The sequence below is a fragment of the Alkalihalophilus pseudofirmus OF4 genome (genome assembly GCF_000005825.2).
GTDB lineage: Bacteria > Bacillota > Bacilli > Bacillales > Bacillaceae_D > Alkalihalophilus > Alkalihalophilus pseudofirmus.
Window position 1 is genome coordinate 230,687 of record NC_013792.1, and the last position, 54,536, is coordinate 285,222.

A 54,536-nucleotide genomic window follows, 5' to 3' on the forward strand; every position below is an offset into this window, starting at 1 on the left:
AAAGTTCAGTATAGAGCTGAAGTACGCACTAAGCCTTGGGGCAGTGATCAATGGTCTCAATGGGTAGATGTAACTCATAGACCTGAAACAGAGTGGTCCACAGACCTTAGAGCTGTAGCTTCTGTAGATGGAAATGGGATGGTGACAGGAAATAATGTAGGGCAAGCTAATATCGCAGCTAGATGGAGAACGAATGAATATCATCTAGTAGATACCGCAAAAGCTATTGTAGTAGACGAGGAATTGGTTCCAAATCCAAATCCGAATCCGCAGCCTCCACCACCGGGAGACTGTGATTATATTATTTCCACACCTAATAGTGGGCAACTCTTAACTGCTGACACAATGACCCCCAATACATCTGGAATGATTAGGGCTGACAATAGGGGGAGTGAGCAGTTTGATGTCACTCTTGGGATTCCTACCAGTGAATCTCTTTATGCTAATGCATTTGGTCGTGAATATTTATTTCAACAAAGGTTCCAACAAATGAGTGGTCAAGTTACATATACGGTTCCAGTAACTAAAACATATGAGTTAACTTGGCAGGAACCCAAAGAAACTTGTGACGACGATGGTGAGTGTACGACAACCCATGAACCTAAAAGTGAGACAGAATATTTTCAGGAAAACTATACAGTTGTTCGCCCCTACAGTTACTGGCAAATAGGTAACCTAGAGGTATATGGTCTACAACATGCTACGATGTCAAATTACGCATTACCTAATGAATCAATCACATTACTACCTAACGGATACACGCCTCCTAATGTTAATGCTGATCATAGTAATCGAGTGGAGGATCATGTATTCCCAGCCAATTGCGCTCCAGTAGATATGGGCACGCAAGTTATTAATGGGGGTAATGAAAGACCTTCAGTCCCGACTGAAAATTTCCAAAGTAATGCTGATGCTGCCATTGGACAAAATCAAGTTCAAAATGACAGAGTTACCTTTAACGGCTCTACTATAATGAACAATCAAAGAGTAAATCAAAGCGGACCAACACCGTCAAGCATTCCTACACCAGGAATGATAAATCAAAATGTGTTGTACCGTAGCAACATGGTGATTAGCTCGTCGAAGGTAAACCGAGCAAATACACCAAGTAGTGGAAATATACGATATAACCAGGTTATCGGAATTAATGGAGGAGAAAGTGAAAAGTTCTTCATTATTAATGGCATAAATAGTGTTACAGTGCATACACCGGTTGTAGCTAATGGTGATGTATCTGATGATGAAGACTTTAACCAAAAGACTTCACCGAATACCAGTAGAAACGCGGTAATCCTAGATCGCCCATTTACTGTCGATCTAGGGACTCACGGACAACATCGTAATATTCCGGGCTATGGTAACAGAAATTATGAAAAATATGTACGTGAGAAACAAGTACGCATACCTTTTGATGTCTATAATGCTACTCAAACTCAGTTCATACCCGCAGGTACTTGGATTAATGTACCTGGCTCTACCTCTACTGTAGAATTTTTTACGCCTGTATGGGTGGAAGAAGGAGATTACGATATCGAGTATAGAGTGATTGCTGAGAATGCCCCATCTGGATATTCTAGTGAGACCTATGCAAATTTAAACATCTTAAACCACGCAGCTATAAGAGAGTTACCTGTTGAAGTAATCGGCCGTTTATATGACTTTAGAGTCACAGATGTGGCTGATTATAACTGGGAAGAGGTATTTAGAGTCAGACAGGGTTCTCCTCGTCACACCGAAAATTATTATTGGGTCGGAGATAAAGAAATTGATGGGGGACTTAGAGGAAACTCTGAACCGTTTACCTTACCGATGATGGTAGGGAGTCATCCTGATTCGGCAAAAGCAAATGTCGGAATCAAGACAGGGTATCATTTTAAGTTCGATTTGAAGACTAAAGGGAATATGCAAGGGGTCCAAGATGGGGTCCGTATAACGCCTTCTTTTTCTTTTGTTAATAAGGAAGGGACGGTAAGAGAAAATATTGACCTTTATTACCATACAAATGATAGTAAATTCGTAAAGATCGGTAGTGATGAGGATACTGTAGAAAGATTTGTCATTCTTAACGATCGACTGCGTAATATATCGGATGTTGATTTATCTAACACTGTATCTTATATGTATCATTTTTATGACCATCTAGGTACTTCCGAACCGTTCACATCATTTCTTAATGCATATAAACGTAATGAAATGCGAGAAAAAACGTGGATTGGCGAATATGACTGGATGATTCTTCCTCATCGTGCTCGAACATTTATAGGACCTACACAAGTACCTCCAGGAGCAAGTGTTACCGCACTAGAAGCAGTAGGTGCAGAACAACAATGGTATGGAGAATATAGTTTGCCTGCTGAAGTTTATGCCGTCCCAGCAGGAACAAATCTAGCAAGCTATGGTCGTATGAATACATTAAATGAGCAGTCTTCAATATTCCTTAAAGACGGTTATATTATCGTCAATTTTAATATTGAATCTGTGAGAAACGGAAATACCGATCAACCACATTTACAATACATTAACGCGCCGCTATCTAATCAATGGCAGCGGGAAGGTTTTAAGTACAGCAAGACCGATGGTTTAGGCAATACTATGAATCTAATAGATGGAGACGTGATCTTCTATCACGGTGATTTATCCTCTATTGATGACTTTGATATTAGTGGTACCCATTAAGCACGAGAAGCCGGACAAATTATTTGTTCGGCTTCTTCTATAAGTAGAGGGAGTGGTTTTTATGATGTTATCAGTAAGCGTTATGCTTATTGCTATGTTATTAATGATGGCAGGGATGTATAAGCGGTGGAAGAAAACGAATTATGTTCTAGTGATGGCCCTACTGATGTTATCCGGCGCTGCTTCTTTGTTATCTCTCTTCTTAGATAATCGAGTCTTTCTTATCACTGCAACATGGCAAACCATTACATTAATGGGTGCTGTATTATTCTTTTATAACAAAACCGTTAACAGTAAAGTGTATGTATTGCTAGGTGCCACTTTGGTGGCAACAGTAACAATATCGTTGCAGCATAACATTGCACTAGCTATTGGAAGTTTATTATTGTTTGGTAGCTTGTGTTGGGTTGGGTACACCTTACGCCATACATACATAAACATGGTTATCTACATAGCTTGGTTCTCCATGATGATTGGAGGTTATATTCTGGGTGTTACCTTATTATACGTTCCTGAAATTGCCGCGCTAAAGAGCATTCTTTACGTAGTATATATAGGTTTTACGCTGTTAAGCTTTCATTTAATGTTTGCTAGGATTATTAATCTCATGCTAGCTATTACTAAATCATCGGTAATCGATCCTCTAACTAAACTCTATAACCGGCGCTACTTTAATCAACAATTAGATAAGATGGCTGTAAAGGAACCTGTGAGTATGATATTTATGGACATTGATGATTTTAAGGCGTTAAACGATACAAAAGGTCATGAAGAAGGAGACAGAGTATTGAAGGAAGTAGCAGATATCACGAAAAATATTGTACAAGCCCATGGGATTGTAGGTAGATATGGCGGTGAAGAGATCGTTGCAGCTGTTAAAGAGGACCGACAAGAGGAATTGGCAGAGAGAATTAGACAAACCATTGAAGAAAAAACGGGCGTTACCGTTTCTATTGGGGTTTCCTCACTTCGTGAAGGAATGAGTGTACGTGATTTAGTAGTTTCTGCGGATGAAAATATGTATCAAGCAAAAACCACTGGTAAAAACAAGGTAGTATCTGCATAGCAGCGGTTTTTTGCACAAACCACCAGTCCGAGGTATGTTAATTATACGCAAGTAGAAAAGGGTGAAGTAAATGAAGAAAAAGATTTTATTGATCCTCTCCTTAACCTATGGTTGGAGCTTAATATTCTTTTTATTATTAGTATTTTATTTTGAAAGTGATCCAGGATTCCACTTCGCTTTTCTATCATTTCAGCCAAGAGGACCCCTTCCTCAAAAAATCAATATAATTATAGGTGGGAGGTGAATTGGCGGTTTGTGTTTTCACACTAGAGTTTTTGTCGGAACTTTGGTAATATACAATAATAAGAACTTATGTTTGGGGGGTGAGGTCAATGGTTCATTATAAAACCATGCAAATTCAAGTCAAAAAAGGGCATCGTTTGTATAGTTATTATAAAGAGATGTGCCAAAACGCCAAAAATCTGCATAACACAACCAACTTTTATATTCGACAAGTGTTTACGGGTCTTACACAAGACAAAGGTTTACAACCCCTCCAACAAGAAGTTCTACAAAATATCCAAACTCATCTACCAAAAATTAACGATAACCAACTAGCTGCTTATCTAAAGAAGGTAGAGAAGGAAAAATCAAAACCAGTTGAAAACCGAAAAGAAATCAAATGCAACTTATTCAAAGAGCCTTCAAAAGAAAAGCCGTATGTTGATTACAACTTTTTGGACGCTCTTTTCAAATCAATGATTCAACGCGATTATCGTTCACTTCCTACACAGTCTAGTCAAGGGATAATCAAGAGCGTTTTCCAAAATTGGAAATCGTTTTACGCCAGTCTAAGAGAGTTTAAAGTAAACCCTGGTAAATTTAAGGCAAGACCGAAAATCCCTGGTTACGGTCGTTCTTTTGAAAAAGAAGTCACGTTTTCAAATCAAGATTGCGTTATTAAAGAACGAAAGTATTTGAAGTTCCCTAAGACAAAAGAGCGTTTGAATATTGGTAAATTAGGTTGTGTTGAAGGGAAGCTTAAACAAGTTCGTATTCTTCCGAAATATGGACACTACGTTGTTGAGTTGATTTTTCAAGTTCCTTCGGAACATGAAATGAAAGTATCTAAAAATCGTTATATGTCTGTTGATTTAGGGATTGATAATCTTGCAACCATCGTCACCAACACAGGTCGAAGACCTGTATTAGTGAAGGGCAAAAATATTAAATCCATCAATCAGCGATACAATCAATTAAGAGCGTATTATATGGGTATTCTTCGTCAAGGGAAAAATCCGAAAGAGGGTCCATTCACTTCTAAACGTTTAGAGAAAATTAACCATAAACGTTTTTTAAAAATTAAGGATTTGTTCCACAAAGCTAGTTCTCAAATTGAACGAATTATCTTAGAAGAAGATATTGATACCCTTATTATTGGTCATAACAAAGATTGGAAACAACATTCAAATATGGGTAAAAAGAATAACCAATCGTTTGTATCCATTCCGCACAGTCTTTTGATACGTATGATTACCTATAAGGCTGAACGACACGGAATCAAAGTCATAGTGACCGAAGAGTCCTACACTTCAAAAGCTAGTTTCCTAGATGTTGACGCAATCCCCGTTTACGGCGTAGATGATTTGAAAAAATCATTCTCAGGTAAGCGTATTAAGCGTGGGGTATATCGTTCGAAGAACGGAACCCTTTTTAACGCTGATGTGAACGGTGCTGGAAACATTATGAGGAAGGTATTTAAAGATGCATTTCAAGAGCCGTTTTTAATAGGGAACTCAATGTCCAAACCAGTATCGATTGTGCTCAAATAAAAGTAATCCTGAAGACATGATACGACAGGATAGCGGGGTTGGGTGTTTTTAGCACACCAACGTGTCAACTCCACTGGTGGTTAATCGTCATTTTGAAAGTCGACACCTCAGAAACCCCCACTTCAAATTTGGTAGAAATTAAGTGGTGGGAGTATTCATACGGTATCAAATCGCCAAACCAATATTACAAGCAGCAGGCACTGGAATGGTTGTAGTCGGCTTTGGCTATTTATTAGATATTCTGTTCAATGATAAGAACCATGCACTATCAATAGGAGCCTTTATCGGAGCGGCCTTCATCGTTGTACTATTACTCTTGAAAAATGCTTGTATAAGTCTTTGGTTCCTTTTGTGTGAAACGAAAACCTTCTTCACCTTATTTGTAAAAAAAACTAACGATCAGGGGGTTTAACCATGAGTATAAAACCAGATTTACATAATCTTAACCAATTAGATGCTGCTGTGTTGCATGAAAAGTATCATTTATTAAACGCAATGTTAGTTCGTGGTACAAAAGAAGAAAAACAGAGAGCTAAAAGGGAGCTCGAGAAGTTGGATACGACTATCAATCAAACTGTAAATTTACATGCGGTTGCTGTGGCCCTTCACCATTTGAGGCTAAAACCAGATGAGTTAAGAGAATATAGCGACTTTAGATTCAATTAAATAGTAAGCTTAGTGGTGATCAGCGAGATGTTGTGCAACAAAGGCTACATCATTAGGGGACTTTTTTTAATGCCGGAGGTTAATACAGAAAGAGATATTAATGTTATAACATCTCCTTTACTTATAATTTCTTGAGATATTATGACTCTATTCATGTTTTAGATATGGCAGAAAGAGATGCTTTAGTAATTGTTTCTGTACCCTCATTTTCTTTTTCAACAAAAGATTTAATTCAAGGCGAAAGTAGCATAAGAGGTTTAACAGTAGGCAATACCCATACGGGGTTTTATATATTAGCTTGCTTTTACCAGATTATAAGTAAACTCTGCTGTATCGGAGATTGATATTTTCCAGCTCCACCATCCGGCAAGTACGTGGACAAACAATGGTCTATTCGAGAGTTATTTTTTTGAAAACAACAGGCACATGTATAAACGATCGTAGTTACTCATCAGAGCAAGGTAAGAGTGAAGTATGAGGAGAGAGAAGCGTTATGACCAGGGAGATAATAATTAGTTTGGTTATAGGTGCCACCATACCGATAATCACTAATTGGCTAAATGCTGCTTTGAAATTTCATTATAATGGTAAATCTGAAATGAAACCCATATTAAGAGAAGAGGTGCGCTCATATTTTATATATAAGCCACACTTAAGGTCTGCATATTCGGATATAAACCAAATAAATAATACGGATTTTGGGAGTGAGGTATTAAAGCATTCAATTGATGATTTAAGAAAGAGTGTAGAAAAACTAGAGAGTATCCCGTTAGAAAATGTACCAATAGAGATATTTGGAGATTTTTATGAGGTTTTAGGTGAGATGCAGTATGTATCAAAGACAGGGTCTGATATCTTGCTGACGAAAAAGCATTCGGTCCACCTTAGAAACGCTGTAAAAAATGAAGTGTATCCGGATATCGAAATGAAGTTAGATCGTCTAATTGATAACTACTCAGAATACATTGATACAGCAATACAAAAACTTAAATGAATAGTTCTACCACCCCATTTGAGGACACTATTTGATTACGGAAGCCTGTAGTCTGTTAGCGTCCTCTTTTTATTGGTAAGGAGGGAAGAAGCCAATGAATATAAGGTAGTTAAAAAAGAACAAAAGAAACTCAAAACGAGAAATGGCTTGAAAAAAGAGACAGGGTGGAATAGAAGAGGATAAGTTATTAGACCGATATCTAGTGATACTATGTTCTCAATTGTATGGAAGTCTACTGGTAAACGGCCGAGTTTAAAAAGGGCATTGAACGTCGATTAGCATATCAGCGTAAAGTTTTAAGCCTGTAGATGGTCTAACAATTTATTAGTACGTACGGACTCATGCTAATGAATATAATTTGACGAGTATTAAAGAGGAGTCATGTATCACAATGGATATAAATCATTTAGAGGATGCCATGTCAGTGTTAACTGCGAGTGAAAAGGAAATCCATTAATGGTTGGTGGTTACTTATTGTCGTACGAAGCGGTAGCTAAGATGTTAGTTATATCTAAAAGTACAGCCCAATACAGCCCAACCATGTGTCGAAAGGTCAGAAAAGAAAATAGCAGTACATATCTATCAAAGCCTCTTCTAGTTTGCGGGATGAGGTTTATTTTATTTATTGGAACAAATTAAATGTTTCTAGTAAAATAGTAATGGAACTATTTGTATAAGGTGGTGCAGTATGTCAAACGATAATAAATTGTTCATACAAAAAAGAGACAGAGTGTTATTGTTACACAGTGTACATTTTAAATCTGAGTTGTACCGAGAGTACCGAGATTTATTAGTAAAGAATAAAAGAATAACCAATGGGTTAGTCAATAGCTTGCCACATGAAAAACAAAGCTTTATGCGTACGGTTCTAAGGCAAGTGATCAGGGAAGCTCATAACGAGTGGCAAGCAGACGAAAGTAAAATTGTTGAGGATAAGGGAGAAGGTAATACGGATATTAAATGTTCGCTTTGTGCAACAGGAAACAGATATATATTTTATATTAAAAATAAAATTAGTGGTGAAAAACTTAATGTAGGTAGTGATTGCATTGAGGACTTCGTTAATGATGGACTAAAGTTACCAACGACCATAGCAGATCTAAAGAAAAATGCCACTAAAATACAAAGAATGTTTAAATTAAATTCCCTCATTCCGGATGTGAATGAAAAAATAGAGAAATGGGCTGCTTTTTTAGATAAACAACCTATTTATATCCCTAAAGAACGAACCAAAAATTATTATGATTTAATGAATACCACACAAGCACTTTATAAAGACTACTTAGAAAACGGCCATAAAAATGATAGTGTTGCCGAAATAGCGAAAAATTTAGAAACTAAGGAAGAGTACGAGCTTAATATAGAAAGATATGTTAAACAAAAAATAGATGTTCCTTTTATAGTTACCAAAAATATAATTAAAAACCTTCAGCGTAATGGTAACAAAACTGCATTAAGAATGATTGAATCTGATAATGGTTTTATAACTTCAAGAACTGCAGGACGAGTAACTGAGACTAATTTTATTAGCTTTATAATCAATCTCTTAAATACTCATTTTGATAAAGTAGATTCTTCTATTGTTTCGATGGACCATGATAGGGGTCAGTTAGTTTTTCAGATGAAACCATTAACAAGGGTTAATTTGTATATTGGGTATCAGCTATTTATGGAGGAAGTTGGTATGATTATTTTTGGGGAAGAGCCAATTGAAATGTTAACTAAAAGTTATTTACTTCAGCAGTCGAATATATATGAAAGTGAAAGTGCTGAGATAGCGTTAAAACAAATGGAGAAAAATTTAGGAAAAAAGTTTATGAAGATAGCCTTTATCTCATATAATGAAAATGAAATAATAGTTCATTCAAGGAAAAGTAATCAATATCACCTTTGCAAAATGGATAATTTTATAAATGATAATTTAAAATGGGCGTTTGGTGGAGATAAAAATGTTGATTTAAGTAGATCAATCAAAGTTATGACACACAGAGAATATCAATTATACAGAGAAGCGAAAAAAGTTGCTAAAGACATGAATAGAAGCATTAATAGATAGAATTTGTCGTAAGAATGTATAAAGAAGCTTTTGAAAAAATTATTTTAATTTATTTTATTAATTGTATTTTTGGTCATACTATAGATGTAAAAGGGGGCGATACCCCCCTCTTATTTTAGTTAATTAATGAAATGGCTTACTAAAACCAGGATGGGTAGAATTGTGAGCCATTTCGCTTTTATGAAAATCCCATATTGATTGATGATAATAGACATTATTTTCACCTCCCCTCTCTTTAATTATCGCCAAATGAGGATTGAATGATTCATATATATAGGTTTTACTCTTAAGACAAGTTTGATAACTTGTTTTTTATTTTTTCAAAACAAGCACAATACAAGGTGCGGTGAAGATGTTGATAATGTAGCATGGCTAGAGTGAGGAATCCAAACTGAGATAAAGTCTTTAAGTTGTGGAAAAAAATTCAAAAATCAGCAAAGTGAAAAGATATTGGTAGCTGAGAGAGGAAGTGGGAGTTCTAGTTCGCTTGGGATAAACATGCAACTCCTAAATGGGCGAATTCCCCTTCCTTTAAATAATTGACTATAATTGTAAAACAAACACAGCAAGTGCGTATTAATAAATACGCACTTGCTGTGTTTGTTTTTTACCGGAAAGCTATTAATTGAAATGCTAAATTAGAGCAATCTAAACAAAATCCTATCAAAAGAGTGATTGCTAAAGACCTTCATGTGATGCTATTAGTAACGAGAGCGTATGTAGAGGGGATATGGTGAAACTATTGCAGCGTTACAGGAGGAGTCCCAAAAAGAATGTATTGCAATTGGCTTGTCAAGTATTTCACACTTACTGCATTTTTATTACTAGAAGTCGATATAAAATATAGAACTTAATAAAGGTTGTGAAGTTTTGAAAGTAAATAATATCTTAAAAGCGCTATGGCAAATAGAAACGTTAGCTCCTTTTGAAATTCCTAATTCAGGTACTATAAGCAGAAAATATACAACTCAAAAGATAAAGAGCCTTCATAAATTAGAACAATTAAATACGGACCTTTTGGCTAAAGAATGGTCCGTATCTAGCCTTAAGTTAAGAAACAATAACATGAAGCCTAACTATGGATTATATGGATACTGTTTTAGAGAGCATCAACTACTGCAGTTTCAAAGAGATATTTCTCACGTTAGAGATGAAATACATAATAAATCCCTAAAGAACTACTTCGGTTTCTTTGTAGATTTTGATGAAAATCAAAAATATATTAAAGATTCGCTATTTGTACCCCATGTAACATTATTTGTAAAATTAGCAATTGAAAATAAATCTCCTTTTAAAAAAAAGAGTAATTTTTTTGATGATTATAAAGAGGCTTGTACTTACTTAGAAGGGCAAGCAGCAAATATTAATGGAGGAAAACTATCACCAGAGTGGCTAGAATTATTTTCAAAAGAATACAATACAGTTTTTGCAATCCCCCCAAATACTGAAAAAGACAAGCATTATATGGAACTAACAATAATAGATGGAAAACGTGAACAAAAAGATAAGTTTAATAGTTTTTACTCCGAAGATATATTAAAAGCAATAAAAGAAAAAGGTATGACAATTGAACAATTTTTCAGAAAGCCAAAGCGTAAGATAGATATTAATGAAAACAGAGAGTTTATTGAGGAATCATTACATCCACTTAATACACCACTAGGCAGATGGCCATCCAATGTTGAACATAAAGCATCATTGATGCAACAAGTTGCTATCAATGAATTTTTTAGAAGTGATATGCGCATTAGTTCCGTAAACGGTCCTCCAGGTACAGGGAAAACAACGTTACTAAAAGATATATTTGCTGAAATTATTGTTCGAAAGGCTATAGCCCTAGTAGCGTTTCGAAATAAACCGGATAAGGCATTGATAGACACTGGTACAAAGGTTACTATAAAAAACCGATTTAGCAGAGAACCTGTATCAAGAAATGTTTACAATTTAGATCCTTCAATAGCAGCACATGCTGCTGTTGTTGCTTCAAGTAATAATACTGCTGTGGAAAATATCTCTAAAGATTTACCCAAAGAAAAAGAAATACATCCCGATTTTTTAAAGGAGATGCAACCATTAAGGTATGCCAAAGCAATAAGTAAGAAGGTTACTGGTGAGGAATCATGGGGGATGTTTTCGATTCCGCTAGGAAAAGGAGATAATATTAAAAATGCATCTACTTTGCTTACACATGATACGTTCAGTTTTATGAACAGTCTTATTAAAACGGGTGGGCAAAGGGAAAATCGAATTAAAGAATGGGAAAAGGCATGTGATGAATTTATCAAGTTGTACAAGGAAGTAAAGAAGATTAGAAAATCTTTGGCCAAGTCAGCTGATAAATTTCATAAATATTCTATTGATGATCCCGAATTCGAACAATCTACTGATCTTTATTGGCAAAGTGCTAATTATGAATCTAGGCAACAGAAAGTTTTATTTCAAACAAATGAATTAAATACTTTAAGATCACAACTATTTATTAAGGCTTTAATTGTACTGCGACATTTCCTATCAGTTAATTATGCAAAAATTGAAGCTGCTCTGTCACTGCTTAATGAAAACAGAAATGCAATAGATATAAACAGCGAAAAAGGAATAAATGCTATGAAAGCTATGTGGAATACCGTACATTGTATTTGTCCTGTAGTTAGTACTACTTTTGCCAGTTTTGCTTCTATGTACCATGGGATGCCTAAAGATTTTATTCCAAACCTATTCATAGATGAAGCTGGTCAAGCAACTCCAGCCCAAGCTGTAGGTGCAATATGGCGTTCTAAAAAGGTTCTTGCTGTTGGAGATCCGTTACAAATAGAGCCGGTTCAATCAGTTGAAGCTTCACTTTTAAAAGATATTTGTTTAATTAATAAAGTTGATGATGAGATCTTAAATGCCAAAAGTTCGGTACAATCTTTGGCTGACAGATCTAATCCAATTGGGACATCCATTAATGAGGATCAATGGATTGGTATACCGTTATGGGTTCATAGACGATGTATAAACCCTATGTTTTCTATAGCAAATAAGCTAGCTTATAACGGGAATATGGTTCTAGCTAATGATAATAAAAGCAATACTGATGGCGTTGCAAAATGGTTGAATACGCAGGGGAATGTTAAGGTGAAACAGTATGTACCTGAACAAACTGATGTTCTCATAAGGACATTAATGAAATTATGGCTAAGTATCTAAGAAAAAAATTGTTAGATTCTATTAAGGGTAAATTAGGGGAGATAAACGAAATGAAACCACTGTTAGAAGCTGTACTAAATCAACAAAGTATAAATCAGAATTGGGATACACTAAAAAAACAATCTTATATCTTAATGAAAAAGTATGTTGATTTAAGGAATAGGCGCAGTAATAATATGTTGGTGGAAGAAATTGATAAATATATAAAAGGGGAATATTCCTTTCCAAGTGTATTTGTTATAACTCCTTTTTCTGTTGTGAAAAATGAGATTAAAAAAGATTTAGTTTCTGGTTTATTTAAAAATATGAAAATATGGTTAGAAGCACCTCCAATATATGACATAGAGTATTCATTCGGAGTTAAAAGTTTATTGAAACAAGAAATAGAGGAATTTGAGACTTTTTATAAAGATTGGGTACAGAATAATGTTGGCACTGTTCATACCTTTCAAGGTAAAGAAGCTGATATTGTATATTTTGTCACCGGCACGGATGCCACTACACTTAGTGCTGGAGAATGGGCTTGTAAAGAGCCTAACTTATTGAATGTAGCAGTAACTCGAGCTAAGAAAGAGTTCTATATAATTGGCGATAAGAACTTGCTTGAAAGATTTGATAACTATAAAATTATAATTCAAGAAATAGAGGAATACGAGACTGAAACAAAATATTACTAATGCTAACTGGCGCTAAGTAAAGGAGATTATTATTGAGAAAAATTACAATATTATTAGCTTTATTATTGCTATTTGGATGTAGTGAAAAAACTGCAGAACAACAAGGTGAAGGAATTTCAATTGAAATGGGTGATGTCAATAATATACAGTATTTAGGCATAAACGTATATGTGGATGGGTTGTTTTTTAACAATGAGTATGTATTTAAGGATGAGGGAGAGAGTTCTTTCAAAACGGGTGAAATTATTTGGTTTGAAGGTCCAATTATTCAAGATCGTTTACAGGAAGTTGAAGTGATTTACAGTAGGAATAAAGATGGGAGCGACTCTGCAACAACTAATAAGATTGATATAACAGATGTAAAGGAATGGGCGAATACAAAATTAAATAGTGAGCTAGAATTGGAGTTATTAAAATATGATTAACAAATTATTTGAACAAGAGCACCAAATTGTTCAAAAGACGCCAAGTGGTGCTGCAAAAATAAAATAGCACTTGTCATTTTTATTTCCTTTTTACTCCTATGAAAAAAGGAAATAAAAAACCCCTCTGAGAGGGGTATCAAGGGGAAAAGAGGGAAGTAATACCTCATATAATTATAGTAACAATTTGTGTAAATGGAATTCAACCTAAAGTAATATTAATATACTAATTAGACTTGGGTTGTTTTGCAACTTATAATAAAGACAAGTTGGTAAGCATCATATGAATTCCCCCTGTTGCGATATTACACCATGAAGCCCTCACAAGTTGTGGGGGTTTTCTTGTAATAAAAAAATCCAGCCATTAATGTCGTTCCATTGTTAACTAACTAGTACACAGAGGTAGGTCAACATTCAATTTGTTGGCTTTTATAAATAAATACTTTACAGCTTAAAACAACAAATTCTTTACACCAATAATGAGCAGCATGTCTACCCGAATTCACTTGTGAATTCGGGTAGACTCTTTCAAATGCTTCATTTGAAAATTTATTAGGCTAATGCCTTCTATAATTGCCATGTTGTTCAGTCATTCAACTCAACTTTCCATGTTATCTAGTTATCATATGCTGAAAATGACATTTTCAGAGGGTTAATATATAGTATCTCTCGGGAACCTATGATAACTTTACAGCACTTAAGTTCAAAGGATAAGATAAATTAACGACAATATATAGGACTTGTTGGTAACCACGAGAGGACATTAATTTATACATTGTTGATCAATTTTTTTAATAGCTTATTATTTTCTCTTTCTATAAATCCCACTTGGAAATGGCGAAATAAACAAGCTGATGATAGGATAGAGTCGTTGAAATTTTATTTGGAGGAAAACGTATGAATGGCAAAGAGGCAATGAAAAGGTTAAAGATCAGTCGTACGAAACTATATTTCTATATACAAAATGGAGAATTAATACCGGAAAATCCTCATACTTTCCGAATGGAAGGAGAGTACCGTATTCCTGATGAACAAGTCGAAGCCTTGTATGAAAAGTTATATCCTGGAGGAATTACAACTAAGGAAGCCGCTGCGTATATAGGATGTAAACCTGCGGTCATTTATCAAGCTATTAAAAATCAAAAACTAACCACACATAAAGCAGAAGGTAACTACTACATAGAAGAAGACGAGAAGCTAGAAATGTTTAAGGAGACCTACCGCCAGAAGTTAGGTGTAGAGAAAAAAACGTCTCATTACAACAAGCAAAACAGAACGTACTTATTTCAATCTTATGTCCATCGATTGAATGGTGAATTGGCTCGGATCATGAGTATCAAAGGTGATGAAGGGTATGCGTTAGATGCCTACGGTGAGAGGATATCTGTTACTCAACTTTTACTCAATTATTATCCTTGTTCACCTTATCATTTAGGAAAAAGCACCACAAGGAAGGGGAAGGTTACCTTTAGATTTGTAAAGCCAACCCATATCCGGTCATTAACTTACACTTTTATCGAAACCCTTGTAGTAATTGTAGGTTTAAAGCAGGTACGTATTGAGGAGATAGGAACTGAAATTGAGGTAACATGTAAACCATTTATTTTCAGGCAAGGAGAAGAGAACCATGATCTTGCTGAGCTCGCTAAAAGGAGTTTGGTAAGCGGTAAGGTAGTTCAGCAAAACAATGAATTTGCTTTCTTTTCAACAGATAAAGAGATCTCTCTATCTATTGATGAAGATCAGTATGAGGCATTAAGAATTAAAGCTGCCACGTGGGGAATGACTGTGGAAGAATATATTGTTAGAAATCTAAATCTGATTGAGAGATAAGCTTGTAAGGCTTAACAGAAGGCGATATAATGAAATTACCCATTAATTTCAACATGACAACCAAATATTTTGTTTACAATCGGAAGCACCGATAAGGAGACAGCTGTCTCTTTATCGGTGCTTTTTTTTGGAAGGGGGAGGAAGTACATTAAGTATGTGTTATTTACTCTACTTACAGCCGTAGTAACTATATTAATGGCCATTGTAGCTGTTCAAGGTTTCGATCAAAAGATTCAACTAGTTGTTTGGATGGATGGTAAGGGAATTGCCGTAGAAACAAAGCCGAAAACAGTTGGTGAGCTTTTTAATGAGAGTGACTGGATCATTGGGCCACACGATCAGTTATCTGTTCCATTAGATCATATGCTAAGGCAGGGTGATGAAATCATCTGGAATCAAGCAAGGCAGGTAATGTTACTTACAAGAGATGGAAAAGAGAATAAGTGGACAAGTGCAGCCACTGTTGAAGGAGCTATAAGGGAATGGCAACTACCTTCTCCAGGACTTTATGATGTTTTATCTCCTAACGGTGATATTCCTATCAGGGAAGGAATGACCATCACTTACCATCAATCGTTTAACGTTTCTATTCACGTGGATGGTAAGAAACTAACTAAAGAAACAGCCCCTACAACTGTACAAGAAGTTATTGACGGCCTCGGTATTACCTTAAAGGATCGAGACTATACAGTACCTACTCTTACAGCGGAAGTCCTTAATGAAAGAGACATAGTGGTTCACCGCGTAGCAGAAGGGCATGAATTAGAGCAGGAAGTGATCCCTTACATGACAATAGAAGAAGAGGACCCCAATGTACTACTAGGTAAAAGAGAGTTGAAAATAAAAGGGGTAGAGGGAATCAAAGTTAGAGAATATGAGTTATTAAAGCAAGACGGAGCTGTAGTCGACCGGCAATTTAAAACGGAAAAGGTGTTGCAAGAGGTCGTTGATGAAATTTATTTGATTGGGACAAAAGAACCAGAACCAGATCTAGAACCAGAACCAAATCTAGTAGAAGAACCAAATCTAGTAGAAGAAAGTGCACTGGCTACGTACCTTCCTTCTCAAGCGGCTGAGACTACTAGTGAACATCAAGCAAAAAAGACATTAAGCATTATGTCTACGGCCTATACAAGAGATTGTGAAGGGTGCATTGGCATTACCAAAATGGGCATCGATCTCAACAAAAATCCTGATCAAAAAGTGATTGCGGTAGATCCAGACGTCATCCCATTGGGAACAAAAGTGTATGTAGAAGGATATGGGGAAGCTATTGCTGCTGATACTGGAGGAGCCATAAAAGGAATGTTAATTGATGTTTATATGCAATCCCATGAGGAGGCAATACGTTGGGGAAGAAGGCCTGTTCAACTAACAATACTGGAGTGATGGTAAACGTATAGGTGAAATATATTTTTTGTGAAATATAAGAACTTAGCTTACTTACTATGGGTAAACCCTTAAGGTATATAGATAATTTTTTTGTTTTACTGAAAAATAAGTGAATTACTATAAAAAGTGAAAAAAACTCACGAAATTCTTTGCTTATATAAATATAGTAATATTGAAAGGTGTATTTAAAATTTTCCATTTGTGGTAAGATGTCAAATGTGAAAATTATACAGAAAGAGTAGGTAAAGATATGAAAATTAAAGCTATTATATTTTTAGTGACTATTTTTTTGTGTTTATCTGTTAATGGTGTCCTGGCAGAAACTCATAACGAAGTAGCTGAAGGGATTACAATTTCAGATACAACGGTTGAAGAAATTGTAGAAAAAGCAGTAGAAGAAGGTATTAAAATAGGAGTAATTGGTGAGTGGAATAAATCACTTGATAAGGCTCATAATGCTATATATACTGAATATCATGAACAGTCAGGACGTGAAAACATTGCATACAGGAGCACCACATTATCAGAATATGCCTCAGTGATAATTTCTAAAGATCACATGCCATTAGTAACTAAGGAGTTTATAAAAGATTTATTAAACAAAGGTTCTATAGTATATTTTGAGAGAGAGGCTATAAGCCCTCAAGAATTAGCAGATCTTTTAGATTATGAAATTTTTATTGAAGACGAGTTTATTGAAGAAGAAAGTACAGCTACTGAAGAACTTGTTTATGTTACAAGAGATGAACTAGGGAATTTAAGCTTTGGAGTTAATCTACTTGATAAAGAATCTGGTTACAAGTATCTTTTAGATAGTATAATTTATGATAGTTATACAGAAAGTCCCAAGAAATCTGACACTTCATTTTCTACTATGAGCGCTTCAAACATAGCATTGGGAGCACACTGGTATAGAACTTATGGTCCTTTGAATTATCGAAGCAGCTCGGGAAATGGTATTTTAAATGAAAGAAAAGAAGGTTATGCCTTAGATACTCGCTTCGATCAAGATAGTACTAATGATTATGCAGCTATACACTCTCGTTTAGAATTAGTACCTCAAGGTAGTACTAGTTATGCTTACACAGCCAAGTTTTTTTCAGACGGGAATAGGGCTCCCACACAGTCAGGGAGAAGAGTACACGAGTACGGCCCCCACCCACAGCCATCTGGGAGTACTAGAACTATTAATCTAGGGCTTAGACCAAGGGGATTAGAATTGAATGTTACATACCAGACCCCTTTAAATGATTTAACTATTAGAGGAAATTCAGATACTGGAAAGAATTGGGTTGAGATAATTTACGATTATCGAAATAGCGCTTATGCAAGAGGTACCACTGTTCAAAACCCTTTTGTGGTCTATCGTACTTGGCAAGGACAAAGTGTTAATCAGATTACAATCCAAAATACTAAAACTGCATTATTTGTAGCAGGTGTAACTAGAACTACCACAGAATTAGCTCATAACACTCCAATTCCTTTAAAGCGCCAATAATTTTCACTTTTTTAAAGGTTTAAATCAATAAAACTCTCCGAAGTCTATAAAATTGATCTTCAGAGAGTTTTATTCTTCTTCAACATTTTAACCTAATATTTATGGTTGTTAAAGTTAAGTTTTTGATAATATCTACTATAATACAGAGTTAAATAAAGAATATATCTTGGAGGAAAAGGTTAATGAATTCAAAATACTTAATTTCGGTTGTTTTATTTATATGTATTATTATGACAGGGTGTGGTACGTCAAATGATAACACGAGTTTAGAGGAATCATCTTTTGATTCTAAGTCATCTTCTGATAATAACTTATCTTATGATGAAACCATAGAAAAAATAATAAGTGAAGAATACAAAATTAGCTTTTTGGGAGATTTTAATAAATTAACTCCGCCCCATCGGTTTGAAAACATGGTCGAGAATGTTGAAGATTTAGGACATATTAATTCGAATGAATATATTGCTAGTATTATAATGGCTGATCAATTTTCTAACGTGGAAAGTACCGAGGTTTTAAATTTAATAGAAAGTGGAGTCCCTGTTTTTATAGACAGATCTGCTATTACTATTGAAGAATTAATCAAGTGGATAGAAGGGAAAGATGTTCCAGATGAAATGGGTGAAAGTAGATCTGATGAAGAATTGGTTTACGTACTTAAGGATAAAGAGGGAGAAATTAGTTATGGGGTTTTAGTACCTTCTAAAGAAGATTCTGATTGGTTATCCTTATTATATAAGGAAATTTTATATGTTAGTTATACTGAGTCCCTTTAAGTTTTTTGGCAATAATGAACTAGTTTAGGAGCAGTCCCCCCTCCTTTAAACACTTAACCAAAATTATAAAACACAGAAGGTGCGCAAAATTAATAAATGCGCACTTTCTGTGTTTTTTTTTATACCGCAAGGCTGTTAAATGAAATACTAAGTAAAATAGGCTGCGATCTAAACATTAATCCTATCCAAGAGTACTGTTGGTCAGTCGTTAGAAAGTCAAGTTGAGCATATGCTTTAAGATGTTCAAAGAAAAAGAGTGGGTGGGGGAACCGATCGGTCGAGAGACATTGTAATGTAATATGCCAAGTAAAACTTTTATGTGTACATACAAGATATCTATGAAAGTAGATGACAAGCAATCACACGTTAAGCCCCAAAAAACGGCAAATTAAAGGCGCTAAATAAGCGTCTTTTTTCATACACAGGAGAGTGGTGAAAGGAATAAAAGTCTTATTCTTGGGGAGGAAGCTCTTATTGAAAAGAGGACCGTTATCATCAGCATACGTATTATCATTCTATAGTACAAAACAACTTGCTTCTTCGGATGGACTGCATAGGCAATTGGGTGAAGTGCCAGAATATGATCTAGAATTTCATAGAATAGTGCAGCACAGGCGCGTAACAGAATTTGTGTACTGGCTCAAGTTCAGAAACTACACATATGGCTAATTTGGCGTTTTTCAAATGGGGGAAATCTTTGGAGATGATGTATTAGCGAAAGCAATTTCAGGTTGGCTTAACCATCATATGACCTCTATTAATAATGGAGGAAAAGGCCGGTATTAAACCGGCGCTAGATTGTTGGTTGGAAAGAGGGAATTTAAAATGCTGTTCGATTATAATAAAAAACTACTCGCCCGTACATATTTAGTACATTTATTTTCATCAGTATCATATACATAAAAGTTATTGATTTGAAACGTTTTCTTCATTAGGTCTTCATGATGAATGAGTATCAGCTTATTATTGTGTAAAGATGAAAAAGTAATCAAATTACTTAGAGTATCATCCACTTGATCACTATTGATATTTTCAATTTTAAAACTATTGAAAGATTTTGATTGGAGGTTAGCTGAGTTTGGCTTCAACAATGAAACTAAAACAGTTGCTATAAATACTATAAAAACTGTATCAATAGTAAATATCGTTGGAGGGTTTTTAATAAAAAATTCAGATGCAAATGTCACTCCTAATGATGAAATACTGATAAGGCTCACTGCAAGAAAGGGAACTGCAAAAAAGGGATGTTGCAGCTTTTTTTGGAAAACTACGAACCATTTCAATGTAATATTTATTTTCAGGTTTTTTACTATTGACATAATAAACCAATACAAGAGTAGTATTAACAAAGAATAAAACCCTATTAAATTTATTAGAAGATAGATGTGAGTTTCTCGTATCCATGAGTTATGAATTGTAAGACCATAAAAAACCAAAATGAAAAAAACAAGGAGGAAACTACCTATTATTCTTGTGCAAATATAAATTAACCGTTTGTTACTGTTGAAAAAAATTCTTTCTATTTCATTCGACGCTAATAGCTTAATAATTAGCGGCAGTAAACCTATTAACGGGGTGAAAATAAAAAGGAAAAAATTCGACTCCATCAAACCATCTAAAAATAATACTAAATGTTCCATGTTTAGTTTTAATCCTCCAATGTCCATTAGTTATATCGAACTAATACTAATTATAACCATATAAGATTAAGAAACCAAGAGTGTACCATGAGATATTTACGTACTACACAACACAGTAGGGGCGAACAGATCCATAGCAACTATGACGCACATGAGTTTTCTCCCCTTATTCTTTCGCTCTGGCCCTTCCCTTGCCACCAAGCGCAGCGCGCGCAAAGATCCCACCCCCTTACGTATTCAGACCATTTGTACGTTTAAAGAATATACTTACGTAGAAAAGATATAAATACGTAGAAAATAAAATAAGTAACAAGGGAAAACAAGAGGGAGGAGGGATGAATTCAGCCTATCTCTCTATTGAGGAAACCTCTTCTGTGTTGTACAGTAAATATATAAATCCCTACCAAGAGGTAGTAAACTAGCATAGTCGTTTTTCCACTAAAAAAAGAAGCTGTACCTGGATAAGAGAGTGCAGTTACAGCTTCTTTTACTAATTTAAAGTAGATTATGTTACTCATGTTTCCTTATAAACAAATATGAGTTAAGAAACGAACAAGACTACTAGCAGTATCCTCTTTATAAATGAAGATTACTAGTCTAATGAATTTCATATTAGAAATAAATCCCATTCTCATTCTCATGCCCCCTTCCTTTCTTAAGAAGAAAAAAGGAAGAAGTTATGTATTTCGGTAAGAATCAAGCAAGCAGACTGGAAAACTCTAAGAATAGGGGTGCTTTATGAAACAAAAACTATCTCTTAAGCAATGTTTACAATGGGCCATTTTAAAGATATTAAAAGAGCAACCGTTAACAGTAGACGAATGTTATCGGTTGCTTGAAAAGCAGCTCCCACCTCCGCCACAACCAGGAAGTCCGAACCGCAAATATTCTATTTATAAATTGCGAACCTATTTAAAGGATTTAGAGGAAGAAGGCGAGATCATTTCAGCAAATGATTCAGAACTCCTTAGCTACTCTATAACAAAGAAAGGGTATGAAAGGGAGAAAGCTCGAGGCAAAGAGTTACTAGAGCGTGTAACGGTTGTACATCATGCTTTGAATGTCATTTTAGAGAGTCTCCTTGATTTACACCCAGTAGCACCTAAAATAGTGCCAAATGAAGATCGTGAGTTTGTTCGGTCCCTATTATCGGTTAAAGATATTATCAGAGTGTATATCCTCCGTTACCTTACCAATAATAAACAAGCTGCCCTTTCTGACCTCCAAAGAGATATGATTAGCGAATGGGGATGGACGTGCAGTAAGACCTATTTTTTACTAGTGGGTCGTAATGAAATGACAGAAGGACTCGATGAAGATAATGAACCTCTAGAAAACCCAACGATCTTACTTAAAAGCACTTATACAGGACAAGCGTCACGCAAGCATAAAAGGGAATACTCCATCTTAGATAAAAATTTAGTTGCGGAATGGTCTGAAATATACTTAGAGAGTGCTATAAATAGCCTTAGGGAAGCCATAACCTTCAACGAAACTCTTTTGGCTTTACTAGAAAAAAATTAATCATTTAAGCGGAATGTTCTACAAAAGATCTTATCGTAGGTCCAGAAAGGAGCAATCAAAATGGAAAAACAAGAAATTCTTGAGGTAATCGAAGGCTTACGGGATGGAAGCATAGAATCGTACCATGTTGCTAAAGAAGATTTTATGACCCTCAGAGCGGAGCTCATTAAATGTGAAGATTTTCAATCATTTAGAGGGAATGCACAAGTTGGTGGTGCTGTTATTTTCACTTATGAACCTGGTTGGACTAAATAGGAAGGAGGTAGCAACACACTTGTTTGTTTTACAAGTGATTTAATTGTTTTTAATTGATTATCAATGATTTCTTGTTTTATTGTTTTCTGACGGAGAAACCCTTACTAATACTAGTACTCTAACAATTTATTATCACACATAGAGGAGTCAACTATCACACATAGGGGAGTGGATTAACCAGAATATAGGCAGAAGCCGCCTTTAAAATTTCAATCCCTTACTAAAGCCGCCCTCCACTATTCCGTGAAGGGCGGCTAAAATTATAATTATTTGCAATTTCATCTCAATATTGGAAAGCCTTTGACTTTAGATAACGGGTTCGGTTGACGAGGAGAAAAGTGCAAATAACTATGTCAATAATATGCTAATCAGCATATATATTAACAACTAATTTCTGAGCGGTTTTATGATGTGTAATGACTTTTCTACTTCAACTAACGCATCCGTTAGTTGAATAAGAAAATGAAGCTTTTATCACAGCTTCATTTCACCTTTAATTAGTTCACCTTATGGACTCTGCAATTTGAATGAAAGAATCCAAATCAATATTGTCTGGATTCGAACCAAAATGATATCCTAATTTATTTCCTGTAAATGCCAGAGAGTGAAAGTACTTGTGTTGCTGTCTATAATAAGCCTTTTCTCCACTCTTCAGTGTATATACTTTATCGCTTGCATTAATAAACAAATCTAAGTCTATCTCAGGCATTACATAAAAAACAAAATCAAGAGTTGGATATTTATCAATTTTTCCTGGTCTCATAAAATGCAATTTCAAACGTCCTTCTTCATCAATGTTTCCGAACCGATGCGATGGTTCAAATGGTAACTTTTTTGGGAGGTTTACTTTTCCCCCATATTTTTCTTCAAATTCAACAATCGCTTTCTCTGCGGGAATATAGTCATTACCTTTTATAAATTCTTCAAGTTGTCTTTCTTCATGAGATTTTCCGTGGGCTTCATTCGAATTAATAACAATAGTAAAACTTAAAATAAGCATAATTATCACAAAACTAAACTTGTAAAATCTCATAAAAATCCCTCCATTTATACATTAGATTTAATATGTGCAATTTAACCTAATATATCCAATGGGAGAATGAACAGTATTGTACTAAACTGCCCCGATAGTTTAAGAACAATACTTCACAAACTACTTCTATAATGTTAACATATATTTCCATCCACCTTCAAATACAGTTCCGACTAGCAGCAGTTTTAACACTGATTTAACAACACCAAAAAATCTATGTGGTGTTGTTAAAATGGATGCGTATTAATCTGCTAGTTAGTATGTTAAAATTGTTAATTCATTGATACTACAATAAAAAAGAGGGCACCAATTCATATGCATATGAATGGTGTCCTCAATTAGGTTTTTATTTAATGATTTCTCCCCAGTAACCGAACCCGTTATACTTTAGACAGTGTTTTTCTAAATATTAGCAACTTTATTTTGCCTTTATAAAAGAAAAAACTATGGCTTAATTTTCAGTGCTCCTTTATAATCAAAGTATATTTTATTTATTTAAGTCAATTTTGTAATCTCCATGCGGAGCATTACTTTTTATTTTTAAACACTCCTTAGAGTGATCGTATGTCTTTTTGTGGCCATAAAGCCCTAAGACCCACACGATGATTCTAAGGAGTGTTTTTTTTATGCTTTTTTAGACTAATTGGGAGGGAGGGAAATACATGTTTGATCTAGCAAATATGAACCTTTGGATCATAGGCGCTTTAATACTCATAGCTTTATATATTTTAAGAGTATTTAGTCGTCTAGTAATAAAGCTAATTTCTGTGGTTTTTGCAATCCTATGGGTTGTTCGAATCGCAATTACTCTTTAAGGAGGATATTATGAAACCCATTTATTTAATTTTTGGTGATGAACCATTTTTAATTGAGGATAATCGATTCAGAATTACTCACGAAGCAGTGGGCGAGGTGGATGAGTTTAATTCGTCTTCTTTCGATATGGAAGAAGACGAATTAACAAAAGCAATCGGGGACGCTCAAACACTTTCATTTATGGGAGGTCATCGAATAGTAACTCTAAAAAATTGCACCTTTCTCACTGGTAACAAGACTAAGCTAGAACAAGATCTAGATGCTTTAATTCGCTACGTTGAGGAGCCTAATGATATGGCCACTCTTGTTTTGACCCTTCATGCAGATAAACTTGATGCTAGAAAAAAGATCTCTAAAATACTTAAAAAATCGGAGAATGTTGAAATCATCACCTGCCAATCTCTTCCGCCTCATAAGCTCAAGCAGTGGATACAAGCAGAAGCGGAGTCTCAAGCAGCAGGAATTGATCCAATAGCAGTTGAGTCCCTTATTAAGTTGCTAGGATCCGATTTAACGGCTCTTAAGCAAGAGATCCAAAAGATTTCTTTATACAATGAAGGAGCGATTATAAGCGAAGAACATATCAGCCAACTAGTCACTAGTAACATTGAAGAGTCCATTTTTGTCTTAATTGATAAAATCATTAAGAAAGACAAACAGCAAGCTATTGAGCTACTAAGTGATATGTTGAAGAAGAAAGAAGAGCCAATAAAGATCATTGCGCTTCTTGTACGTCAAATTCGCCTTATCTTACTTGTAGGAGAGCTTTCAAGCAGGGGAAAATCAATAAACCAAATAGCGAAAGAGTTGAATATGCATTCCTACCCTGTTCAACTTGCAGCTGAAAACACTCAATACTACGACCCTAAGTCCTTGCAGAAACACCTTGTTGATCTTATTTATATAGACCATCAAATAAAAAGAGGACAGACTTCTAAAACAATCGCACTTGAGCAGTTTATTGCAGTGATATAAACACACCAACCCATTTAAAAGGAGAATACAAATGAAACTTACCGTAATGAAAGAGGAACTATTAAAAGGAATCGATGCAGTCAGTAAGGCAATTAAAGGATCACAACAAGAATTAGTTTATAAATCCATTAAAATTGAAGCAACCGAGAAAGGAATCTTGCTTACAGGTTCAAATGGTGTCTTTACCATTGTTCGTATGATTCCACTAGAATTTAAAGGCTCTGAAATAGCTACACTCGTTAATGAAGGCACAGTCTTGGTGAACGGGAAGATCCTACTTGAAGCTGTGAAGAAAATGCCTAAAGAAGACATTAAAATAGAACAAGAAGGTGCTGTTTTAAAATTTAAGAGCGGAAAATTCCAAGTGAAATTAAATATACTTACTGAGGATTACCCAGCACCACCAGAAGTAGATGGTGCATCTTTTACTTTAGAGCAATCTCTTTTAAAGCAGGTCCTCGATCAAAGTGTATATGCTTGTTCCACTAGTGAAGGGCGACCAATCTTAAACGGAGTCAAGCTCTCGATAGACCAAGGAATTATGAACTTAATGGCAACAAATAGTTACATTATGTCCTCGTTACAAAAGGATTTAAAAAACGAGGAGCTATTTTTACCTAACATTGTCATACCAGCCTCTCCTCTTAATGAGCTACAGTCCTTACTGGCTACTACAGAAGGCACTAAATGTACTCTAAATTGCTCAGAAAAACACCTATTAATTAACATCAGTCACAACCTAACTTTGGTGTATATTCGATTACTTGAAGGGCAGTATCCCGTAGATCGTCAGTTTATACCTAAGAATCACCCTATTAAGGTAAAATCCAAACGTAGTGATCTGTTTTCTTCTCTAGAGCGTGTGTCATCTTTAGGTAGTGAACACGTTGAGATGAAAATTAGTGGTAAAACTGTTCATTTCTATGCTGCGCAAGATCAGGTAGGCGATTTACAAGATGAATTAACGGATGTTACAATAGAAGGTGGAGAAACAGAGGTTGCATTTAAGCCTCAAAATGTACTGACTGCACTTAAACACCAAAAGTATGAGAAAGAAGACATTATACTTGAAATTAAAGATGGGCTTTCACCCTTCTTAATAACACTGGGTAATGAAAATACTCAGCTCTTTTCACCCCTGCGGGTTAAATAAATACTTAATTACGATCGGAGGCACCGGTTCCATATTGGACTGGTGTCTTTTTTTATGAAAAATATTAGAAAGAAGGAATAGTCATGAGAAAACATTATATCAATCATTTCCAGCATCTCACACCAAAGGAAACAGAGGACCAAATAGTATATCAAAAGAAAATTATAAGAGAAGAATACATTCTAGACATCAAACCCGCCAGTGCTAAAAAGGAGTATAGACCCTATGTACGCGATCCTCGCTGAAAAGCCTAGTGCTGCTAAAGCATATGCCCAGGCGTTAAATGGAAAAAGACAAGGGAGGATCTATGTAGCCCCTCCGTCCTCTTTACTACCTGAAGGAGCATTAATCTGCGCTGCTGTAGGGCATATATTAGAATTTCTTGAACCGGGTGAGTTGAATGAGAAATATAAGTCCTATTCATTAGATAGTTTGCCGATAATCATAGACCTGTTTCAATACAAGGTAGTTTCTGATAAAAAAGAGGTCTTACAAAGGATAAAAGACACCATCTTTGATAAGCGTGTGAAAACCATCATTTTAGCAACAGATGCTGCGGCTGAAGGCGAGTACATAGGAAGAAATATTCTCTATCGCCTTCAATGTAAGAAAACAATAAAAAGACTTTGGACTTCTAGTATGACAGCAACTTCTATTCAAAAAGCTTTCAGCCAATTGAAAGCAGATGCTGAAACATTACCACTATATTATCAGGCAAAGGCCAGAGCTGAGTCTGATTATATGATTGGACTGACCCTATCTAGAGCCTATGGCATCCTTTTAAAGGAGCAAGGAATTGTCCCTCATAACACAACGATCAGCTTAGGGAGGGTGCAAACGCCTTTATTAGCAGAGATCGTTAAAAGAGAGCGGTTAATTGAACAATTTACAGCAGAAAATTTTTGGACAGTAAAAGCAACCTTTAATAATCAAGGGAATGTTTATGAAGGGGAATGGTTCCACGAAAAGGAAAACCGAATTTTTAAAGAAGAACAAGCTGAGCAATTATGCGAGTTAGTTCGTAATCAGTCAAGTACGATTATGGAAATGAAAGAAGAAATGCGAACGTATCAGCCCCCCTTATTATATTGATTATCTACTTTACAAATGGACGCTGGTAATGCTTTTGGCTTTAAACCTGCAGAAACATTAAAATATGCTCAATCCCTTTACGATAAAGGATATTTGAGCTACCCTCGTACACAAGATGAGCGCATAACTGAAAGTGATGCTCGTGAATTAGAAAATAATATACAATTTCTAAGCGGTCATGATACATTTGGTGCACTATTTCCTCTCCCTGTAAGCACTCTTATGAACAATAAACGTTATATAGGGGAAGTAACCGATCACCACGCTCTTCTTATTACAGATAAAATTCCTAAAGATAAGGATCTATCAGAGGATGAAAAGTCTATCTATCATTTAGTTGTAAAACGAATCCTTGCAGCTCATTATCCTGATGTCGCTATGTCCCATAAAGAAATAATAACAAAGGTGATGGACCGCTTTACATTTAGAAGTAAAGGGAAAGAATTGCTTTCCAAAGGTTGGCACCATATTATTCCTCCTACAAATGAAAATGATATCATGTTACCTACACTTTTAAAGGGAAGCGAAGGTGTTGTTACAGACACTCTCACTACTAAGTCTAAGACTAAGCCACCAAATCGCTACACCTCTTCGAGTCTAATTGGATTTATGAAGAATGCTGCACAGGCCATAGAAGATGAAGATAGGAAATCGATTAGCAACTTACCTTTGGGTACTGAGGCAACTCGAGCGGGGTTAATCACCTTGTTAGAATCGAGAAAATATATTGAATGGAAGAAAAATAAAGTTTATCCAACCTTGCTAGGTATAACGGTCGTTGATTCTATTAAAAGGGGATCAGTAATTAAAAGCCCCATTCTAACTGCTAAATGGGACGTGAAACTTAATGAAATTGGCGCTTCCCTTTATAATCACAAAGATTTTATTGCTCATTCGAAAAAGCTAAGCTCGGTATTGTTTGAAGAGGTAAAAACCTATTCCTCTACATGGAATCAGAACGGTGTTGAACGTATTAAGAGCGAAAGTATTGGAGCCTGTCTTCTGTGTGGCAGTAATGTGGTATTGAGAAAAGGAAAACATGGTGAATTTTACGGATGTTCTAATTATAAGGATTCAGGTTGTACATTTAACTTACCATTCAAAGTGTTAAATAAAAAGTTATCAAAAAAGCAACTTATGGAACTTCTTAAGAATGAAAAAACAGATATAATAAAAGGGTTCAAGTGGAAGGATAAAACGTTTAATGCACCTCTTGTCTGGAATAGAGAGGATCAAAAAGTCCAATTTGGTAAATAAACGAAATTTTATAGTGAATTTGTTCTATAATTTATTATAGTATATACTTTATTTATCAATTTTTACTAGGAGGTCCTACTATGATTGACTTTTCTAAATACCCTACGACATTAAATCTAATTAACCAAGTAGAGGACTTAAAAGATCAACCTGAAAAAATAAAATGGTTACATTTATCTAAAGAGGAAATCGCGACAGCCATTGCAAAACAATATATTTTATCTGAGTGTCTTCGGTCAACTCATCTTACATTTAGAAGAAAAGCTAATCACTGGAACAAGGCAGTGCATGAAAATGAATCTTCAAAAGTACATTCATTCGCTAGAACTGAAGCGATGGATCAATTACAACTTTCCTATGAGGATGTTGTTCGTTTATTTCCCGAAAGTGAACTTGGCGGGAAAAAGCACATAAACTAGCGGAAACAAGGGGGGAAAGTTTATCACTGACAAGACAACTTGTTGGCGGATGACGTCATCATGAACAACTATTTAACGGGAGATAAAATACGATATTACAGAAAAGAAAAGAAGATGAGCTTGAAAGAGCTCGCCCAAGGCATATGTTCAGTCACCAAAATGAGTAATATTGAATTAGGTCAGTCTAATGCAACGGATCCAGAACTAGAAAAGATTGCATCTAAGCTTGAAATCCCGCTTTCCTACATAAAAATAGCACAAGAAGATACGACTATTATTAAACAGATTAATGAAATAGAAGACTTGATCTATTTAGATCAAATGGAGAAAGCAAAAGAATTAATAAGTAAAATTAAAGATCACTATAACACTCATATCTATCTAAATGCGATCAGTATTGAATTATATTACATTAATGGCCTCTATTGTTATTACTCAAATGAACATGATCGAGCAACTCAAGAATTGAATAACGCGTTATTTTGTGAACCTTCCAAAAACGTTGAAAGATTAACATTTAAAATAAAAACATATTTACTTCTTTCAAGAATTTCCTATGAAGAAAAGAATTATGAAAAGTCGTTAATACAACTTATAGAAGCCAAAAAAATAGCAGATACAAAAGTTTCTGTTTTTTATATGCTTCGGAACACGATTCATTTGAATTTGTGTATTCATTATATTCTCTTAGGTAAACTAGCTTTAGCCAATATCTTTATAGACGAGCTGGATTTACCTACACAACCTTTAGTTACGCTTGTTAGAGGAACTCTCGCTTTTTGTGAAAAAGATTATGTACAAGCTTTGAGTTATGCTGATGAAACAAGATCAGCAGCACAAGAAACATCGAATAAAGAATTAATATTAAAGTCACTATCACTAAAGATGAAAATTCATAAGGTAAATGGTCAAGATGAAGAGTATACCAACCTATTAGAAGTGTTAAAAACGTATCTATCATCTTTCAAGTTTCCTACCAATCATTTATACTTATCCCTTGCCCAAGACTATTTACAGGAAGCAATCTCCCAAGGTGATATGGAAAGTTGTCAGGTAATGTTTGATTACTTATTTAACATAAAAAAGAAATCGCCTTTTATCTCACTACATTATAAGACACACCATTTATATGCTAAATATCTAAAACATTTTAGCAATAATTATGAAGGCATCCAATACCATCTAAATTGCGCGTTAGAATTTTGTCCGGAATATCAACTATTAGACAGGGCGATCATTACTCATGAATTAGCTGAATTAAATTATACTCCTGAGTCCTCTTACAAAACATCAAGCAAGCTTTTTTATGAACATATCCGAAAACAAAGCGTAAATAATGAATTACATTTCTTTTTACCAATGCCTATATTTTAATACCGATATTTAACCTTATTTGATATAATAAAGGTACTAAATTATTTATTTTTACATTCAAATATTCTACAAGCGTAGGATATCCGTTAAACGCACTTTGTGACTAGTCTATTTAGACCTGCCCAAAGTGTGTTTTTTTGTGTGTAAAAAGACAGGAGGAACATACATTGAAAAAATCATTTGTACTTTTAGCAACCTTATTATTTATTGCAGGTTGTGACGGTGAAAACACCCTCATGACAGAGGAGTTTAAAGATTTATTAGATCAAGGCTCACCAGTAATAGAAGAGGTAGTAAATGATGTGACAGGGAACTTTAATGTTGAATCAATTATTGATGCAGCAGTAGAATCGATTTCCAACACACTTGAAGACCAAGAAGTAAAGTTAGATTCTGAAACAAGTGAAGATATTGAATCCATCGCCTATGGTAAAGTTAGTAACATCGTTGATGGGGACACACTAGATGTCATTCTTGAAGAAGGGAATGAGGAAAGAGTAAGAATGTTGATGGTCGATACCCCGGAGACTGTAAAGCCCGGTCTTAAGGAGCCGGAACCTTATGGACCAGAAGCAACAGAGTTTGCAAAAGCCATACTCACCGATCAACGTGTTAAACTAGAGTTCGATAAGGAAAGATACGATCGCTATGGGCGTACACTAGCTTATGTCTACTTGGATTCAGGAGAAATGTATAATGAGATGTTACTAGCTGAAGGGTTGGCTCATGTGGTCGTTTTCAAGCCTAATAATAAATATGAGCAACGCTTTAGGGAAATTGAAAAAGCAGCTCAAGATGCACGAATAGGAATTTGGTCTATCCAATAGTAGACGGAAATAAAGACTAGATATTTTCCAAAGATATAGTATGATATAACTATAAATATTGAAGATAAGATTACGGAAGCACCGTAGTTTCTCCTTAGGGGGGAACTGCGGTTTTTTGCATTTATTGGAGGGATCTAAATTGAGAAGGGTATCTTATTTTGCAGGGTTCATCGCTATTATTGGTTGTATGTATGGTATTATGACCGCTGCTACTCAAGAAATCGTACCTATGGAAATGAACAGCACCATTATTGTCGAGGAAGCAGAGCCAGAAAAGAGGGGGTCATGATCGTTCCTTATAGCGACCTAAAATGTTCATTAGATACAGCTTTATTGAACTCTGAATTGAAAGTGTATTATCAGCCCCAGATCAACTTACAAACGGGAGAAATAGTAGGTTTAGAGGCACTCTTGCGTTGGAATCACAAACAAAATGGTTATATTTCTCCAGCTACCTTTATTAAAGTTGCTGAGCACCACCTGATGATGGATGAGATAAGCTCTTATGTATTGAACGTGGTGTGCGATGACATACAGACATGGAATGCTCACGTTCCTGCCATACCAAGAATTTATATCAATATCTCTGCAAGTCAATTTGGTAACAAATCGTTTTTTGAAACAAATTGTTCCATTACTACATGATAAAGAGATTTCACCAGACCAACTTGGCCTTGAAGTGACTGAAGGAGTGCATTGGACGGAACAAAATATTACTCCTCTATTATCATTGAAGGCAGCTGGTATCTTTTTTTCTTTAGATGACTTTGGCAAAGGGGTATCAGGATATAACGCTATTAAAACGTTCCCTTTTGATAAAGTTAAAATTGATCGTAAATATGTGAAGAACTTGAAAGATAGTGCCATTGATCGAGCGATAGTAAGTAGCATTATGCACTTAGCAAACCAATTGAATATCGAAGTAATTGCTGAAGGTGTAGAAGATAAACAAACAGTCGTTATTCTAAATGAACTTGGGTGCCATAGCGTACAAGGCTACCTATATACCAAGGCCTTACCTAACGATCAACTATTAAAATACTTACTAACACAAGGAGGAAGCTATGAAAAGGCTAATTATAATTGGAGTAACTGCTAGTATACTCTTAATGGGTTGTGGGAGCGGAAACAATGATGGGGTGAAAGAGAGTCAAGAGAAGGTACAAGCAGCTTTAGCTAAACAAGATTATGCAACAGCATATGAAACGCTTAGAGCTGTATATGACCGTGGAGAGCTCGGCCCTGAAGGAATAGATATGTTAATCGAGATTGAGGAAGAATACATAAATCAATCCTACAATAAGGGGTTGGCCGCCTTTGAAGAGAAAGATTTTAATTCCTCTGTTGAACACCTTTCTGTAGTTGTTAAATATTCAGATGATGAAGAGATAGCTGAAGTGTTGGCTCAGGCTAAATACCTTGAAAAAGAGCAAGAGAACTTTAATGTGTACCTAATTACCTTTAAAGAAATGCTAGATGAGTCTAATATTCTTTTGAAAAGGTTCAATCGGTTACTTGATGATTTAGCAACTGGCGATATAAGTACAGACCTGTTTGCCAAACACATTCAAGAAATCATTCCTCAATCTAATATGATAATAAATAGTCTAGATCATCATGTTTATGACGTCGATCCTGAGTTATTAGCCCTCCATAAAGAAATGATATCTCTAATAAATAATCAACATGAATTGTTCATTATCTCCTTAGACATGAAAAGCGATAATAGAGCTACTTTAATGAGGGAATTAAGAAGAGAATACGTAGCAATTAAACAAGAACAGGCTAACCGCATTGTAGCCATGAAGATATTCGCTGGAGAGCGAACTCTAACCATGAATGTGGATTTAGATGAAACGCTCCGTGACATCGAAGCCGATAAACCTAGCGAGCTTCCTGAGTGAAGAGGAATATATGGAGGAGGCGGTTAAAGTACGAAGAAAACTTATTACTGAAAGTGCATTTTTAAACCATTAACTCATGCAATTGCTAAAATTCAAATGGACTTCTATTTAAGTCAAAAGGAATAATTTCTATTCTTAATATGGGCTGTGGCTGAACTTGCTAACACACATTTAAGAAGAAATAGTTTAAATGTTATCCTTAATTTTATATCTCCTTCAAATTGTATTGCTGAAACTCGTAGTATAGTAATCACGGTTGTACTATGAACTTTAATAAATAGTTGGTTCAAAGTACTCTACTAACTTGGTCAACAAAAGAAAAACGAGGTAAAAATTTTCTAAATAAGAATCTTGTTTAAATAATATTAATTTGTATAGAAAGGTAAATTGATGATAGTATAGGCGCTCACAGATTTGGTGGGTGTCTTTTTTGTATGTGTAGGATAGTTTAAAGTAATTTGATAAGGATATTTCTTAGAGGTTTAACGCCATAACTAACTTTACACGAATCAAGCACTAAGGGGTATTAAATGGTATAATTATGAAAAGATATTGAATTTATGAAATTGTGATAGGGGCTTCACATAATATAAAACGTGTGTTTATTTTTTTCGAAGTCACTAAAGGTTCTGTTTTTATATTTTCTGTAATGATAGGGGTGATGAATAATGGATTTAAAGATTAGTATAGAAGAAGATCTATGGCAAGCAATAGAAAAAAATTATGAAAATGAAAGTTACTCGAGTTCTATTTTAGATGCAATGCATTTATTGACAAACACTATTAGAAATAAAACTGGCTTAGAAGGTGATGGTTCCAGTTTAATAGGACAAGCTTTTGGCGGTGAAAATCCCAAATTACAATTAAATAAATTGCAAACTGTCTCAGAAAAGAATGTTCAAAAAGGCACTCAAGAATTGCTTAGAGGCTTGTATACCGCTATTAGAAATCCAAGAAGTCATGATAAGTATAACGACACTAAAGAAGTAGCAGATTCTTTAATTTATTTTATAAATTATTTATTAAAAGTTATTGATAAATCTAAAATCAATTTTGAAGAAGAAACATTTTTAAAAAGAGTATTTGATGAACATTATGTAAGAACCGAAGAATACTCTGAGTTATTAGTAAATGAAATTCCAAAACGTCAGAGAGCAAATATTGCTATATCAGTAGTTTTAAAGCGATTAAATGGAGATATATATAATCTTGGTTATTTTTTGAAGTCTCTTTTAGATAAGTTGGAAGACAATGACTTGTTTCATGTATATAAAGTAATTAGTGAAGAATTAAAGTATACAGGTTCAGAAGAAAAAATACGTACAATTTTACATATAGTACCAGCAAAATACTGGTATAAAGTTGATAAAGTAGTAAAAATCAGAATAGAGAGTATGTTGTTTGAAAATGTAAATTCAGGTAAATATAATACTTTAAATGGTAAGTGTAAATTTGGTTCACTTGGGACTTGGATTCAAGCAGAACATTTAATGAACTTCGAAAATATAAACAATTGGACGGACATGGTGGTTAATAAGTTACAGGATGGTAATGATGAGGAAAAAGATTATATCGAAAAATACTTTTGGCATAAGATTTGTAAAGCAAATTACGAAGAGATAACTTTTTCATTAAAAAACTATTTTAAAGCAGGACTATTAATTAAAGACGAAAAAAAAGTGAAAGAATTGGAAAATATAATAATATACGAAGAAGATCACCCATGGTGGGAAGTTTTCAAAGAAGAATTAAAGAATTTCCCCGAGATAGAGTATGTTGATTTACCCTTTTGAACTTTAATTCGATGAGAAAAAATATATTTTTAAAAAAAGTCCATTGAAGAAGCCACTTTTAAGATTAAGTGGCTGTGATTATATTTTAATATAAATCTTATTGTCGAATACACTTGGTGCTTAGTGCAATTGTGGTGAACCGTACCACAAGTAAATGAGGTTTTAATTTGTTATTAATGTAGTAGAGTGCCTGACTAGTGCTTAGTCAGGTTTTTATTGTTGTTTATTAATTAGACTATCTCTTCCTTAGTATAATCCAACAAAGGAAGAGGAAATTCTATAGAATAAAGCACCCAAATAAGTTCGGTCCACAGTTTTTATAATTATTTAGAGTATCGTGTTTATATAAGGAGATTTGGTATCCGGAAGATTAATTTATTGAAGTTATTCTTGTTGATGAATTTAACATTCAAGTAATTGATAAATAAATTAATCCTGTTATATTCAAATACATTTATCTTTATACCATAGTGCTCAAGAATTATTATTCTGTTAAACTAAATAATAAAAATGTCAAAAGGAATGATTACAAAATGTCAATGAAAGATATTATAGATGCACAAATACTTCTAGCCTTGAATAAAAAATCATTTAAATATCAGTGGTCACGAGCAACAACTAACGAAGATGTTAAATCTGTATTGCGTAAGGCTTCTAAGAAAAAAACTGGATTATCTGGTTATCCAGATCAGATATATATTAATGAAGAAGAACATTTGCTGATATTGGTTGAAGATAAAACATTAGTTACTGCGCATCAATCAGAACCTGATAAACCTGATAACCCAGAGCGATATGCTGTTGATGGTTTAAAATGGTATATATCTTTATTTATAAAGAATCCTATTTTTGAAGCGTGGAAAATAGTAGGTATTGCTGTATCTGGGGATATTGAAGATACTTATAATCATAAAATATCTACGTTTATAGTTCGTGAAAATGAAATAGAACTTATTCCACAAGTCAATTCATTCCTAAATGAAAAAGATTATTTACGATTATTCATAAATGTTGATGAAGAAGAAATGATTGAACGTATTGGTTCATCTTCGAAGAAAATAAACAAAATGCTTCGCAGCATTGACTCTCAAAAGCGTCCAATATTGTTGTCTGCACTTATGATTGCACTTTTTGAAGTTAGTAATAGCAATAATAGTTTTATCAGAGAATTTGAAAGTAATTCAGGTGAAGAAATTATTACAAAATTACCAAATAGAGTGAGGGAAGTTTTACGCTCGGAAAACATTCCGGAGGAGAAACTCAATATTATATTAAATCAAATAACTTTTTTAGAAACTCAGTTAGACCTTAAAAATAATAATATTTTGAGGGATATTTTGAAAGAACTGCGAGATGAAGTTATTCCATATTTCGATACTTCATCAAATTATGATATTATGGGTAGCTTTTATTCTGAATTTCTACGATATGCAGGTATTTCAAATGTCAAAAATGGTATTGTATTAACCCCCGCGCATATTACACAATTGTTTACTGAGTTGGTGCCAATACGGCCATCCGATGTGATTTTTGATCCAGCTGCGGGAAGTGGAGCTTTTTTAATTGCTGGCATGAATGCACTTATAAAAAAAATTGAAAACTCAAACCTTGCTGATAAACAGAGTAAAATCTTAAATGTAAAACAAAAACAGCTTATTGGTTTTGAGTTAAACTCTACAATGTACACATTGAGTATTTCAAATATGTTGTTTCGTCATGATGGCAAATCACAACTTTATAATTTGGATTCTTTTAGTGAAGAAGCTAAACAAACATTAAGAAGGTTAGCTCAGGATGGTATAAAACCAACTATTGGTTTTGTTAATCCGCCGTATGGCGGAAAGGAAACAAAAAGTGATCCGACACCAAAAGAAATTTCGTTCTTGAAATTGTTATTGGATTCTGTAAGTGATTATGTAATAATGATTGCCCCTCTATCTACATATTTCAAAGACGAAACAACTCGAAACGGTATTTTGGCACAACATACATTAAAATACGTAATTAACATGCCTGCGGATCTATTTCAACCTAATGCAGCCACAATTACAGCAATAAGTGTTTTTCATGTTGGACAACCACAAGGTGATCAAGAAACAATTATGGTTGATTTGGTGGATGATGGTTTTGTACTTTCGAAAAATAAAGGGCGTACTGATATATTTAATCGGTGGCCAGAAATTAAACAAGATTTATTTAATAAACTAGAAAATATTGATGACTATGCTGATAATATAACTTGTTTAAAAACTAAACTTGAAAATGGTGATGAATGGTTGTTACAGGCTTTTTCTACAACTGATTATAGCCATCTGACTGAAGCTAGTTTTGAAAATGCAATAAAAGAACAACTGATATTTGAAGCAAGAAAAGAACTTAATTTATTGGATAAAGATATTGATGAAGTAGAGTTGTTGTCAATTTTAGCAGATTACTATTCAGAGGAAGAAGCTGTCGAAGATGAAGACTGATTTAGTACCTATTACAAGAATATTTAATATCAATCGAGGTGACCGTCTAAAGAAACATGATCATGTTCCAGGTCACACACCTTATATTAGTTCTACAAAATTAAATAATGGTATTGATGCTTATGTCACACCCCCTGCTGATTGGCCGGAATACTCTAATGTAATTTCACTATCAAATTCTGGATCGGTAGGTTATGCTTTTTATCACCCATATACTATTATTGCTTCAGATCATGTAACTATTCTTGAGCTAAAAGATAAAATGCTAAATCGAAACATCTTTTTATACCTAAAACCAATACTTGAAGCTATGAAATCAAAATACAATTTTGGCCGAGAAATAAGTAATAGGAGAATAGTAAAAGAAAAAATCCTCTTACCATTAACAGATACCGGTGAAGTTGATTGGTTGTATATGGAGAATAAAATTCGCCATATAGCTTCTAACGTGTCTTTTAAGAAAATTAAAAAACAAAAATGCAGTTCAAAAATTTCAATAGACAACTGGAAAGAATTTGAACTAGGTAAAGTTGTAGATATTCTACCTGGTAGGCGCCTTACAAAAGCACATATGTTGCCTGGAGACATACCGTTTATTGGAGCAAGTTCAAAAAATCATGGTATTACTTCTTGGGTAAGTAATATGAATGATAGTTATGATTCTGAAGTATTAGGTGTAAACTATAATGGCTCAATAGCAGAGTCATTTTATCATGAGGGAGGCGCTCTATTTTCAGATGATGTGAAACGTATTAAAATACGTGAAGAAGATAAGCCATCAAAATTAAAATATCTATTTCTTAAGACACTAATATACGAGAATAAATTAAAATATCCTTACGGATATAAACTTAGTGAAACTCGTATGAGGAATATGATTATTAAGATGCCAGAAAAAGATAATAAGCCTGATTGGGATTATATGTCTGGAATAGGTTATGCAAATCTATTAAAGTAACAAAAAGCCTTTTAATCAAATAAAGCGCACTTTCTGAATTTGAAAGTGTGCTTTATTTATTTAATAACCATTTTATTTTAATAAACTGAAGAAGGATATAACATTAACGAGCAGTTGAGTATCCTTAAGGAATGGTGTAAGGATAAGGGACATGAAGCTTCCCAAGAGTATATTCATCGAGGAATTAGTGGTAAGTGGAAAATAAACGGGGAGTCCTACAGCAATTGTTGAGAGATGCTAGCTTATAAAAGTTTAATATAGTCATTGTCTGGACAACCAATCGGCTTGCTTGAAATATCCTAGATACTTTAAAAATTATTGAGTTACTTAATAAGAATAATATCTTCTTTCAAAATTATTCTGAAAACCACGAGAACGAAACGAAAGAAGTACTGGATCGTCTATATCTGATGTCTGCTTTAACTGAATATGAAAGAGAAAAATTGATAAAAATGTAAAAAATAGGTATGTTGGTATGAGCTAGAGAAGGATCGTGGGATGGTGGATAGTGTAGTAACGAGAAGTTAGAAGTATATAATTATTTAATTTGTATTAGTGATACAAAAGTTTTAAAACCCTCTTTCTCAGAGTAAAAACAAAACAAGAATGAGCCACCCATAAAGGTGGCTTTAATAAAGATATAAAATATCTCTGCACATCCCCTGATTGAAATTCACATTTTTAATTAAGAAAACTCTCTTTCGTCCCACCCCCATGTAGCATCCTTCTTCTTATCTAAATACTTATCAATATACGCCTCAGTTGTGGAGCGAGAAGAATGACCCACAGTGTGCTGCACTACGTCAATCGGAATTCCTTTCTGGATAATACTATAGGTCACAAAAAAGTGTCTGGCCCAGTGAGGAGAAATATTGCCTTCCTTCCTCTTTAACCAGTCAAAATCAGCAGCACCTATAATCCTTATAATATAGTTGCTAAGGTACTTGTAGCTATAAGGGTTTCCCTTATTTGTACAAAAGAGCGGGCTGTCGTCAGTAGGGTCCAAATCGATTTTTAAACCGCGCAATTGCCTCATTCGTTTGATACTATCCATAGTTGTATTAAAGATCCTTGCATCTCGTCGCTTATTTCCTTTAGTGGTGACTCGTAAGAAATAACTCCCGCCATTTACTGAAGCATCGTAATAAACATTAGACCGCTTTGCTGTAGCGACTTCATTTACTCGTAATCCTGTTGTGAAAAGGATTAAAAGTAAAGCATGGTTTACAGGGTGATCTTTGTAGTAATTAAGTAAGTCTTGCACCTCATTTAAACTCAAAGATCGATCTGGCCGTTCTTCCTTTCGGTATGTACTCTTCTTAAAAGCAATAGGGAGGGGGTGTTTGATAATATCCTCGTCATAAAGCCACTGCAAAAAACTCTTTACCACGGTCGTTTTTCTTGCTCGCGTACTAGATGGATAGCCTTTTTTGCCGTCTTGTCTTATAAGGTTTTTTAACCATTCTTGGTAAGAGCGAATGTGGCGTTTATGTGCTCCTTTTAGGTAAGAGGAAATGGGTACGTCATTTTCATTCTCCATTGTAACCTGTAAAAACGTAAAAAACTGGAGTAAGTCACGTACGTATTCTTTTTTCGTACCCTTGGTCCTATTCTTTGTTTCATCGTCATGGGTAGGGCGGTGGATATAATAATACATTAACTGCATATCTCCGAAACGGGAAAAAGAATGACTTCCTCCCATTTCATTCAAGCCGACCATTTCTTCTAACGTAGGGAAGGCTGATTGATCTTTAAGAAGAGAGAGTAATGTATTTTTATCATAAACAGATAACTCCTCTAAAGAGTTTGATTTAGATAGCACATGCATACTTAATGGATCAACTCCTACTGTTAAATAATTTAAATGGAAATATGTTAATAAAGGAAAAAAGTGTAGAGTTACGTTCATTAAATTTCAATCTACTATCCTTGTTCATTTATTTATTATACAGTGTTTAAAAAGAAATGACTAAACAAGCAGTAGAATAAGTGTATCTTTTTCTACTATACGTTTATCTTATATTTAAGATAAATAAGTTAACGAATATAAATAAATATATAGTTAATTAAAAATGTATAACAGTACAAAAGACATTTTGAAATTCATCGTATTAACTTGTATTTTGTTTAAACCGTACGCAAACGAAATTTAAACTTTTTGTAGTGAGTATAAACGGAAATGAACGATGTAGTTGGAGACTGTAAGCTGACTTTAGAATAGGGGTAAAACATGAAACGTATGTAGAAGAAAGTTGAACTCTTTTTTAAATGTTGCTCGGAGATTTAAACATAGGGACAATAGCGAAAAACGCTCAAACAAACGTGTATTTACCGATTTCACTTTGAGCGTTTAAGTCTGGTGTTGAAGTGTACATTGAAAAAATTTACATTAGTCAAGAAAGTTAATTAACTAAAAGAGGTTAATCTTAAGGGCAGAGGATGTCAGTTCGTTAAAGTTTTTAATTCATCATTAACTAGTGTATAAAAAAGTTGATTCTCATTCTCTTTAAAGTACCATAAAGCTTTGTGAAAATATTCAATAGTGTCTTCATTTGTATCATTTAAATATAATAAGCTTTTTCCTTTTTGGTAATAAAGTTCTCCTAATAAATATGTAGACATGCGATGTTTACATTCTATAATTCCTTGTGTAGAGAGGTTAACAGATTCAGCATATATGCTTTGATCATAGAGACATTTACTATAATTATAATATAACCTTGGCTCAATTAATTTATCTTGAATCTTGGGAAGTTTCTTTATAAAAGATAATGCTTTTTCATAGTTAATGTTAGCGGTTTTATAGTCTTTGTTCTCACTATAAAGGATAGCAATACTTATGATGATTTCAACTTCTCTTTCAGAATAATTTTTTGAGGTAGTATTTCTCATTAAAAGTGAATCTTCTAGCATCTTAATTGACTCTTCAAACTTACCTTCTAAATAATATGTACATAATGCAAGTTGCCAGTGGAAGAATTGCTGTGAAGACAAAGCTCTAAATAAGGGGTTGTTTTTTTCAGAAGAGATTAATTTTTTAGCTTCTGTAAATTTACCTTGTCTAACATAGAGCCTAATGTAATAAAATGTCTCATTCATATAGTCTATTTTTGGAGTTTCGGCAATGTTAAAAAAATAGTTAATATCAACACCTAAACGCTCTGCAATCATATGAAGTAGTTGGGCTGCAACAAAGTTCTCACCCTTTTCTATATTACTAATTGTAGGTTGAGTGCAAATCCCTTTAGCTAACTCACGTTGCGATATTCCGTAATATTCTCTTAGATCCTTAATGTTTTTACCAATATCAAGATAGTCCATCTTATCCCCCTCATATAAACCCAATCATTTAACGGAACCGCTTTCACAATAGATTTTATACAAAAAAGTATATATTTGCCATAGTTTGATAAATATTTTTATCGAAGTCTCCATATATCACAGTAAATATGCCATACAATAGAGCTTTTTCACCTAATATAGTTCAGTTTAAGAAAATCACCTAATCTTAAAGTATGTAATTATAGTAACTACTGGAATAATAGGAGGAGTATAGTATGAAAAATCTTTTAATTATGGGTATCTTTTTTTCCCTGTGTCTAGGTAGTATGGAAATGATTCACACTGCTTCTATATTAACACCACTTGACCTACCATATATTCATACATAACAAAAACCGATTGAACTTATGTTCAATCGGTTTTTTTAAATCTATTACTAAGTGATAAATATGTTTATCACTTAGTATAGGTTTTCTATTAAATATATCCAAATATTCCAAAAAATCAAATAAAGGACTGATATTAGCCATAGGAGCGCTTTGCTGTTTATTAGTTAAAAACTTACACTGTGCTTAACACTAAGAAGGGAGGGATACTTAATGAAATTTGAAATCATTCAAAAAGATTATCAAGAAGTAACAGCTACAACTAACACTGAAAAATTAGGTCAACTAATTCAAGCAGGTTGTTGTTGTGGTGGCGGTACAGAGCATATCGCTAACAAACCTTTAAACAAATAAGTAGTAAAACGAGTGTAGCCAAGATATAGTCTTGGCTATGCTTTTTTAGGAGGTACATATGGAAAAGACTTATGTAAAACAAGGCAAATTCTATAAGACGTCGGACGGCATTCTCTTTATACATCACTCAAAGGACATTGCCTTTGAAGTGAAGGGCGATAGTGAATTACTATCTCAAATTATTCATTATTGTGATGGAACTTTCAAAGTTGAAGAGATTCTCAGTTTCATCACGATCACTGAGAGAGATTTAAGAGCTTTTTTTAATAGCCTAGTTGAAGCTAACGCCTTAGTAGAACTAACGAGTAATATATTCGATGGTGTCTTTATCCTCAAAAATAATAAGGACGTCAGTTTTCTAAATAAGGAAATTGCTACAACACCAATAGAGGAGCTGCCATCAAATATAAAGCTATTAATTGGCATAAGTTATGAAAACGATTGGAAATACTTTTCCACTATAAGCAACTATGCAATTGAACATTCCATTCCTTGGGTGAAATTTTCAATTGATGAAACCTTCTTACGACTAGGACCTTATTTCTTTCCAGATGGAGGCCCCTGTTTTAACTGTTTAGATTTGCGTATTAAAACTAATAGCGAAAATGAAGAGAAAGAAGCGAGAAATAAAATACCTGATAAGGACATGGAAAAGATATTATCTTCTTTAGTTATTAAGGAAGTTAAAAAGTATTTAATAGGTATGGAGCCGACGCATCTTTTTAATACAGAAATAAGTATTAATACTACTACATACAGCAGTAAAAGAGTAAAGGTGCTTAGGATGCCAAATTGTACTCGCTGCAATGAAAGGAGGAAGAAACATGAGCCAGTTGCCATTACTCCTTAATGAGCTCGTAGATGAAAGGGCCGGATTACTTAAATATCTAACCAAACTCGATCCCAAACCTGGTATGCCGTCCCTACATCGATATTTATGCGTGATAAAACCTTTAGTAGATTACGGGATCAACAATATAAGTGGATCTGGATTTTCAATTAATGACGAACAAGCTAAACTAGCGGCCGTCGGGGAAGCCATAGAGCGTTACTCGTCTAGGTACTTTAATCCTGAAGAATTAATTACGTCCACCTATTTAGATATTAAAGATCATGCATTTAACCCAACACATGTTACTCGGCATAATCATGATCAGTATGCAGAAGTAGACCACCTTCAACCTGTAGAAGAAAGCTCCACTTTGAATTGGGTAAAAACAATGGATTACTTAAGCCAAGGAAGCGTATACCTGCCGTTTGAACTGGTGTATCTTTTCCCCTCAGAATATAAACCCTTTAGAGATATCATATCTACAGGTTTAGCATGCGCACCTGGACCGGATACAGAGACAGCTATAATTGGAGGTTTAAATGAATGTATAGAGCGTGACGCATTCGTACTTTTTTGGTTATTAAGAAAAGCAAACTTCAAAATAGACCTTAAGCAGGTTAAAGATACAAACATCAAACAATTAATTTCAAAAGCAACAGCAGCTCACCTTACAATTGAACTATTTGATATTACACAAGCAGACCTGAATGTACCGACTGTTCTAACACTGGTTAAAAGAAGAGGGAAAAGTGGGTTTTATTTCGGTTGCGCCACAAACTTCAATTATCTTACGACTATTAAAAAGTCTCTGGAGGAAGGTTTAGGAGGTTATGGAGCTTATATAGAAAGTATTGAATATTATAATACCAAAGTACCTGATTTCAAAAGAGAGATCAAGCAATTAGATGATCACCCATTATATTATATATCAGGTAAAAATGACGAAATTCTAGAGGATTTCATGTTTGAAAAGCTTGAAATCATAAACATTAATAATTTACTTAATAGAGATATTACCTTATCAGCAGTCTTACAAAATTTTAAAACTCTTAATTACAACGTGTTTTATAAAGATTTAACCACCCTTGATATCAACGAACTTGATTTAAAAGTAGTAAAAGTAATTTGTCCTGAACTAGCCTTTTTACCAGCGGGCCCTCCAATGCTTAATTGCCCCAGAATTGAAACAAAAAGAAAAATGTTTAATGTGGATTTAAACCTTGAGCCTCATCCATTTCCTTAAGGTGGTGTCAGCATGTACGAGCCTCAATACCTTTTTTATCATTTGAACTCAACTAATTATCAATCACAAATAAAGTATTGCCCAGGTGAAAGCTATAATACAAAGCTTCAGAATAAGAAATATACTTTGCACCCACTTGATTTTAATTTTATAGAGTCAGTCGATGGGTTTAAAACTCGTTCTACGCGGATCTTTAATGGGCAAGCTCTATCCGCTTTGGAGTTAAACCTTTTGCTTAGAAATGTATATACACTTAATGTAAATACACCTTCTCCCGCACCGTCTGCTGGAGGGTTATACCCTTTAGAATTATACGTAATAGCTAATAATATAAGTGAAGTAGAGAAAGGCATTTATCATTACAACAGACAGGGTACGGGGTTAACTTTTCTTCATGACTCGTACGACCTATCTTTTTTGCCACCTGTTAATACCTTTGTAAAGGATGCTCCGCTAATAATAATCATGACTGCATCAATGGAGAAATTATACTCCAAATATGGAGAACGTGCTTATCGTTATGCGCTTATAGAGAGTGGTCATATCGGTCAAAATATATCTTTATACAGTTGGAAAAATAATTTAGGTTGCTGTGCAATAGGTGGCTTTTATGATGATGTTATAACTTCACTATTAAAATTAGAAAACAATGAAATTCCTATATATATATATGCCATTGGAAAAGATACATAGAGGAGGGTTGATAATGACAACGAAGACTACAGATAAGTATTTTGATATCCTGAATATTAATCCCCAGCATTTTTCTAGTATAGATCTTTTAAATAACATAGTGTTTCAACATCAACAAACCATATGTTTCGAAACTGCTACTAAGATTAAAGACGGTGAAAAGTGTATACCCACAACTTTAGATAATTACTTGTCTCAAGTCACAAATATAGGTTATGGGGGTACATGTTTTGCAATGTCTTGGACTCTATTACATATTTTCGAAAATTTAGGTCACGAAGTAAGAATTCTATTTCTAGAGCCTGATCATTATGCAATTACCCTAGTTGTTGAAAATATAGAATACTTTGTTGATGTTAGTTTTTGGGCCCCTCTATTTAAGATGTATCCACTTAGACAAAAATGGAGTGTTGAGCATCATGGCTTTACAATCACTTGGAACTATACAGAAAGCCATACACATTTAATGCGTAATGGTCATATAGCAAAAACGTGGAAGGGGCAATCTATTTCTTTACCTCAGTTTAAGGAGAGATGGATTAAATCACATGATAATGACTCGTTCTTTAACAGTAATGTTTGTATAAATAGATGGATAGACAAGGATCATTTCGCAATGTGTATAAATAATAATTTCTCAATCCAACGAGGTAATAAGTTTATAGAACAGAAAGAACTAAAGGACGACGATCTAAAAAGAGTCCTTTCTAGTGTTTTTAACGTAGACCCAAGTATCTTCTTAGAATCTCTTGAAATAGTAAAGAGTAAATAGGGGGGATACACGTGGCAGTTAACATTTTAGATACTAAACATATTTTTGTTGGATTGATAAAAGGAAGTCAAGATATGAACTTAGAGGATAACATTAATAAATGCCAGCTAGATTATAGCTATCAAGAACTCCTAGCATTTGGTTTGGTTAATGAAAATGTCAGCCTTCCTTATTTGAGAGAGTATATAGATTTTCTTGATACATTAAATATTGAAGGAATAATTAAAAAGGCAATTAACATAGTTGCTACACATACTAAAGCTATACAAACTAACATCGTTATTTTACCATTAGACCCTCAAAATCAGTTCTACATACATTACATGGGGGGGATTGTTGCTCATACCAATGGAGCCAATACTATTTATATCTATTTATCCCCTAGTAATAAGCTGAAATCTTTTGTGAATAGGCTTGAGTCAATAATTGTACACGAGTATCAACACATATTAAGAAATTATCATTCTTCGCCTAATGCAACACTTTTAGATGTACTTATAGATGAAGGATTATCTGAGCTTTTTGTAAAAGTACTGTTGGGTGAGGATCGATTAGGAGCTTGGGCTAAATGGAATTCAAACAATATCATTAAAAAGAATAAAGAATTAATTGAAGAGTACCTTTATACAACAAATCCTCACACGATTAGAACGATCATGAATGGGTCCGAGGAGTTAGGTATCCCATTATGGTTGGGCTACAGTGTGGGGTTCTCAATTTTAGACTTTCATTGGCTAAATAAAAATAATGATTTAAATGCTTTAGTGAAAATGAAGGCAGAAGAAATATATAACCACGATAGCTTTTAGTTCAAATTATAAGAATGGGGGATAATATGTCTAAGGAAAAAAATGAGGTAGTGAAAATCTGGAGAGAATATCCTGCATTTAGAGATATACAATTCTCTACCATTCTAACAAGCTTTTTTACATGGAGCTCTTTTATTGCTATGTTAGTTCTTTTAGCCTCAATCACAGAGACAGGTATTCAATTTGGTACATTGTGGGCTGTAAGCGGTCTAGCTCCTATTTTGTTTAGTTTGTATCTAGGAGTTTGGGTTGATCGATTGGATGTTAGAAAAAGTATTATAGCAGCTGAAATAATTAAGTCTGTCCTTTTTTTGGGGTTTATCATCATACCTTTCATAGATAATATGTTTGTTGCATGGTCTATTTTTATGGTTATCAGATTAGGCACTGGTACATTAAATTCCTTTACTAGCGCCGCCAAACAAGTAGCTATACCTTCAATTGTAAAAAAAGACGATCTTATAGTTGCAAATTCCTTAAACTATACGATAACTAGCACAGTAAGGTTAAGTGGTGCAGCAGCAGGCGGTCTTATTGTCACATTTGTAGGGATACATGCCGCTTACTTCTTAACTGCTCTTTCGTTTATAGTATCGGCTTGGTTAATATTTAGAAACACTTGGAAGACTGAGGAGCATGCTGAAAATAAAGAAAGAAACTTTAAACGTGAATTTGCTGAAGGTCTAACATTCGCAATGAAAAATGTTAATGTATTACTAATATTAGTTGCTGCTCTAACCATCGGAACAATTATTGGGAGTTATAACCTAATGTTAGAACGTTTTAATTCTCAGGTTTATAACTTTGCCACTTACGGGATTAGTTTACTATATTTAGCAGAAGGTCTTGTATCAGTCATACTGGGATATTGGATAGCAAAGAATAAGTTTTTACTAACCAAAACCCATATATATGGTATTTTTTATAGCTTAATAGGGGTTTCATGGATGGCATTCGGTTTTACAACGAATATAATCTATGGAATTCTAGTATTGATATTCTTCGGTATGTTTTGTTCGGTTGTGGTGCCCTATGAACGTACGAAAATTCAAATGGAAGTTCCCCCTCATTTACGAGGTAAGATATTTAGTTTATGGGGGACCCTTACATTAGCTGCCATTCAATTAGGTGCACTAATTACAGGCTTTATTATTGATTTAATTGGTTTAACATACGTACCAATTATTACAGGGTTTATGCAAGTTATTTTCGGCCTTACATTTCTAACAGTGCTCTTACGTAAAAAAAATATAGATACCAATAAGAAAGTGAGTTCAGTTGGTATGAGATAAAATATACTCTTTAATTAATTAGGAATGATTAACCATGCAGCCAAAAAGTGCCTTACAAATTCTTTTGCATGTATCAGGTAGACCGAAATAACTTCACCCTTTATAATTGAACTATAAAGTTATTATTTTATTTATTTTGTCTAGTTTTCCCAAGCGGGAAAATCTGTCATTGTTTACAAACGCTCTAAGAGTGATCGTGTATTTGTCGATCTCTTTTAGAGCGTTTTTTGTTGTGTAAGAGAGTGAGGCAAAGAAACTTTGACATTTTTCAAAAAGCATTTCAGCTAAATTTTTTCAAAAGGAGTTAATGACTAATGGAGTATTTTAAGAACAGAAGGGTAGAAGTGGGAATGTTCGTAGACGTCTACTTCAACATACATCATGAAGGATATTCTATACGTTGTAGTAGGACGAAAAAGGTGCTTGCTCGATGCAATAGTGTCCGTTTGAAAGATGGTGAATTTCGCGTAAGTGAAAAGGGAAGACAAAAGGTGTTAGCATCGAGAAGAAAAGCCGTTCATGCGTATATTAAAGGAACGTTCATAGCCGCAGATGAAACCATGCTGGATAATCCTCAAATGACACAATCGGTGTATTATAACCCTTATAAAACAGAGCTATTTACAGACGTCCGTTCCGGCAAACCAATGAAGAGAGCAGAAGAAGTTTTTTGTTATGGCAGAGTAGCCTATGTAAGAGATAACCCTATACAACAGGAAGATCAACCCACACTTTTTTAGTACAGATAAAAATAGTTGAAAGCAGTAAAACTAAGCCACCTTATCAGAAGTAGATAGGGTGGCTTAGTTTATTAATATAGTTAAAATTATTTCTTATTTCGTTTGAATTTCACAATAGGCTTCTTTTTAATGCTTTGTACTAACTTCTTTAATTCAGCAGCTTCTTCTTTAGTAACACCCTTCATTATCATTTCCTCCTCAGCCCTTGATTCATTAAAAGCCATTATAGACGAATTTATTACTTTTTATACATACCCTCCTACTCTACCGCATACTTATTACCAAACGACCAAATGACCTAATAACCCAAACATATTCATACATTTTTTCAAAAGAAGAGGGGGAAGAGTGGGTGAGAAGATTTGAACTGGATTTTGAACGCACAAAGACGTCTAACCAAAAGAAGTTCCACGTACAAGGTTTAACTACTGGTTCAGATGAACCGATTCAAGAAGACCATCTAAAAAGTACTCAAACGGCTAAACCTAAACGAAAAATAAGAAGTGATAAAAAAATAGACATAAAAGTGCCCATTACTATAGAGCAAAAACAAAAATTAAAAATTTTAGCTCGCTTAGAAAGCGTAAAAACAAATGAAAGAGTCTCAATCACACAAATGGCATCTATGCTTGTCCAAGAAGGTCTAGTTCAATATGAGTCATTTCCTGAGAACACCTATGATGCTAGTCTAAACACCATTCACGTAAAACTAACTAGCTTTTATGCAGAGCAATTATTTAATTTTGAACTGGAATGGGACGTCAGCAAAAGAGAGGCCGCAGCCAAAATTCTTAGCTATATTTTAGGAAAGAGTGAAGTAAATGAATAAGAAATACAGTGAAGTGGATTTACTTGGCTTAAAAAGGCATTTACAATCAGGTCGATCTTCTTTCCTTTACAAATTTAGGTACAGGAGATTTTTCTCAAGGGAAGTTACATTCTCGTTAAGGCTGCCTTCGACCTACCTAGACCGTGGGGAGATACTTTGTGAAGATATTGAACGTCTAATTGAGGAAGAGGTTGAAATTGAGCATTTATTAAGTATGATTCTTTTAGATTTCTTAAAGAAAATGAGCAAACTAGGGGCGATGGCTGCCTTTCAATACTTAGTAGATCGATACTCTAAAGTACTTCGAATCGCGCATTATAAAGGGGAGGAAGAAGAGTTTGAACTTATTCAGAAACCTCGGGAGCCCTTTGAAACATGCGAGGTAACACTTCATCATAACGTGGCATACCGTTTAGAGCTATTTTTGGCCGAGTTAGATCATACATTTGCCCATGAGATGACTGTAGAAAAGTTAATTGAGATCGTGTATTGCCATATGATAGAGACCGTTAAGACAGATGGGGGAGCTACATTCACCAAAGCATTTATCAAGTACCTCAAGACGTAAGGCACAAAAGAGGGAACTCTTGCCATGTTATGTTAAAATAAAGTATACAATTGCATAGCAGGGTGGGTGGTCGAGCCTCCATAAAGGAGGTGAGGCTAAAAATGGTTACAATAGACGTAGCAATGCTTACAGTTGCTTTCGCAAGCTTAATTTTGTCGTTTCTCATGGTTGTAATCATGATAATAAACACAAAAAAGTAATCCACCCTGTGCTTGCCGGCTAAGGTGGATTACTTTCAACAAAACCAATGCCGACCGCTAATTCTGCGGGTCAAGCAATTGTATAGAGTCGAGTGTAGGTAGCACTCGGCTTTTCTTATTATATGCAATTATAGTTTATTTAATAATCTACTTTTATTATATAGCAGACGATGATGAAATGTAAACTCAGTTGTTCCAATTAGCTTAATAGGGATTTAACTTTAAGCTGTGAATTTAGAAACTGATCCAGACTTTGACTACACTCTATTGTGTCTGGATGAGTTAACCCTTTTTCCATACCTAGTTTTATCATTTTAAAGCGGAGCTCATTTATAACATTATTTAAGTCATCAGGTTTGTTAACGCTTTTCAAAGTTTTTCCTCCTTAAAAGACCACTACACTTTTAATCATCGGTCCTTTTAACAAGAATTTATATACACGCATCTTATTTACCGTAACTTTTAGCATATATTATTTCATATTAAAAGAGAAAAAATGAACATTTCCCTTATTAATGATACAATATTACTATAAAATAATAGGGGGAAAAAAATGAATAAGAGCAAGTTTAAAAGATTTGGGTTGTTTATCGTGGGAAGGTAGCACACGTTCTGTCTTAATTGGGAATAAAAGCATGGTCGAGACAACAGATTTATTAGGGCTTTCTGCTACAGATATTATCAAAGGAAGTTACGGTAGTGTAGATGTTTCAAATAACATTACGATAAAGGGGCAGAGTCATAGTGGTTTAGTAATGAGATCAGGAGGTGAACATTTAACTATAAAATATCGTCTTAATAAAGCATATGAAGAATTTTCTACCTCTTTGATGGCAAGTGAAACGTTACATGTCACCATTGTTGGAGATGGAACACCACTATGGCAAGGTCATGTGCTTTCAAATTCTAATCCTGTAGATATTAATATTAGTACAAAAAACGTTCAGAACCTAGAGTTCAGAATAGACCATGACACTAGCTTTAGCAGAACTGCTTACTTTATTAATCCTTTGTTAAGTAAATAATCGCTTGTTAATAATATATGGGCGATAAAAGAAGTGATTTAGCAATTAACGAGTTCCGTTACTGGGGAGAAATCTTTAAATAAAAACCTAATTGAGGACATCATTCGCATATGAATTGGTGCCCTCTTTTTTGTTGTTGTATCAATGATTTGAAGAATTTAACATACTAATTAGCACATCAATGCTAAAACAAAACTAATAAAAGTGAATGGAAATTATATTTAATATTATAGAGGCAGTTTGTGAAGTGTTGTTCTTAAACGAAACCAGCTAATAGTTTGTCAATATTTTTCAATAAAAAAGTAAAAATACAAATGATATACTAAAAATGAGTGCACTAAATAACCTACCATTTCTCAACATATGGAAGGTTCTGGACTATTTAGATAGACGTAGTGACTAAACTACATCTTGGAATAATGTGTTGCTTTTTAACAGGGCATAAATCCAATGTAAGAGCTTATTCACACAAGCAATGACAGCCACCTTAAAAGGTTTTCCTTCATCACGTTTCTTGTCGTAGAACTCACGTAACTTCTTATTACGAGGGATAATTTCATCACTCGTTTTCTTCTTACGACAGTCTCGAATGGCACAACGTACGGCCATATATAACGCGTGACGAAGCCTGCTGGAGCCACGCTTGGTTATTCGATTCTTAGTAGCTGTGAATTTACCAGATTCAAAAACGCTTGGATCCACTCCAGCGAATGCGACTAGCTTCTTTGGATGGTCAAATCGATCAATTTCCCCAATCTCGGATATAATCGTTGCAGCGATTTTTTCTCCGATACCAGGAATTGATTTGATAACTTCATATTCTTCAACTTCTTGCGCAAGGGCATCTATCTCGGATTCTAACTTTGATAGGTGCTCTTTGTATTGGAGGATAATATTAATAAACATTCCAAGGCTCAAAATGTGACTCTGATAAACGGCTTTCTCAAACGGATTTCGAATGGCCGCAGCTTTGATTTGGGCTGCTTTATCACTAGCCCAACTTAGTGAACGACTCTTACAATTCCCGTGGATCTTTTCGGTCAAGACCTCATCACTGGCATTTAGAATATCTTCAGACGAGGGAAATTCCTTTAAAGTTAGCAGGGACACAACGGAATATAAATCTCCAAACACTCCTCTAAATTCAGGGAATACCTGATCTAGAATCGCTTGAAATTGTAACTTTGTCTGAATTAAAGTACCAGTAATATTCTCATGTTGTCTCGTAAGATTACGTAAGTTTAGGAGTTGAACACCGCGCTTTTTATAGGGTTCAAGTTCCTCTTTATAGTACAGTTCACACAGAAGATAAGCATCGGCTGCGTCCGTCTTAACCTTTCGCAGGCTGGAACTTTTGGCTTTGTAAGAAATCAATGGGTTAATAACAATCAAGAGATAGCCCCGTTCCTCAAGATAATGAACAATAGGAGCTTGATAGTGTCCTGTTGCTTCCAGAATAACCGGAGGTTTCTTCCCTGTCTCAGCTGTCAAACCTTCAATGAATTGTACAAGGGACTCAAGCCCTTCGTTAATATGTGATACCTTAAAGCTCTTACGGTATGGTTTCCCTTTATCTATGAATGCTTGTACCTGACTTTCTCCTTTTGACACATCCAGACCAATGACTGGATTCATTCTCAATCCCCTCCAAATATTAATATTAACCGGTACCCCTAATCCTTCTTGCAGTATCACAGCTTCGCTTGTTATACGAGATCTATGTCCCAACCAGCCTCAATCATGTTTCTACAAGTAGGGGGCAAACTGTTTAGTTGACGGGATCAAGTCCCACGAGCAGTTACGTTTTACCCCGGCTACCGTTATAATAAAACCATATAACAAATGGTCAACCAGAAATATTTTCTTATCTGGCTGACCTTATAATACGAAAGGGCAGGTTAGTTTAAGAAGGGACTTCATTGGAATAAGTAATTTTACTAGTTAAACAAATAAAAACGGGGGTAATGTGAGTGCGGAAATGGTTTGGTTCTTCAGGTGTTTGTATTAATGAAAATGGACAATTGTTAATGGTCTTTCAAGGAAAACCTGAAGAGAAAAAAACGTGGTCTATTCCATCGGGAGGAAAAGAACTCGATGAGACATTTGAAGAGTGTTGTATTCGAGAAATCGAAGAAGAAACAGGATATTCAGGCGAAATTATTGAGAGAATTAAGATTAAGAGAATGAGTTATGAACATCTTAATGTAACTGTTGAAGCCCATTATTTTTTAGTGAGGATTGTGGGTGGAAGAAAAAATTTTCAAGACCCTGATAATCTTATTTATGATATTGCTTGGAAAACTTCAGACGAAATAAAGAATTTAGAATTAACCTTCCCTGAAGATAGAGAATTCCTTATTAACTATATAACGAAGGTATCGCAGCCCAATTCCTTGTTCAATTAACGGGTGCATTCCTTCAACAAGGAATGCTTTTTCTATGTCAAAGAAAAGGAAATTAATGTTAAACTAAAGGAGCAGGATTATTTAACAAGGGGTATGCAGTTTAATGCTATCCTCAAAAAAGAAATTGAGTTTTGATTAAAATTACTAAATGTTTAGTTAGATTAGTAGAGAAAGGTGACGTATGAAAAAAAGAGTTAATTTTTTATCAGAGGCTTTCGCAGTGGTTTTTTTCACTTTAATGGTTGTCATAGACTTCTTTCCCGATATAGGAATAAATATGTCGATAGGAGCAATAGGGGTTGTAACATTTATCTTATTAGCTGTTATTACTCGTCATAAAGGAGAACCAGTGTTTAGCTCGAAAAAACAAGAACTTATTTTTATTGTTCTTTCGGGGATATACTTTTTCTCCTTACTTATAATTTTAAGTTTACTCGGTGGTGTTTCTCAGGTTGGTATTGGTATCACTAATCCAATACTATGGGGATTATATTTGATAGGAGTTCTTACTTCCTATACTAAGTATAAGAAGGAGTTAAAACAATCAAACAACAATGAAAGCGGAACTTTTGAATAATTGTTTAATAATATTGTTAAG

Annotated in this window: 49 protein-coding genes and 1 pseudogene (1 of these 50 cut by a window edge); 44 read left to right on the forward strand and 6 right to left on the reverse strand. The window is 34.5% G+C overall.

The window, feature by feature from the left end:
• The 15 genes from BPOF4_RS20295 to BPOF4_RS20355 all read left to right on the forward strand — a co-directional run.
• Positions 1–2,676: the 3' portion of a DUF5704 domain-containing protein gene (locus BPOF4_RS20295; protein WP_012961135.1), read on the forward strand. The gene continues 645 nt to the left of window position 1, outside the view; only the last 2,676 of its 3,321 coding nucleotides appear in the window; the start codon falls outside the window, past its left edge; the stop codon is at positions 2,674–2,676.
• A 61-nt stretch (positions 2,677–2,737) separates the two neighbouring features.
• Positions 2,738–3,742 carry a sensor domain-containing diguanylate cyclase gene (locus BPOF4_RS21395; RefSeq protein WP_012961136.1) on the forward strand — a complete coding sequence of 335 codons (1,005 nt, stop codon included), beginning with the start codon at positions 2,738–2,740 and terminating at the stop codon, positions 3,740–3,742.
• A 332-nt stretch (positions 3,743–4,074) separates the two neighbouring features.
• Positions 4,075–5,514 carry an RNA-guided endonuclease InsQ/TnpB family protein gene (locus BPOF4_RS20305; protein WP_012961137.1) on the forward strand — a complete coding sequence of 480 codons (1,440 nt, stop codon included), beginning with the start codon at positions 4,075–4,077 and terminating at the stop codon, positions 5,512–5,514.
• A 145-nt stretch (positions 5,515–5,659) separates the two neighbouring features.
• A complete protein-coding gene (locus BPOF4_RS20310) occupies positions 5,660–5,926 on the forward strand; it encodes a hypothetical protein (protein WP_012961138.1) in 267 nt (88 codons plus the stop codon).
• A 2-nt stretch (positions 5,927–5,928) separates the two neighbouring features.
• Complete coding sequence (locus BPOF4_RS20315; protein WP_012961139.1) at positions 5,929–6,180, forward strand: hypothetical protein; 252 nt, start codon at positions 5,929–5,931, stop codon at positions 6,178–6,180.
• Between the two features lie 164 nt (positions 6,181–6,344).
• Complete coding sequence (locus BPOF4_RS22335) at positions 6,345–6,524, forward strand: hypothetical protein (protein WP_158305592.1); 180 nt, start codon at positions 6,345–6,347, stop codon at positions 6,522–6,524.
• 254 nt (positions 6,525–6,778) lie between these two features.
• Positions 6,779–7,174 (forward strand): hypothetical protein, encoded by a 396-nt coding sequence (locus BPOF4_RS20320; RefSeq protein WP_158305593.1) that lies wholly within the window; start codon positions 6,779–6,781, stop codon positions 7,172–7,174.
• Positions 7,175–7,862: 688 nt separating this feature from the next.
• Positions 7,863–9,230: a hypothetical protein gene (locus tag BPOF4_RS20325; RefSeq protein WP_012961141.1), complete on the forward strand. Its 1,368-nt coding sequence runs from the start codon at positions 7,863–7,865 to the stop codon at positions 9,228–9,230.
• An 870-nt stretch (positions 9,231–10,100) separates the two neighbouring features.
• On the forward strand, positions 10,101–12,419 hold the full coding sequence (locus BPOF4_RS20330) for an AAA domain-containing protein (RefSeq protein ID WP_012961143.1): 2,319 nt from the start codon (positions 10,101–10,103) through the stop codon (positions 12,417–12,419).
• A complete protein-coding gene (locus BPOF4_RS21400) occupies positions 12,404–13,096 on the forward strand; it encodes an AAA domain-containing protein (protein WP_012961144.1) in 693 nt (230 codons plus the stop codon). Before BPOF4_RS20330 ends, BPOF4_RS21400 begins: the two co-directional genes overlap by 16 nt.
• A gap of 32 nt (positions 13,097–13,128) precedes the next feature.
• Positions 13,129–13,521 (forward strand): hypothetical protein, encoded by a 393-nt coding sequence (locus BPOF4_RS20335; RefSeq protein ID WP_012961145.1) that lies wholly within the window; start codon positions 13,129–13,131, stop codon positions 13,519–13,521.
• A gap of 894 nt (positions 13,522–14,415) precedes the next feature.
• A complete protein-coding gene (locus BPOF4_RS20340; RefSeq protein ID WP_012961146.1) occupies positions 14,416–15,351 on the forward strand; it encodes a helix-turn-helix domain-containing protein in 936 nt (311 codons plus the stop codon).
• 156 nt (positions 15,352–15,507) lie between these two features.
• Positions 15,508–16,740: a 3D domain-containing protein gene (locus BPOF4_RS21405; protein ID WP_012961147.1), complete on the forward strand. Its 1,233-nt coding sequence runs from the start codon at positions 15,508–15,510 to the stop codon at positions 16,738–16,740.
• A gap of 253 nt (positions 16,741–16,993) precedes the next feature.
• Entirely contained in the window at positions 16,994–18,241 is a 1,248-nt protein-coding gene (locus BPOF4_RS20350; protein ID WP_012961148.1) for a hypothetical protein, read from the forward strand.
• A 182-nt stretch (positions 18,242–18,423) separates the two neighbouring features.
• Entirely contained in the window at positions 18,424–19,017 is a 594-nt protein-coding gene (locus tag BPOF4_RS20355) for a hypothetical protein (protein ID WP_012961149.1), read from the forward strand.
• An 836-nt stretch (positions 19,018–19,853) separates the two neighbouring features.
• Here BPOF4_RS20355 and BPOF4_RS22340 read toward each other — a convergent pair.
• Entirely contained in the window at positions 19,854–20,336 is a 483-nt protein-coding gene (locus tag BPOF4_RS22340; protein ID WP_158305594.1) for a hypothetical protein, read from the reverse strand.
• Positions 20,337–21,395: 1,059 nt separating this feature from the next.
• Between BPOF4_RS22340 and BPOF4_RS20365 the strand changes: the two genes are divergently transcribed.
• The gene (locus tag BPOF4_RS20365; RefSeq protein ID WP_012961153.1) at positions 21,396–22,181 is read left to right on the forward strand and encodes a hypothetical protein; all 786 of its coding nucleotides are present in this window, start codon (positions 21,396–21,398) and stop codon (positions 22,179–22,181) included.
• A 60-nt stretch (positions 22,182–22,241) separates the two neighbouring features.
• Entirely contained in the window at positions 22,242–22,436 is a 195-nt protein-coding gene (locus tag BPOF4_RS20370; RefSeq protein WP_012961154.1) for a hypothetical protein, read from the forward strand.
• A 502-nt stretch (positions 22,437–22,938) separates the two neighbouring features.
• Here the strand turns inward: BPOF4_RS20370 and BPOF4_RS20375 are convergent.
• Positions 22,939–23,469 (reverse strand): hypothetical protein, encoded by a 531-nt coding sequence (locus BPOF4_RS20375; protein WP_012961155.1) that lies wholly within the window; start codon positions 23,467–23,469, stop codon positions 22,939–22,941.
• Between the two features lie 825 nt (positions 23,470–24,294).
• Here BPOF4_RS20375 and holA point away from each other — a divergent pair.
• The 14 genes and pseudogenes from holA (at position 24,295) to BPOF4_RS21420 (ending at position 38,508) form a co-directional block, all read left to right on the forward strand.
• Positions 24,295–25,260: a DNA polymerase III subunit delta gene (gene holA, locus BPOF4_RS20380; protein WP_012961157.1), complete on the forward strand. Its 966-nt coding sequence runs from the start codon at positions 24,295–24,297 to the stop codon at positions 25,258–25,260.
• A 31-nt stretch (positions 25,261–25,291) separates the two neighbouring features.
• Positions 25,292–26,413, forward strand: a complete 1,122-nt coding sequence (gene dnaN, locus BPOF4_RS20385) for a DNA polymerase III subunit beta (protein ID WP_012961158.1) — start codon at positions 25,292–25,294, stop codon at positions 26,411–26,413.
• A gap of 225 nt (positions 26,414–26,638) precedes the next feature.
• Positions 26,639–28,381 (forward strand): annotated as a pseudogene (locus tag BPOF4_RS22725) (DNA topoisomerase); the annotation flags it as partial.
• 141 nt (positions 28,382–28,522) lie between these two features.
• Positions 28,523–28,762 carry a topoisomerase C-terminal repeat-containing protein gene (locus tag BPOF4_RS22845; RefSeq protein WP_274378538.1) on the forward strand — a complete coding sequence of 80 codons (240 nt, stop codon included), beginning with the start codon at positions 28,523–28,525 and terminating at the stop codon, positions 28,760–28,762.
• Between the two features lie 80 nt (positions 28,763–28,842).
• Entirely contained in the window at positions 28,843–29,181 is a 339-nt protein-coding gene (locus BPOF4_RS20400; RefSeq protein WP_012961162.1) for a hypothetical protein, read from the forward strand.
• Positions 29,182–29,241: 60 nt separating this feature from the next.
• Positions 29,242–30,555 carry a helix-turn-helix domain-containing protein gene (locus BPOF4_RS20405; protein ID WP_012961163.1) on the forward strand — a complete coding sequence of 438 codons (1,314 nt, stop codon included), beginning with the start codon at positions 29,242–29,244 and terminating at the stop codon, positions 30,553–30,555.
• 167 nt (positions 30,556–30,722) lie between these two features.
• Positions 30,723–31,382 (forward strand): thermonuclease family protein, encoded by a 660-nt coding sequence (locus BPOF4_RS21410; protein ID WP_012961164.1) that lies wholly within the window; start codon positions 30,723–30,725, stop codon positions 31,380–31,382.
• Between the two features lie 139 nt (positions 31,383–31,521).
• A complete protein-coding gene (locus BPOF4_RS22345) occupies positions 31,522–31,671 on the forward strand; it encodes a hypothetical protein (RefSeq protein WP_012961165.1) in 150 nt (49 codons plus the stop codon).
• Positions 31,668–32,027: an EAL domain-containing protein gene (locus BPOF4_RS22850; RefSeq protein WP_012961166.1), complete on the forward strand. Its 360-nt coding sequence runs from the start codon at positions 31,668–31,670 to the stop codon at positions 32,025–32,027. Before BPOF4_RS22345 ends, BPOF4_RS22850 begins: the two co-directional genes overlap by 4 nt.
• Positions 31,999–32,481 carry an EAL domain-containing protein gene (locus BPOF4_RS22855; protein ID WP_012961167.1) on the forward strand — a complete coding sequence of 161 codons (483 nt, stop codon included), beginning with the start codon at positions 31,999–32,001 and terminating at the stop codon, positions 32,479–32,481. The genes BPOF4_RS22850 and BPOF4_RS22855 overlap by 29 nt, the downstream gene beginning before the upstream one ends.
• Positions 32,447–33,286 (forward strand): hypothetical protein, encoded by an 840-nt coding sequence (locus BPOF4_RS20425; protein ID WP_012961168.1) that lies wholly within the window; start codon positions 32,447–32,449, stop codon positions 33,284–33,286. Before BPOF4_RS22855 ends, BPOF4_RS20425 begins: the two co-directional genes overlap by 35 nt.
• A gap of 668 nt (positions 33,287–33,954) precedes the next feature.
• Complete coding sequence (locus BPOF4_RS21415; protein ID WP_012961169.1) at positions 33,955–35,079, forward strand: TIGR02391 family protein; 1,125 nt, start codon at positions 33,955–33,957, stop codon at positions 35,077–35,079.
• Between the two features lie 533 nt (positions 35,080–35,612).
• Positions 35,613–37,550 carry an HsdM family class I SAM-dependent methyltransferase gene (locus tag BPOF4_RS20435; protein ID WP_012961170.1) on the forward strand — a complete coding sequence of 646 codons (1,938 nt, stop codon included), beginning with the start codon at positions 35,613–35,615 and terminating at the stop codon, positions 37,548–37,550.
• The gene (locus tag BPOF4_RS21420) at positions 37,540–38,508 is read left to right on the forward strand and encodes a restriction endonuclease subunit S (RefSeq protein ID WP_012961171.1); all 969 of its coding nucleotides are present in this window, start codon (positions 37,540–37,542) and stop codon (positions 38,506–38,508) included. The genes BPOF4_RS20435 and BPOF4_RS21420 overlap by 11 nt, the downstream gene beginning before the upstream one ends.
• Before the next feature lie 685 nt (positions 38,509–39,193).
• On the opposite strand, the gene BPOF4_RS20440 is transcribed toward BPOF4_RS21420, so the two are convergent.
• Both BPOF4_RS20440 and BPOF4_RS20445 read right to left on the reverse strand, forming a co-directional pair.
• Positions 39,194–40,417 (reverse strand): tyrosine-type recombinase/integrase, encoded by a 1,224-nt coding sequence (locus BPOF4_RS20440; protein ID WP_012961172.1) that lies wholly within the window; start codon positions 40,415–40,417, stop codon positions 39,194–39,196.
• Between the two features lie 533 nt (positions 40,418–40,950).
• Positions 40,951–41,829, reverse strand: coding sequence for a helix-turn-helix domain-containing protein (locus tag BPOF4_RS20445; RefSeq protein WP_012961173.1), 879 nt, complete (start codon positions 41,827–41,829; stop codon positions 40,951–40,953).
• Positions 41,830–42,389: 560 nt separating this feature from the next.
• Here BPOF4_RS20445 and BPOF4_RS22350 point away from each other — a divergent pair.
• From BPOF4_RS22350 to BPOF4_RS20490, 10 genes are all read left to right on the forward strand, one after another.
• Positions 42,390–42,530 (forward strand): hypothetical protein, encoded by a 141-nt coding sequence (locus tag BPOF4_RS22350; RefSeq protein ID WP_012961175.1) that lies wholly within the window; start codon positions 42,390–42,392, stop codon positions 42,528–42,530.
• A 58-nt stretch (positions 42,531–42,588) separates the two neighbouring features.
• Complete coding sequence (locus tag BPOF4_RS20450; RefSeq protein WP_012961176.1) at positions 42,589–43,380, forward strand: TOMM precursor leader peptide-binding protein; 792 nt, start codon at positions 42,589–42,591, stop codon at positions 43,378–43,380.
• 91 nt (positions 43,381–43,471) lie between these two features.
• Positions 43,472–44,605, forward strand: a complete 1,134-nt coding sequence (locus tag BPOF4_RS20455) for a YcaO-like family protein (RefSeq protein WP_158305596.1) — start codon at positions 43,472–43,474, stop codon at positions 44,603–44,605.
• A 12-nt stretch (positions 44,606–44,617) separates the two neighbouring features.
• On the forward strand, positions 44,618–45,298 hold the full coding sequence (locus BPOF4_RS20460) for a SagB/ThcOx family dehydrogenase (RefSeq protein WP_012961178.1): 681 nt from the start codon (positions 44,618–44,620) through the stop codon (positions 45,296–45,298).
• A gap of 13 nt (positions 45,299–45,311) precedes the next feature.
• Complete coding sequence (locus BPOF4_RS20465) at positions 45,312–46,070, forward strand: arylamine N-acetyltransferase (RefSeq protein WP_012961179.1); 759 nt, start codon at positions 45,312–45,314, stop codon at positions 46,068–46,070.
• Between the two features lie 11 nt (positions 46,071–46,081).
• Entirely contained in the window at positions 46,082–46,879 is a 798-nt protein-coding gene (locus BPOF4_RS20470; RefSeq protein WP_012961180.1) for a DUF2268 domain-containing putative Zn-dependent protease, read from the forward strand.
• A gap of 26 nt (positions 46,880–46,905) precedes the next feature.
• Complete coding sequence (locus tag BPOF4_RS20475; protein WP_012961181.1) at positions 46,906–48,171, forward strand: MFS transporter; 1,266 nt, start codon at positions 46,906–46,908, stop codon at positions 48,169–48,171.
• A gap of 314 nt (positions 48,172–48,485) precedes the next feature.
• Positions 48,486–48,911: a hypothetical protein gene (locus BPOF4_RS20480; protein ID WP_012961182.1), complete on the forward strand. Its 426-nt coding sequence runs from the start codon at positions 48,486–48,488 to the stop codon at positions 48,909–48,911.
• A 352-nt stretch (positions 48,912–49,263) separates the two neighbouring features.
• On the forward strand, positions 49,264–49,740 hold the full coding sequence (locus BPOF4_RS20485) for a hypothetical protein (protein ID WP_012961184.1): 477 nt from the start codon (positions 49,264–49,266) through the stop codon (positions 49,738–49,740).
• Positions 49,733–50,308 carry a hypothetical protein gene (locus BPOF4_RS20490; protein ID WP_012961185.1) on the forward strand — a complete coding sequence of 192 codons (576 nt, stop codon included), beginning with the start codon at positions 49,733–49,735 and terminating at the stop codon, positions 50,306–50,308. Before BPOF4_RS20485 ends, BPOF4_RS20490 begins: the two co-directional genes overlap by 8 nt.
• A gap of 399 nt (positions 50,309–50,707) precedes the next feature.
• On the opposite strand, the gene BPOF4_RS22860 is transcribed toward BPOF4_RS20490, so the two are convergent.
• Entirely contained in the window at positions 50,708–50,881 is a 174-nt protein-coding gene (locus BPOF4_RS22860) for an aspartyl-phosphate phosphatase Spo0E family protein (RefSeq protein WP_012961187.1), read from the reverse strand.
• A 262-nt stretch (positions 50,882–51,143) separates the two neighbouring features.
• Between BPOF4_RS22860 and BPOF4_RS20500 the strand changes: the two genes are divergently transcribed.
• Positions 51,144–51,533 carry an NPCBM/NEW2 domain-containing protein gene (locus tag BPOF4_RS20500; RefSeq protein ID WP_012961188.1) on the forward strand — a complete coding sequence of 130 codons (390 nt, stop codon included), beginning with the start codon at positions 51,144–51,146 and terminating at the stop codon, positions 51,531–51,533.
• A gap of 399 nt (positions 51,534–51,932) precedes the next feature.
• Here BPOF4_RS20500 and BPOF4_RS20505 read toward each other — a convergent pair whose 3' ends face one another.
• On the reverse strand, positions 51,933–53,168 hold the full coding sequence (locus tag BPOF4_RS20505) for an IS110 family RNA-guided transposase (RefSeq protein WP_012961189.1): 1,236 nt from the start codon (positions 53,166–53,168) through the stop codon (positions 51,933–51,935).
• 335 nt (positions 53,169–53,503) lie between these two features.
• Between BPOF4_RS20505 and BPOF4_RS20510 the strand changes: the two genes are divergently transcribed.
• Both BPOF4_RS20510 and BPOF4_RS20515 read left to right on the forward strand, forming a co-directional pair.
• Positions 53,504–53,938: an NUDIX hydrolase gene (locus tag BPOF4_RS20510; protein ID WP_012961190.1), complete on the forward strand. Its 435-nt coding sequence runs from the start codon at positions 53,504–53,506 to the stop codon at positions 53,936–53,938.
• 181 nt (positions 53,939–54,119) lie between these two features.
• Positions 54,120–54,515, forward strand: coding sequence for a hypothetical protein (locus BPOF4_RS20515; protein ID WP_012961191.1), 396 nt, complete (start codon positions 54,120–54,122; stop codon positions 54,513–54,515).
• The last annotated feature ends 21 nt before the right edge of the window (positions 54,516–54,536 follow it).

What these genes read in the sequence shown, in the direction of transcription:
- BPOF4_RS21395 (WP_012961136.1), top strand. Translation starts at nt 2,738, where the DNA reads ATGATGTTATCAGTAAGCGTTATGCTTATTGCTATGTTATTAATGATG.
- BPOF4_RS20305 (WP_012961137.1), top strand. Translation starts at nt 4,075, where the DNA reads ATGGTTCATTATAAAACCATGCAAATTCAAGTCAAAAAAGGGCATCGT.
- BPOF4_RS20315 (WP_012961139.1), top strand. Translation starts at nt 5,929, where the DNA reads ATGAGTATAAAACCAGATTTACATAATCTTAACCAATTAGATGCTGCT.
- BPOF4_RS22335 (WP_158305592.1), top strand. Translation starts at nt 6,345, where the DNA reads ATGGCAGAAAGAGATGCTTTAGTAATTGTTTCTGTACCCTCATTTTCT.
- BPOF4_RS20320 (WP_158305593.1), top strand. Translation starts at nt 6,779, where the DNA reads ATGAAACCCATATTAAGAGAAGAGGTGCGCTCATATTTTATATATAAG.
- BPOF4_RS20325 (WP_012961141.1), top strand. Translation starts at nt 7,863, where the DNA reads ATGTCAAACGATAATAAATTGTTCATACAAAAAAGAGACAGAGTGTTA.
- BPOF4_RS21400 (WP_012961144.1), top strand. Translation starts at nt 12,404, where the DNA reads ATGGCTAAGTATCTAAGAAAAAAATTGTTAGATTCTATTAAGGGTAAA.
- BPOF4_RS20340 (WP_012961146.1), top strand. Translation starts at nt 14,416, where the DNA reads ATGAATGGCAAAGAGGCAATGAAAAGGTTAAAGATCAGTCGTACGAAA.
- BPOF4_RS20350 (WP_012961148.1), top strand. Translation starts at nt 16,994, where the DNA reads ATGAAAATTAAAGCTATTATATTTTTAGTGACTATTTTTTTGTGTTTA.
- BPOF4_RS20355 (WP_012961149.1), top strand. Translation starts at nt 18,424, where the DNA reads ATGAATTCAAAATACTTAATTTCGGTTGTTTTATTTATATGTATTATT.
- BPOF4_RS22340 (WP_158305594.1), bottom strand. Translation starts at nt 20,336, where the DNA reads ATGTCAATAGTAAAAAACCTGAAAATAAATATTACATTGAAATGGTTC.
- BPOF4_RS20365 (WP_012961153.1), top strand. Translation starts at nt 21,396, where the DNA reads ATGAAACAAAAACTATCTCTTAAGCAATGTTTACAATGGGCCATTTTA.
- BPOF4_RS20370 (WP_012961154.1), top strand. Translation starts at nt 22,242, where the DNA reads ATGGAAAAACAAGAAATTCTTGAGGTAATCGAAGGCTTACGGGATGGA.
- BPOF4_RS20375 (WP_012961155.1), bottom strand. Translation starts at nt 23,469, where the DNA reads ATGAGATTTTACAAGTTTAGTTTTGTGATAATTATGCTTATTTTAAGT.
- holA (WP_012961157.1), top strand. Translation starts at nt 24,295, where the DNA reads ATGAAACCCATTTATTTAATTTTTGGTGATGAACCATTTTTAATTGAG.
- dnaN (WP_012961158.1), top strand. Translation starts at nt 25,292, where the DNA reads ATGAAACTTACCGTAATGAAAGAGGAACTATTAAAAGGAATCGATGCA.
- BPOF4_RS20400 (WP_012961162.1), top strand. Translation starts at nt 28,843, where the DNA reads ATGATTGACTTTTCTAAATACCCTACGACATTAAATCTAATTAACCAA.
- BPOF4_RS20405 (WP_012961163.1), top strand. Translation starts at nt 29,242, where the DNA reads ATGAACAACTATTTAACGGGAGATAAAATACGATATTACAGAAAAGAA.
- BPOF4_RS22850 (WP_012961166.1), top strand. Translation starts at nt 31,668, where the DNA reads ATGATCGTTCCTTATAGCGACCTAAAATGTTCATTAGATACAGCTTTA.
- BPOF4_RS20425 (WP_012961168.1), top strand. Translation starts at nt 32,447, where the DNA reads ATGAAAAGGCTAATTATAATTGGAGTAACTGCTAGTATACTCTTAATG.
- BPOF4_RS21415 (WP_012961169.1), top strand. Translation starts at nt 33,955, where the DNA reads ATGGATTTAAAGATTAGTATAGAAGAAGATCTATGGCAAGCAATAGAA.
- BPOF4_RS20435 (WP_012961170.1), top strand. Translation starts at nt 35,613, where the DNA reads ATGTCAATGAAAGATATTATAGATGCACAAATACTTCTAGCCTTGAAT.
- BPOF4_RS21420 (WP_012961171.1), top strand. Translation starts at nt 37,540, where the DNA reads ATGAAGACTGATTTAGTACCTATTACAAGAATATTTAATATCAATCGA.
- BPOF4_RS20440 (WP_012961172.1), bottom strand. Translation starts at nt 40,417, where the DNA reads ATGAACGTAACTCTACACTTTTTTCCTTTATTAACATATTTCCATTTA.
- BPOF4_RS20445 (WP_012961173.1), bottom strand. Translation starts at nt 41,829, where the DNA reads ATGGACTATCTTGATATTGGTAAAAACATTAAGGATCTAAGAGAATAT.
- BPOF4_RS22350 (WP_012961175.1), top strand. Translation starts at nt 42,390, where the DNA reads ATGAAATTTGAAATCATTCAAAAAGATTATCAAGAAGTAACAGCTACA.
- BPOF4_RS20450 (WP_012961176.1), top strand. Translation starts at nt 42,589, where the DNA reads ATGGAAAAGACTTATGTAAAACAAGGCAAATTCTATAAGACGTCGGAC.
- BPOF4_RS20460 (WP_012961178.1), top strand. Translation starts at nt 44,618, where the DNA reads ATGTACGAGCCTCAATACCTTTTTTATCATTTGAACTCAACTAATTAT.
- BPOF4_RS20465 (WP_012961179.1), top strand. Translation starts at nt 45,312, where the DNA reads ATGACAACGAAGACTACAGATAAGTATTTTGATATCCTGAATATTAAT.
- BPOF4_RS20475 (WP_012961181.1), top strand. Translation starts at nt 46,906, where the DNA reads ATGTCTAAGGAAAAAAATGAGGTAGTGAAAATCTGGAGAGAATATCCT.
- BPOF4_RS20480 (WP_012961182.1), top strand. Translation starts at nt 48,486, where the DNA reads ATGGAGTATTTTAAGAACAGAAGGGTAGAAGTGGGAATGTTCGTAGAC.
- BPOF4_RS20490 (WP_012961185.1), top strand. Translation starts at nt 49,733, where the DNA reads ATGAATAAGAAATACAGTGAAGTGGATTTACTTGGCTTAAAAAGGCAT.
- BPOF4_RS20500 (WP_012961188.1), top strand. Translation starts at nt 51,144, where the DNA reads ATGGTCGAGACAACAGATTTATTAGGGCTTTCTGCTACAGATATTATC.
- BPOF4_RS20505 (WP_012961189.1), bottom strand. Translation starts at nt 53,168, where the DNA reads ATGAATCCAGTCATTGGTCTGGATGTGTCAAAAGGAGAAAGTCAGGTA.
- BPOF4_RS20515 (WP_012961191.1), top strand. Translation starts at nt 54,120, where the DNA reads ATGAAAAAAAGAGTTAATTTTTTATCAGAGGCTTTCGCAGTGGTTTTT.